Genomic DNA, 57,671 nt, shown 5'->3' on the forward strand with positions numbered 1-57,671 from the left:
GGAGTTGCGAAGGCCGTCTCCCCTTCTCGCGCTCTTCCCCTCCTGGCCACGCCGCTGTTCTGCGTTGTGGTGTGCGTGAATGTTCTGACAGGGTGCGGGATTCGGGGGTGTCGAGGAGGGGAGGCTGTGCCGATCTGTTGGGTGGTGGATAATAATAAAAAGGATCTGTAAAAGGCGAGATTTTACAAATAGTTCTGCCTTTTTCAGATCCTTTTTTGTTAGTAATTGTAGGCTCCCTCATAAGCATTGCATCGTTCCTTCCGATGTCCCTGCTCTACACAGGAGCTGCACCGGTCACAAAATTCCTGTTCATAGCAGGTAGAACAGACACATCCCTTACAGGCATCCCGGTCATAAGCCGGCGTGCAGGTAAAAGGAAGAGTATCCTTCGTAGTTTCCGTACTCATAAAGATCACGCTCCTTTTTTCTATATTATAGACCTATCAAAAAAGCGTTTCAATACAAATAATCAGAAAATACAAAAAGATACCTGATAAAAAGTTACTGTTCACTCCGTTTTCAGTAATACGCTTTGTGATGCACAGAATTTATACTGATCGTATAAATTCGCGCGGTATGTCTCGGGCTTTCTGTGACCTTCGCTCACAAAAAACACCTCGCGGAATATTACCATTGAATAGTAAGGATAAAAATCGGCACAACGCTTCACATCCAACACAGTAGAATCCATCATCCCGCCAATACAGAATCATATTCCACAACGCAGAACAGCGGCGTGGCCAGGAGGGGAAGAGCGCGAGAAGGGGAGACGGCCTTCGCTAACTCCGAGTGCTTCCCCTTCTCGCAACCCTGCCCACGCCAAAGTGTTCCCTCGAAAGGAAAAACCCCAACTCACAGCAGTTCACAACAGCAGAAAAAAAGTGCCAGCTAATAAGGATGCCACAACATCCCTATCCTACCGGGAGGAGCTCCACCGTCCGGAAGCTCCGCAAGGAAGAACCAGACCACTTTCTGTTACAGGAAGTCCGATCTCCTGTGACTCTACATTACCCTTCCAGGGCTTCAGCTCCGTAGCAAGCATATAAGTCAGAACAGCCGGTGCAAGACCTGTAGTATAGGAATTTACCAGGAAAAACAGCGGATCGTCACTGAGGATCTTCGTACAAAGTTTGATCAGCGGATGGATCGCATTCTCGATCTTCCAGATCTCGCCCTTAGGTCCGCGGCCGTAAGAAGGCGGGTCCATAATGATCGCATCATAATGATTTCCTCTGCGGATCTCACGCTCTACGAACTTCACGCAGTCATCCACAAGCCAGCGGATCGGCGCACCGGAAAGTCCGGAAGCAGCAGCATTCTCTTTTGCCCAGTTCACCATACCCTTGGAAGCGTCCACGTGAGTAACGGAAGCACCGGCTGCAGCTGCAGCCAGAGTAGCGCCGCCGGTATAGGCAAAAAGATTCAGCACCTTGATCGGGCGTCCTGCATTGCGGATCTTTTCACCGAACCAGTCCCAGTTCACAGCCTGCTCCGGGAAAAGTCCTGTATGCTTGAAGCTGAAAGGCTTCAGATTAAAAGTAAGGTTCTTGTAATGAAGCTCCCACTGATGAGGCAGATCAAAGAACTCCCACTCACCGCCGCCACGGCTGCTTCTGTGATAATGTCCGTTCATATGCTTCCAGCCACGGTTTTTGCGGGGAGTATCCCAGATTACCTGCGGGTCCGGACGAACCAGAAGATAATCCCCCCAGCGCTCCAGCTTTTCTCCTTTTGATGTATCAATAACTTCATATTCTTTCCATCCATCTGCAATCCACATGATGATCAATACCTCTTTCATAATAGTAAATTTATAAGATATATATAGCATTTTTATATAGCATTTCCGGAGATTACTGTACCAGATCCGGATGATCGGGACATGAATCCATAAAAACGCCATAATAATGTTTTTTCCAGTATAGAGGAAAAATGGATGCTGTGCAAGAGAAGTGCAGGATTTTCCACGAAAGATTTGACAACAGCGCTTTTACATACTAAAATGTACGCAGAGATTTTCTGCCGGGGCAGAGGCTTCCCGCTTCCGTGAAACTGTGGCTGTTTTTTGCGGAAGAGATTTTGCAGAGAATTCCTGACAGACAGAAATCGTTAACAGAAGAAACACAGCAACCGCAGATATGAAACTGTGCACAAAAAGAGGAGAAGCAAACTTATGAAAAAATATTGTGAGATGAGCAGGGAAGAGCTACTCGATTTAAAGAAAGAACTTGACCGTGAGTTCGACGAGATCAAAGCCGAAGGTCTGGCACTGGATATGTCCCGTGGTAAACCTGCACCGGATCAGCTTGATCTTTCCATGAAAATGATGGAAGTACTTGCAGGGGATGCAGATCTGAAATGTGAGACCGGTGTGGACTGCCGTAACTATGGAGTCATCGACGGAATCCCGGAAGCCAAGAGACTTCTCGGTGAGATGTCAGAGGTAGAGCCAGAGAACATCATCATCTATGGTAACTCCAGTCTGAATGTAATGTTCGATACCATTGCACGTTCCTATTCCCACGGAGTAATGGGAAATACACCATGGTGCAAGCTTGACAAGGTGAAATTCCTCTGTCCTGTACCAGGATACGACCGTCATTTCCGTATCACAGAATTTTTCGGCATTGAGATGATCAACATTCCGATGTCTCCGGAAGGCCCGGATATGGACATGGTTGAGAAATATGTCAATGAAGATCCGGCAGTAAAAGGAATCTGGTGTGTTCCGAAATATTCCAATCCGCAGGGCTACACTTATTCCGAAGAAACAGTTAAGCGTTTTGCGCATCTGAAGCCGGCTGCACCGGACTTCCGTATTTACTGGGATAACGCTTACAGCATCCATCATCTCTATGATGACAATCAGGATTTCCTTCTTGAGATTCTTGATGAGTGTGCGAAAGCAGGAAATCCAGACATTGTTTATAAATTTACTTCTACCTCCAAGGTAAGCTTCCCTGGTTCCGGTATCGCAGCAGTTGCTGCATCCAAGGCGAACCTGGATGACTTCCGCAAATACATGACTGTACAGACCATCGGACACGACAAACTGAACCAGCTTCGTCACGTTCGTTTCTTCAAAGATATCAACGGACTGCATGAGCATATGAAGAAACACGCAGACATCCTTCGTCCGAAATTCGAGCTTGTTCTCGCAACACTGGATAAAGAGCTTAACGGACTTGGAATCGGTGAGTGGACCAAACCTCACGGCGGATATTTCATTTCCTTTGATTCCATGGAAGGCTGTGCGAAAGCCATCGTTGCCAAAGCAAAAGAAGCAGGCGTTGTTATGACTGGAGCGGGCGCAACCTATCCATATGGAAAGGACCCGAAAGACAGCAATATCCGTATTGCACCAAGCTACCCAAGCGTTGAGGAGCTTGGCAAGGCAGCAGAGGTATTTGTTCTCTGTGTGAAGCTTGTAAGTGTGGAAAAACTTCTGGAGAAATAAATCGATCACATCAGACTGCCCGGTATTTCAGCATGCGTAATACCGGGCAGTCATAACTATTGGAGAGAGCTCATGGATGAGGAAAAAGAAAAAATGAAAACAGGCAAAAAGTTGGTCATTGCACTGATCATGATCCTGCTGATCCTTACAGCAGGGGCTTATGGATATGGTGTACATTATTTTACAGATCATTTTTTGCCGGGATCTCAGGTGAATGGTTTTAACTGCTCCTATAAAACTGCAGATGAAACAGAAAAGCTTCTTGCAAAGGAAGTGCAGGCATATGTTCTTACCGTTGATACAAGAAACAACGGAAAAGAGAGCATTACCGCAAAAGAAGCCGGACTGGTCTACAAGCCGGATGACGGAGCCAAAAAGCTGATCAAGAAACAGGACCGGTACAAATGGTTCCTTGCTTTTAATCAGAAGAAAAAATATACACTGGCAACGGATACTGCTTATGAAGATCAGAACAAACTGACAGAGGCTGTGAAGAATTTGAAATGCATGCAGAAGGACAATATGGAAAAGCCTGCAGACGCATGCATTAAGGATAATGGCGAAACCTACGAGATCCAGCCGGAAAAAGAAGGAACGACCCTGGATACAAAAAAGGTTCAGAAGGTGATCCGTGCAGCTGTTTCCGCAGGAGACAAAACAGTTAGTCTGGAAAAGAAAAACTGCTACAAAAAACCATCGATATATAAAGACGATGAAGCTCTGAAAAAAGATTGTGACCAGATGAACAAGCTTACCAGCTGCGTGATCACCTATGATTTTTCGGACCGGTCGGAACAACTTGACCGAAATACCATCAAAGACTGGCTGGTCAGGGACGCAAACGGAGATTATATAGTAAATAAAGATCAGGTTGCAGCTTATGTGAACAGCCTGGGATATAAATATGATACCTTTGGCTGCACGAGGACATTTACCACCTACGATGGCCGCCAGAAGACCATCAAGGGCGGTGATTACGGATGGGCTATCGATCAGACCGCAGAGACTGAATGGCTTTATAATGCCATTCTTGCAGGAACTACAGAAGTGAGACAGCCGGCGTATGCTTACAGCGGACTTTGCAGAGATACCAATGATATCGGAAATACATATGTAGAGATTGACCTGACCAACCAGAGAATGGTATTCTATAAAGACGGACAGCTTCTGGTAGATACACCGGTAGTTACCGGCTGTGTCCGAAAGGGCCATTCCACACCAACCGGATGCTTTGCACTGGATGCCATGCGTTCACCGGCAGTTTTGAAGGGACCTGGATATGCATCACCGGTTACATACTGGATGCCGTTTTCCGGAGGAGTCGGAATCCATGATGCAAGCTGGCGTTCACAGTATGGCGGGCAGATCTATATCACAAATGGTTCTCATGGCTGTGTAAACACCCCGAAGGATAAGGCGGCAATCATTTATAATAATATTAGTGTAGGAGTACCAATCGTAGTTTATGAATAAGAGATTAAAAGAAATATTAAAAGAATACGAAAAAAGAAAACACAAGATCATCAAGGGAGATGAAAGTATGAATATCGTTGTATTGGCAGGCGGAACCAGTACAGAAAGAGAGATCTCCATCGTAACAGGAACCGGTGTCTGCAAGGCACTTCGTAAAAAAGGCCATAAGGCCATTCTTGTAGATATTTTCTGCGGACTGGAGCCGGTGGACTGGGATGAGCCCTTTGGAGATAAAGATTATGAGGTAGATTCTGCGGCAGAGTATATGAGAAGCTTCGATGATGATATCGAAGAGATCAAACGCACAAGAAGAAGCTTTTTCGGACCGAATGTACTGGAATTGTGTCAGGCAGCAGACATTGTATTTATGGGTCTTCACGGTTCCAACGGAGAGGATGGAAAGGTTCAGGCAACCTTCGATCTTCTGGGAATCCGTTACACAGGAACCGGATATTTAAGCAGTGCCCTTGCTATGGATAAGGGTCTCACCAAGAAGATCTTTCTCATGGATCAGGTACCGACACCGAAGGGCGTTTCCATGCTGAAAGAAAACTGTACAAGAAACATCCATGATCTTGGTATGGAATTTCCTGTTGTTGTAAAAACATGCTGCGGTGGTTCCAGCGTAGGTGTTTATATTGTAAACAACCAGAAAGAATATGAGGATGCCATTGATGGTGCTTATTCTTATGAAGATGAGGTAGTTGTTGAAGAGTATATCAGGGGCCGTGAGTTTTCCGTTGCAGTTGTAGACGGAAAGGCTTATCCGATCATCGAGATCGCACCGAAGCAGGGCTTTTATGATTACAAGAACAAATATCAGGCAGGCTCCACAGTAGAAACCTGTCCGGCTGAGATCTCACCGGAACTGACCGAGAAAATGCAGCATTATGCGGAAGCTGGCGCAAAGGCTCTCTGCATTGAGGGCTATGCACGTTTTGACTTCATGATGAAAGAAAACGGTGATATGTACTGCCTGGAGGCAAACACACTTCCGGGAATGACACCCACCAGTCTGATCCCGCAGGAAGCAAAGGTCCTGGGAATCGACTATCCGGACCTCTGTGAAGAACTGATCCGCATTTCTTTTAAGAAATACAGCAAATAAAATATCTGACCGTAACTCCTCCTGTTGACAGGAGGAGTTTCTGGCAAAAGAAAGGATTTTATTCATGAAAAATCTTACATTGGAAAATATCACAAAAGTCTGCAATGGTATTTACCACGGCCCGCAGGAAAAACTTCAGGAGGAAGTGACTGCGATCACAACGGACAGCCGTAAGGTGGAAAAAGGAGGTCTTTTTGTACCGGTAGTAGGAGAGCGTGTGGATGCTCACCGTTTTATCCCGCAGGTAATGGAAGCAGGTGCACTCGCGACCTTATCCGAGAGAACTCTTGAAGGGGCGGATCATCCGTATATCCAGGTAGGCTCCTCCCTTCAGGCAGTAAAAGACATTGCGGAGTTTTATCTGGAGCAGCTTGATATTCCTGTTGTGGGAATCACAGGAAGCGTTGGAAAGACCAGCACAAAAGAGGTGATCGCCTCTGTGCTGAAGGAAAAATACCGTACACTGAAAACCCAGGGGAATTTCAACAATGAGCTGGGACTTCCACTGACAGTATTCCGCCTTCGTGATGAAGATGAGATCGCAGTTCTGGAAATGGGAATCAGTGATTTCGGTGAGATGACCCGTCTTGCAAAGATCGCAAAACCGGACACCTGCGTGATCACAAACATCGGAACCTGCCATCTGGAAAACCTTGGAGACAGAGACGGCGTCCTGAAGGCAAAAACAGAGATTTTTCAGTATGTGAAGAGAAATATCGTACTTAACGGTGATGATGATAAGCTTTCTACAGTAAAGGAATATAACGGCATGCAGCCGGTATTTTTCGGAAACGGAGAAAATGCTTCTGTTACCTGTGAAAATGTGGAAAGCCGTGGCTTGAAGGGAATGAGCTGTGACATCTGTCTGAAGGGAAAAATGGCAGAGAACGGAGAGTTCCAGACATTTCATGTAGATATTCCAATGCCGGGACGTCATATGGTATCCAATGCACTGGCAGCAGCAGCTGTGGGCAGACTTTACGGACTGAATGCAGAGCAGATCAAAAATGGCATCGAAAGCCTGGAACCGGTCAGCGGAAGATTCAATATGATCGAGACCGATAAATTCATGATCGTAGATGACTGCTACAACGCAAATCCCATGTCCATGAAGGCGTCCCTGGATGTTCTTCAGGACGGACTTGGAAGAAAGGTTGCCATTCTTGGCGATATGGGTGAGCTTGGAACGGATGAAGCTGCACTTCATGAAGGTGTAGGCGTTCATGCAGGTCAGTGCAGGATCGATGCATGCATCTGCGTAGGACCACTTGCAGCCCATATCGCGGAAAAAGCATCTCAGACCAATCCGGACCTGACAGTCATCCGGGAAAAAGATCTGGAAAGCCTTCTTAAGAACCTGAACACATATGTGAAACCTGGAGATACCATCCTCGTAAAGGCTTCTCACTTCATGAAATTTGAAAATGTAGTCAAAGCACTGCAGGAAATGTAAAAAGACCGAAAACAGGGGCAGCATTTGACGAACGAAAATTCTTTCCAGTTAAGTTATATAGAAGTATAATATTCCTAAGGCGATGAGCAGTGCGGCTAAAGAACAAAAGCACGCTCAGGCACTGTGCGGCAGTGAAAAAGGGAGGGCTTATGCTGGAGATGATCATGAAGCTGAACATCCCGCTTTACGTCATGACATCCATGGGATGTATCGGCGGTCTGGGGATGCTGGCAACAAACCTTACCTACCGAAGAATGATCCGAAATACGCAGCGATTACAGAATCTCAAAGAAAAATGGCTGAACCTGTGGAAGTCAAGGGACAGGCTCTGGCATCGGATGAACCGATTTGTATGGTATCCGTCACTGTTTTGTACATTTCTTCTGGGACTGTCTGTTTTTCTCAACAGCAGACTGGGATACAGGGAAGGATTGTCTATGCTTTATCTTTATATAGGGGCGGCAGTGCCGGTAGTACTGCTTCTTCTTCGTCAGGCATTGGACTTTTCTTATAAGGAAGAGCTTGTGATGGCTTCTCTTGCAGATTATGTGGAACAGGTCCGTACCTGGGTGGAGGAAGTACCGGTCGCAGAAAAGCCGGATCCTGTTCTGCAGGAAGAAATCGTAGATAAGATCACCAGAAGTATCCGTCAGACGGCTGCTACCGGAAGCCACTTCAGCAAGATGCTTTCTCCGGAGGAGGAAGAGATCATGCGGGAGATCATACGGGAATTTATGAATGCAGAGTAAAAACATATCCCGGTATATTTGAGAAAATACAGAAATGTACACAAAGATATTCCGGAATAAGGGAACCGGATGCAAAAAAAACTCTCCGGCAGATACGATTCTCTGTATCCGCCGGAGAGTTTTTTTGTGTGACAGTAAAAAGAGAACGCAGGATAAGCATTCGTGGCTTTCCTGCGTCCTTTTATATGTTACTCAGTCTTCCTCGATCACCTGGATCTCCAGGTAGTCGAATTCAATATGTTCAATGAAATTATCCTGATAAAAGCGGGCCTTATCATGCTTTTTGAAATCCCGCACTGTGGCATCCAGCCAGATAGGATTTCCCAGATCCATCTGATAACAGATTTCCTCAAGTCCGTGAAAGATCTTGTGGGTTCTGGTATCATCGCTGTCATCACAGACAACGGTGTCCTGAAGCATGCGATTGTCTTTCCATATTTTTCCCCATAAACGAAACATAAACAGTACCTCCGTATTGAAACTGCCACAGCCGGCAGAATATGAATATCCGTCCGATATGGTCTTCAGTATAGCGGATTTTGCAGGGAAAGTAAAGCACAGGGCAATAACGCTTGTACGCAAAACAATGCACCAGGTGTGCTCACTTTTATTGACTAATGTGTAAAAATCCTCTATAATAAACGAAATTATGAAAAAAAGAATCATTACAGATTGGAGGAACCGAAATGAAACTTTACGATACCGGCGTTTATCTTCAGAACGGACAGGAAATCATTCCCGAGAACCAGGCTGATCTGCCTGTAGCGAAAGAAGAGGCTGCTAAGAATACCATCGCATATTCTATTCTCAAGGCTCACAATAAATCCGATAACATGGAGAAGCTTCAGATCAAATTCGATAAACTGACTTCCCATGATATCACATTTGTGGGAATCATCCAGACTGCGAGAGCTTCAGGACTTGAGAAGTTCCCGGTACCATATGTACTGACCAACTGCCATAACTCCCTCTGTGCAGTAGGTGGAACCATCAATGAAGATGACCACATGTTTGGTCTCACCTGTGCCAAAAAGTACGGCGGAGTTTATGTACCGCCTCATCAGGCAGTTATCCATCAGTTTGCAAGAGAAATGCTTGCAGGCGGCGGAAAGATGATCCTCGGCTCCGACAGTCATACAAGATACGGAGCACTTGGAACCATGGCTATGGGAGAGGGCGGACCGGAGCTTGTAAAACAGCTTCTCTGCCAGACATACGATATTAATATGCCAGGAGTAGTTGCTATTTATCTGAAAGGTGCTCCACGTCCGGGTGTAGGACCGCAGGATGTTGCGCTTGCCATCATCGGCGAGGTTTTTGCCAACGGCTATGTGAAGAATAAGGTTATGGAGTTCGTTGGACCAGGCGTTGCCAGCTTAAGCGCAGATTTCCGTATCGGTGTTGATGTTATGACAACAGAAACCACATGTCTTTCCTCCATCTGGCAGACAGATGCGAAGATCGAGGAATTCTATGCGATCCACGGAAGACCGGAGGATTATAAAGAACTGAAACCGGGCAACGTTGCATACTATGACGGCTGTGTAGAGATCGACCTCAGTGAGATCAAACCAATGATCGCAATGCCGTTCCACCCAAGTAACACCTACACCATCGATGAGCTGAAGGCAAACCTTGACGATATCCTTGCAGATGTGGAGAAGAGAGCACAGGTAAGTCTTGACGGAAAGATTCCGTTTACATTGAGAGACAAGGTAGTTGATGGCAAGCTTTATGTTGAGCAGGGAATCATCGCCGGCTGTGCAGGCGGTGGATTCGAGAATATCTGCGCTGCAGCAGATATCCTCAAGGGCAAAAATATCGGCCATGATGCCTTCACCTTAAGTGTATACCCGGCAAGTACTCCAATCTACATGGAACTGGCTAAGAATGGTGTTCTTGCAGAACTGATCGGAACAGGCGCAGTTGTGAAAACTGCATTCTGCGGACCGTGCTTCGGCGCCGGAGATACACCTGCAAACAATGCATTCAGTATCCGTCATACAACCAGAAACTTCCCGAACCGTGAAGGCTCCAAGATCCAGAACGGTCAGATCTCTTCGGTTGCACTTATGGATGCACGTTCCATTGCAGCTACAGCAGCAAACAAGGGATTCCTTACCTCAGCAGAGGAGTTTGACGGAAGCTATTCCGAGCATAAATACTACTTCGATAAGTCTATCTACGAGAACCGTGTATTTGACAGCAAGGGCGTGGCAGATCCAAGCGTAGAGATCCAGTTTGGACCGAATATCAAAGACTGGCCGGAGATGGCTGCACTTGCAGACAACCTGATTCTGAAGGTTGTTTCCGAGATCCACGATCCGGTTACTACCACTGACGAGCTGATCCCGTCCGGTGAGACATCCTCCTACCGTTCCAATCCGCTTGGACTTGCAGAGTTCACACTGTCCAGAAAGGATCCGGCTTATGTTGGCCGTGCAAAAGAGATCCAGGCAGCACAGAAGGCGATCCAGGCAGGTAACTGCCCGGCAGAGGCTGTTCCGGAACTGAAACCGGTTATGGAAACCATCCATAAATCCTATCCGGATGTTGATAAGACAAACCTTGGCGTAGGAAGCACCATCTTTGCAGTGAAACCTGGCGATGGTTCCGCAAGAGAGCAGGCTGCATCCTGCCAGAAGGTACTTGGCGGCTGGGCAAACATTGCCAATGAGTATGCAACCAAGAGGTATCGTTCCAATCTGATCAACTGGGGTATGCTTCCATTCCTGATCCCGTCCGGAGATCTTCCGTTCAAGAACGGTGATTATCTGTTCTTCCCGGGAATCCGCAAGGCGGTTGAGGAAAAAGCAGACGTGATCAAGGGATATACTGTTGAAGGTGACGCTCTGAAGGAGTTCGATGTAACTCTGGGTGAGCTGACAGATGATGAGAGAGAGATCATCCTTAAGGGTTGTCTGATTAATTATAATCGTAAATAGATGCAGGGATTGAACACATATAGAGCGTGAAGGTGATGGAAGTGTGTTCATGAATATGCTGCAGAGCGGAATATAGTAATTTAAGAATTTCCGTGTTGTTTTGCAGACTGGTGACCGTTTTAATCGAGGTTGCCGGTCTGCTTTTTGTTTTTGGGGTGTGGTTTTGGGAAGTTTTTAGGGTTATGGATACTTATTTTTATGGGATGTGGACGATGCGGACGCGTGAGGTGTCCTGTGGGGAGCAGAGGCTGTCGTTTCGCCTGGTCATACTAAGCGTCTGAGGCAACCTGTGAAAAGGCCGGCCCATAACTCGCCATGTACGCTGATGCGTACCTGGCTCAGACAGATGGGCCTTATTCTGCGGCCTGTATCCGCAGAATACCTTTCCACAGGTCACCTCAGCCGCCAAGTATGACCAAAGGCTCACTCCGAAGCCCCTGCTCCCCACAGGACACCTCACGCTGACATTCCCAGAGACAAACCCCAGCCCCGGTAAAAATATCAAGAAAAGCTCAACAAATGATGACCGTCTCAACACTCTTCGTTATTCAATTTTTCTTCTTCTTCGTTCTTTCGAATAAAGTTTATCTCAATCCCCTGCAAACATTGTAAAGTACAAACATTGCAATGTTTGCAGGGCCAATACAGTCACACAGAAACTTTTCTAACTAACTTTCCATGTTCGAAAGTCAGGGCGGGAAGGACGGGCGGGGCGGGTGACTCTGCAGGAGTCGTAGTACTTCTTAGGCCGCGGGGAGGCTGCGTTGCTGGAAAAATCCCAGCTGTTTGAGCGTTAGCGAGTTCTGGGATTTTTTCAGCGGTTTTAGCAGAATCCCTGCAGCCTTAGAAGCACTAGATCTCCGAAGCCTCACCCGCCCCTCCCGTCCTTCCCGACCGTCCGTTCGCAACATACCATCCCGTTCTTCACAACTTCACAATAGCATAAATTAACAGAAAATAATAAAAAATACAAACAAATTATAAAATATAAACACATAACAAAACAAATAAATAAAAATAATAGCATAAAAACACAAAAATGTATTGACAAATACCCGCAACGATGTTATTATAAGACCATCAAAAACAACAAGAGAAAAACAAAAAAGAAAATCATTCAATTCATAGCATAGATGCACATGAAGGATGAAGAAAGGAAAAGGTGATTCCAGTGGGAACATAAACAAACACCATCATCAATATGAGAGTGACAGGAACCGGATTTCCTGCAAGAAAGACCTGATACAGATCACATATGATACACCTTAAGAAAACAGAAGTTTCTTTTATGAAATATAAATAAGATCCTCTTAAATCTTACTTATATTTTAAGAAATCAGAAACAAAAGGAAATCAGTATTTCAGGTAATATAGAATCGGTAACTCATATTGAACAACTGTCACACACCTGATACAAAGATTTCAGGAAATATGTAAAGAAATATTTCCCGAAAGAGTAAAACCCTCAACTCACCGGTTCGTTGGAAAGAAGAGATTCCAAGAACAAACGTGAAGATGAGAACGATACTTTGAAATGCATATCAGAACCATTAGGATATGGATTGAAGCTTTGCATCAGAAGAATATCTGAGAGGATATTAAAAACAGAAGAATCGGGCAGGAACTTTTTTCCAGGATACTTTAAAGAACTGCAGAGGAGAAAATCCCAATAGGTCGATTTGAATCAGCAGATCGCAAAGTACAGAGATGACAAATGGTTTTGAATTTAAGAAGTTAAGTCCAGAATTGTTTAGTGAACAGGAAAAAGTATAACCACCGAAATTCTTCAGATAAACAGGAAATCAAACATCGTAAAAAATGATTTCTGATCTATAAAACTTTCTAAATAATCGAAGAGATATACTTACATATATCAGTCGTTTATGAGCAGGAAATAAAAAAGAAGAGAGAATCTGAAAAAGAAAAATTTCAAAATTGAATAAAGAGAATCGAAATTATTTTATAAAGTATATAAAATCAAAGATTTCGATTGATAAGTATAATAAGTATAACAAGAAAACTTTATTCGAAAGAACGAAGAGGAAGAAAAATTGAATAACGAAGAGTGTTGAGACGGTCATCATTTTTGGAAACTGTAAAAGTAAAAAAAGTGATGACCGTCTCGTTGTGTATATAAGATTGCATATATTAAGTATATAACCGTTCCGAAAAGCCCTGGATAAAATAATATGATCCGAGCAGAGAGCAAAATTTTCGATCAGAGATTTTCCGAACAGTTATATTTATCAGTTGCCATCAAAAACATCATCAGTTATACTTCTGTGAGAAAGGAAGTAAGATGAGAAAATATGTGGAATTATCAGATTGAAGAAAATATTTTATATGAAGACAAAGAGATCCTTGTGTGCAGAAAAACAGCAGGAATGCCGGTGCAGGCAGCAAAAATAGGAACAATGGATATGGAAAGTGCCCTGAAAAATTATCTGGCACAAAAAACACCGGGAAAGATCCCATATCTGGGAGTAGTACATCGCCTTGATCAGCCGGTAGAAGGCATTCTTGTATTTGCGAAAACATCCGAAGCAGCAGGAAATCTGAGTAAACAGATGATGGCAGGAGGCGCCGGAAAATATTACCTGGCAGTAACAGAGGGAAAAGCAAAGAGCTCAGAAGGGACTCTTACAGACTATCTGAAAAAAAATGGAAAAGCCAACATGTCTCAGGTGGTGTCTGCCAATACACCGGGAGCAAAAAAAGCGATTCTTCACTATAAAGTTCTGGATCAGCAGGAGATAAACGGAAAATCCCGGACACTTCTTAAGATCAGGCTGGAAACAGGTCGGCATCATCAGATCCGTGTGCAGCTTTCTCATGAGGGACTGCCCCTTCTCGGAGACCGGAAATATAATCCTTCGGGAGAAAAAGGTACATCACTGGGACTTTGTTCCAGCTGTCTGGAATTCAAACACCCCAGAACAGGAAAAATGATGAAGTTTGAAACAGAGCCACAGGGAAGCGCATTTTTGGATTTTGTGAAAAAAGTGTAAAAACTCTGGACGGAAATACGAAAAAGTGTATAATGTAAAAAGCAAGTAACCAAATGTAAGATTTTTGTAAAGTATAAGTTACTGTGGATGGACAAGGCAGACGATAAAGAACATAGAGAACAGTAACCAGCGAGGAAGAGGAGATTACAATGAAAAGAGCTGCAGTAGCGTCAGCAGCCTTGTTGGCTGTGGCAACCCTGCTGACAGGCTGTCAGAAAGAAGAAGTAGAAAAGCTTGTTGCACCGATTGTAGCAGATGTCCAGGAAACCCCTGAAGCAACCGAAGTGGAAGAAGAAAAAAGCCCGCTGATCCCTGAGATCGATGACACTCTTTCTATTGAAGAAGGTGCCAGAATAGCTGTTGTCAGCAAAAGCAAAAAAGGCGAGTTCTGGAATAAAGTAAAAGAAGGAATGGAAGCTGCTGTCAAGGATGTAAATGAGGCGTATGGTTTCAAAAAAGACAAGCAGATCACGATGACCTTTGAGGGTCCGGATGATGAAGAGGACGTAGAAAGTCAGATCAATACTCTTGATGCAGTAATCGCTGAGAATCCATCTGTAGTGTGTCTTTCTGCCGGAGATGTGGATTCCTGTCAGGCACAGCTGGAAGCAGCGAAAGAGAACGGAATTCCGGTGGTCGCATTTGATTCCAATGTCAGTGATACGAAGCTGGTCAGAGCTTTTCGTGGAACAGACAATACACAGATCGGCAAATATGCAGCATATAAGCTTGGCAGCGCCATTGGAAAAATGGGAAATGTGGCTGTTTTTTCCGCACAGGAGAAAACACAGAGCGCGCAGGAGCGTGTAAAAGGATTTCTGGATAATATTGCAAATTATACGGATATTAAAGTGGTGGAAACCGTATATTCTGACCAGGTTGATGATATGAAGGAAGCCATGAAGGAAGTTCTGGATAAATATCCGGCATTGGATGGCGTTTTCTGCACCAATGCCGAGGTTTCTGAAATGTTTCTGGAGGTAAATAAGGACACAGGAGAAAATAAAGTTGCTATGGTAGGCGTAGATGCAACCAGCAAACAGCAGGAAGCGATCCAGAAAGGGGAAGAACTGGGAGTGCTTTCACAGAATCCTTATGCGATGGGATATCAGACCATGTGGGCGGCTATTCAGTCTACTGCACCGAAGAAGGAAACAAAGATTGATAAGAAGGTTTTACTTGATCCGGTATGGATCGATGCTGAGAATATCAAAAGCGAAGACATTGCAAATTACCTGTACAATTAACAAATAGAACAGATAGCCACTGTAGGTCGGGTGAATAGGTTAGTCCGCATTCACCGTCTGTTCATAACTGAAAGCCATCAGTCCGATGAAGATGTAAAAACATTTTCATCGGACTGATGGCTTTTTTTGAATAAAAATAAAAAATATGAATAGAATAAACAAATAAAAAGTGTGCGAAAAAATGGCAAAAATATAACATATATGACGACTTTTTGACACAATACAAATAAATTTATCGTTAAATTGCATAATAAACATTGTTTTAAAAAAGCGATTGTGGTACAATTTGGATATGCAGAGAGGCGGTGATCAGATGATCCAGGAAACGATCAAGGCAGTGAAAGAGGCGGAGGCAAAAGCACAGCAGAAGATAAAGGATGCATCCGTCCGTGCACAGAGTATCATCAGCGAAGCTGAGAAAGAGGCAGAGAATATTATCAGAAAGGCGGAAACAGCCGCCGGCGAACAGGCGGCATCTGATATGAAAGCAGCCGAAGAACGTGCACACAGTACAGAGAACACTGTCGTTGGACAGGCGGAGGAAGAGCTTGCAGCTTTGAAAAAGAAAGCGGAGTCGAAGCACGAGCAGGCAATCCAGACAGTAATGGACAGTTTGTTCTGAGAGGGGGAGTGCGAAAATGGCAGTATTGCAGATGCAGCGAATCAGTATCTGCGCAATGAAAAAGAACCGTAAGGCCATATTGGAAGAACTGCAGTCACTTGGAGTATTGGAGATCGATGCAGCAGAATTGGATCCGGAGCTTAAGACGATGGATACTATGAATGCCCGGCTGATCTTTGAGAAGAACGCATCCCTTTGCGATCAGGCAATCGAAATACTGGATGAATTTTCGAAGGAAAAGCAATCCATGCTGGCATCCCTGGCAGGGAAACCGCTGATCGGAAGGAAGCAGGAGGAAGAAGCTATCCGGGATCAGGAAGAGATCCTGAGAACGGCCAGAGAAATCCAGGGATACCGGAAGAAGCTTACAGAGAACAATGCGGCAGCAGTTAAGATCGAGCAGCAGGAAGCAGCTCTTGCTCCATGGCTGAAGCTGGATATTCCGATGAACTTCGGCGGTACAGCGAAAGCAGCGGTACTTGTGGGAAGTATTGATGGAAATATAACTCTGGATCAGGTATACAGTCAGCTGGCAGCGGATGCACCACAGCTTGAAGCCTTTGACATTCGGGAAATCTCAAATGACGCCGGTAAGCTGAGCCTGGTGGTTGTCTGCCTGAAAGCACAGGCACAGGAACTGGAAGAAGCGCTTCGGATGCAGGGATTTGCAAGACCGGCACAGCTGGTATCAGAGGTTCCGGCACAGGAGCTGGAGAACCTTAAGAATGAAGTGGTACGCATTCAGGAAGAGTCCGAACAGATCCGGGAACAGATACGCGCTCTTCACGACAGGAAGAGCTCTCTTCAGCTTTTGTCCGATTATTTCCGGATCCGTGCACAGAAATATGAGGTATTAGGACAGCTCCGCCAGTCGGAGAGCACTTTTTTTGTGACAGGATATCTTCCGAAGAAACAGGTTTCTGCAATGGAGAAACGGCTTACGGAGAAGTACGATATTGTTTTTGAAGCAGAAGATGCTGAGGGAGAAAATGTTCCGGTTGCCCTTCAGAACGGCAAATTCGGAGCAGCAGGAGAGGGAGTTCTGGCAGCGTTTGGTCTTCCCGGAAAGGGAGAGATCGATCCGTCCACCATTATGACAGCCTGCTATGTATTCCTTTTCGGACTGATGCTATCAGATGCAGCCTACGGACTGATCGTGTTTGCGGTCTGTCTGGGAGTGCTTCTGAAATTCCCCAGAATGGAAAGCGGAATGCAGAAATCCATCCGGCTGTTCATGTACTGTGGACTGTCCACTTTGTTCTGGGGCGTAATGTTTGGCGGATATTTCGGAGATTTTATCGATGTATTCTCAAGAGTATATCTGCATAAACCGGTCACTGTGAAGCCGGTATGGTTTGCACCGTTGAATGAGCCTATGAGACTTCTGGTGTTCTCCATGCTGTTTGGCCTGATCCATATGTTTCTGGGAATGGGTCTTAAGGGCTACATGCTGTTACGTGACAGAAAATATCTCGACTTTTTCTGTGACGTAGTACTCTGGTTCCTGCTTCTTATGGGACTGATCCTGATCTTTATCCCAAGCAGCATGTTCCGTTCTATTTCTCAGATGGATCTGAACCTTTCACCGGCAGTGATACAGGTCGGAAAATGGATGGCGATCATCGGTGCGGTGGGAATTCTCTTCATGTCAGGAAGAGATAAGAAGAATCCGTTCCTGAGGCTGGCGCTTGGAGCTTACGATCTTTACAATATCACGGGATGGGTCAGTGATATCCTTTCCTATTCCAGACTTCTGGCCCTGGGACTTGCTACCGGAGTTATCGCATCAGTTATGAACCAGATGGGAAGTATGCTGGGAGACAGTATTCTGGGATGGATCGTATTTATCCTTGTATTTGTGATTGGTCATATCTTTAACCTTCTGATCAATCTTCTGGGTGCATACGTGCACACCTGCCGATTACAGTACGTAGAGTTTTTCGGTAAATTCTTTGAGGGCGGAGGAAAAGAGTTCCACCCCTTCCGCGAAAATACAAAATATGTAGATATTAAGGAGGATTAATATTATGAGTGGTATCATTTGGGCATTATTGGGAGCAGCAATTTCCGTAGCTCTTGCAGGTATAGGTTCCGCCATCGGTGTTGGTACAGCCGGCCGTGCAGCAGCAGGTGTTGTAACAGAAGACCCGGACAAATTTGCCAAGGTTCTGCTTCTTCAGCTTCTTCCCGGTACGCAGGGTATTTACGGACTGCTGGTAGCATTCCTTGCACTTTCCAAGGTTGGTATCCTGGGCGGCGGTGTTGCTGATATTTCCCTGGAAACCGGTCTTATGATCTTTGTGGCTTGTCTTCCGATCGCTATCGCAGGTCTTCTTTCTGCGATCCATCAGGGAAAAACTTCCGTAGCTTCCATCGGTATCGTAGCCAAGAAGCCGGAGCAGTTCGGTAAAGCCATGCTTTTCCCTGCAATGGTTGAGACATATGCGATTCTGGCTCTTCTGATCTCCATTCTTGCAGTCAGCGGAATTCAGGTTTGATTCATCAGGAGGGCAGAGCATGACAGGATTAGAGAAGATGGTAAGCCAGATTCTTGAAGAGGCCGATGCTTCTGCAGCCGTTACGATCAGTGATGCGGAGAAAAAAGCCGCAGAGATCCTCAGGGAAGCCGGAGAAAAGGCAGATAAGATCCGGCAGCAGAGAGAAGAACAGTCCAGGGCAAAGGTGAAAAGCTATGAAGAGCGGACAGCTTCCGCTGCAGATATGAAGAAGCGTACCGCAGTTCTTGCAGCCAAGCAGGAGCTGATCGGAAATGTGATCGCAGATGCCTGTGACCGTGTGAAGAATCTGGATGAAGAAAAATATTTTGGGATCCTTAAGAATATGGCTGAGAAATATCTTCTTCCAAGAGAAGGAGAGATCTGTTTTTCAAAAAAGGATCTGGAACGTATGCCGGCAGGTTTCCGTGAGGAAATAAAGAGCCTGGCACAGAAAAAGGGTGGTGTGCTGGAAATTTCCGGTGAAACCCGAAACATAGACGGAGGTTTTATCCTGATATACGGCGGCATTGAGGAAAACTGTTCCATTGATGCCATGTTCGCAGAGAAGCGGGATGAGCTTCTGGATCAGGTAAGAAAGATTTTGTTTGCGTAAAACACCATCGCAAAAAGGAGGGCGTGAATGATGTTTGGTGAAGATTATGCCTATGCGGTGGCGCGGATACGTGTTCTGGAGACCGGACTTCTGAATCAGGCAGCGATCGAGCAGCTTCTGGCATGTCAGGATGAGCAGCAGTGCCTTCAGATCCTTACAGAGAAGGGCTGGGGAAATGGTGATCCTGCAGCCGGTGCGGATGCCATTCTTTCTCGGGAGAGAGAAAAGATCTGGGAGATCATGGATTCGCTGGTAGCGGACCGATCTGTGTTTTCTGTTCTTTCCTATCAGGATCTTTTCCATAACCTGAAAGCGGCTGTGAAGGCAAGCATCCTGCAAGGGGCAGCGCCGAATATTTTTTTCAGCGACTGTTCCATTGACGGAGAGGATATGGTGAAATTCCTGAAGGATAAGGAATATGATCGTTTTCCTGAGGATATGCGGGAAGCGGCAAGAGAAGCCTATGAGACCTTTTTGCACACAAGAGACGGACAGCTTGCGGATATTATCGTAGACAGGGCAGCACTGGATGCCATAAAAAAAGCCGGAGAACGGTCAAAAGAAGAGATCGTCCGGCAGTATGCGGAATCCACGGTAGCGGTAGCAGATATCCGGATCGCAGTCCGTGCCTGCAAAACAGGAAAAAGTTCGGACTTTATGAAAAAAGCCATGGCAGAATGTGACACACTGGATAAGGAGAGACTGATCCACGCGGCAGTAAGCGGAATGGATCAGATCATGGGTTATCTGGCAGAAACGAAATATGGGGACGGAGCTCTGGCACTGGCGGAATCAGCTTCCGCTTTTGAGAGATGGTGTGATAACCAGATCATGGAGACCATCCGCCCTCAGCTGTACAATTCATTTTCACTGGGACCGCTGGTAGCCTATGTGCTTGCCCGTGAAAATGAGATCAAGACGGTGCGGATCATTCTCACCGGAAAGCGCAGCGGCCTTCCGGAAGAGTTTATCCGGGAAAGGGCAAGGGAAATGTATGTATAAGATCGCAGTTTTAGGTGATTATAACAGCATTTACGGGTTTGCGGCTCTTGGCCTTGATACTTTTCCGGTGGAGGATCCTGCAGATGGTAAAGAGAAGCTTAACCGTCTGGCAGCCGGTGAATATGCGGTTATTTATATTACGGAACAGCTGGCGGCCCAGCTTTCCGCAGAGATCAGTAAATACAGTGAGGAGCTGATGCCTGCGATCATTCAGATTCCCGGAATTTCCGGAAATACAGGTGCAGGTATCGAAAATGTAAAGAAATCCGTGGAGACGGCAGTTGGCTCCGATATTCTTTTCAGTAATGAGTGACAAGAAAGCAGGTGATTGGTTCAGATGAGCAGAGGAACCATTAAGAAGGTGGCAGGACCGCTGGTAATTGCCAAGGGTATGCGGGATGCAAATATGTATGACGTGGTTCGTGTAAGCAGCCAGCGTCTGATCGGTGAGATCATTGAGATGCATGAAGATGAGGCTTCCATACAGGTATATGAGGAGACTTCAGGACTTCGTCCGGGAGAACCGGTAGAGTCCATGGAGGTGCCCCTTTCCGTGGAGCTTGGTCCTGGCCTTATTACAAGCATTTACGATGGAATACAGCGTCCGCTGGATGACATCATGAAGGTAGCAGGCAGCAACAACCTGAAACGAGGCGTTGAGGTTCCTGCCCTGAAGCGGGACAAAAAATGGAATTTCATTCCGGTTGCGAAGGTGGGAGATCAGCTGGAGGGCGGCGATGTTCTTGGAACCGTTCAGGAGACTATCGTTGTTACACAGAAGATCATGGTACCTCCCAATATGAAAGGTACTCTGAAGGAAATTAAATCCGGCGAGTTTACCGTGGATGAGACCGTTGCAGTTCTTTCCACAGCAGACGGCGATAAAGAGTTGACCCTGATGCAGCACTGGCCGGTACGACGTGGCCGTCCATATAAGAAGAAACTTCCGCCAGCCAAACCTCTGGTAACAGGACAGCGTGTTATTGATACCATGTTCCCTATTGCCAAGGGTGGTGTGGCAGCAGTTCCCGGCCCGTTCGGAAGCGGTAAGACGGTTATCCAGCATCAGCTTGCAAAATGGGCTGAGGCAGATATCGTGGTCTATATCGGTTGCGGTGAGCGTGGAAATGAGATGACAGATGTTCTGAACGAGTTCCCGGAGCTGAAGGATCCAAAAACAGGACAGTCTCTGATGGAGCGTACGGTTCTGATCGCCAATACCTCAGATATGCCGGTTGCAGCTCGTGAGGCGTCGATTTATACAGGTATTACAATTGCGGAGTATTTCCGTGATATGGGATATTCCGTAGCATTGATGGCAGATTCTACTTCCAGATGGGCTGAGGCTCTCCGTGAGATGTCCGGACGACTGGAGGAGATGCCAGGTGAGGAAGGTTATCCTGCATATCTTGGTTCCCGTCTTGCACAGTTCTATGAGCGTGCCGGACATGTGATCTGCAGTGGAAAAGACGGAAGAGAGGGTGCCCTGACAGCGATCGGCGCCGTATCTCCTCCAGGTGGTGATATCTCCGAGCCGGTTTCCCAGGCGACACTTCGAATCGTAAAGGTATTCTGGGGACTGGACGCAAACCTTGCATACAAACGTCATTTCCCGGCGATCAACTGGCTGACCAGCTATTCTCTGTATCTGGACAGCGTTGGCGGATGGTTTGACGAAAATGTAGCGAATGACTGGATGAAGCTCCGTCAGAGAATGATGACCCTTCTTCAGGAAGAGGCAGAGCTGGAAGAAATCGTAAAGATGGTAGGTATGGATGCGCTTTCACCGGGTGACCGCCTGAAAATGGAAGCAGCCCGTTCCATCCGAGAGGATTTCCTCCACCAGAACTCTTTCCACGAGATCGATACCTACACATCTCTGGAAAAACAGCATAATATGATGCGTCTGGTACTTGCATTTTATGATGCGGGTCTGGATGCGCTGAAACAGGGCGCAGATATCAATGATATCGTAAAGCTTCCGGTACGTGAGCAGATCGGCCGTTATAAATATACAAAAGAAGATCAGCTGGCAGCAGAATATGAGAAAGTAACCCGCCAGCTGGCAGCAGAGACTGCAGAACTTCTGGGAAAGGAGGGCCTGTAAAATGCCAAAAGAATATAGGACCATACAGGAAGTTGCCGGCCCTTTGATGCTGGTACGGGGCGTTGAAGATGTAGCATTTGACGAGCTTGGTGAGATCGAGCTTGCCGATGGCGAAACAAGAAGATGCCGTGTTCTGGAGATCGACGGAAGCAATGCTCTGGTGCAGCTGTTTGAGAGCTCTACAGGTATCAATCTTTCCAACAGCAAGGTACGTTTCCTGGGACGGAGCATGGAGCTTGGTGTATCCGGCGATATGCTGGGTCGTGTTTTTGACGGACTGGGACGTCCCATTGATGACGGCCCGGAGATCCTTCCGGAGGAAAGAAGAGATATCAACGGACTTCCCATGAATCCGGCGGCCAGAAGCTATCCGGAGGAGTTTATCCAGACGGGTGTATCTGCGATTGACGGCCTGAACACCCTGGTACGCGGACAGAAGCTTCCGATCTTCTCCGCATCCGGTCTTCCCCATGCACAGCTTGCGGCACAGATCGCAAGACAGGCGAAGGTTCGCGGAAAAGATGAGCAGTTTGCCGTTGTATTTGCAGCCATGGGTATCACTTTCGAGGAGTCAAACTTCTTTGTAGAGAGCTTTAAGGAAACCGGAGCGATAGATCGTACTGTTCTGTTTGTGAACCTGGCAAATGACCCGGCTGTTGAGCGTATTGCTACTCCGCGAATGGCACTGACAGCAGCAGAATATCTTGCCTTCGAAAAAGACATGCACGTTCTTGTAATCCTTACGGATATCACAAACTATGCGGATGCTCTCCGTGAGGTTTCCGCGGCTCGTAAGGAGGTTCCGGGACGTCGTGGATATCCCGGATATATGTACACAGATCTTGCTTCTCTTTATGAGCGTGCAGGCCGTCAGAAAGGAAAATCAGGAAGTATCACCATGGTTCCGATCTTGACTATGCCTGAGGATGATAAGACCCATCCGATCCCGGACCTTACCGGTTACATCACAGAGGGACAGATCATCCTGAGCCGTGAGCTTTACCGTAAGGGAATCACACCGCCCATCGATGTTCTTCCGTCTCTGTCACGACTGAAGGATAAGGGTATCGGTGAAGGTAAGACAAGAGCAGACCATGCCAACACCATGAACCAGCTGTTTGCCGCATATGCTCGTGGTAAAGAGGCCAAAGAGCTGATGACTATTCTTGGTGAGGCAGCTCTCTCTGACATTGACCTGATCTATGCAAAATTTGCGGATGCTTTCGAGAAGGAATATGTTTCCCAGGGCTATCAGGCTAACCGTGATATTGAGGAAACACTGGCCATCGGCTGGAAGCTGCTTTCCATTCTTCCGAGAAGCGAGCTGAAACGTATCGATGACAAATTCCTTGATCAGTATTACGGAAAAGTATAAAGGGGGGATGATTTGTGGCATCAACACAGGTGAATCCTACCCGTATGGAGCTTACGAAGCAGAAAAAGAAGCTGGTGACTGCAGTACGTGGCCATAAGCTTCTGAAGGATAAGCGGGACGAGCTGATGAGACAGTTCCTGGATCTGGTACGGGAGAATATGGAGCTGCGAAAAAAAGTAGAAGCCGGTATCCGAAGCGCCAACACCAATTTTGTCATTGCAAAAGCTGGAATGTCGGAGGAGACGCTGAATACGGCACTGATGGCTCCCAAGCAGGAAGTTTATCTGGAAACCGGAAAAAAGAATGTCATGAGTGTGGATATTCCTGTTTTTGAATACAAAACAAGAACACCGGATGCCAACGATATTTATTCCTATGGCTTTGCTTTTACATCCAGTGATCTGGACGGAGCGGTAAAATCCCTGGCAGACATCCTGCCGGATATGCTTCGTCTGGCAGAAGTGGAAAAGGCCTGTCAGCTTATGGCTTCCGAGATCGAAAAAACAAGGCGTCGTGTAAATGCTCTGGAGCATGTCATCATACCGGAAGCCCGGGCAAACATTAAATACATCACCATGAAGCTGGATGAGAACGAGAGAAGTACTCAGATCCGACTGATGAAGGTGAAAGATATGATGCTGGAGGAGGCACATCATTATAAGGAGCGGGAGGCAGAGCGCGGAGCGTAAAGCGCAGCCATCCTGAAAGAAAAAGAAAAGTTTATATAGAAAGTTTTAAGTAACGGAAAGGAGATGTCCCTGTACTGTGTGAAATTTCGGCAGTGCAGGGGCGTTTTATTTATAAAATATTTAGCTTTTGTTATCAGAAAATCAAGAAAAATACAGTATAATAGATAATAAGTAAATCAGACAGCTGCAGATGCAGAAATATAAAAGAAAGCTGCTCTGTCTGCTGAAAAATAAAGAAATGAAAAATAAAGAAAGAGGAGAAAGCTGATCTGACCAGGTAAACTGCCGGGCAGCTGCATGGCTATGAACAGCTGGCAAAGCAGATTGCGGTAGCGTCTGATCAGTAAGAGGTATATGAATATTTTACAGTCAATACAACAGCTGGACGGAGAAATCCTTCTCCTGATCCAGCGATATTTAAGAACGGATATGCTGACACCATTTATGAAATCTGTTACATTTCTGGGAAACGGAGGATGGTTCTGGATCCTCTGTGCAGTTGTTCTTCTTGCTGTTCCAAAGACAAGAAAAACAGGCTATGCGGCAGCCTTGTCCCTGATCTTCGGGGCGATCGTTACCAACCTGCTTCTCAAAAATATAGTGGCAAGACCAAGGCCTTTTGCGGAAATCGAAGCTCTCATCCCTATGATCACCAAACCGAAGGATTTCTCTTTTCCGTCAGGTCACACCACAGCATCCTTTGCCGTTGCTCTGGTAATGCTCCGGATGCTTCCGAAGAAATTCGGAATCCCGGCAGTAGTCCTGGCAGCACTGGTGGCATTTTCCAGACTGTATCTTGGTGTCCATTATCCGACAGATGTTCTGGCCGGATTCGTGATCGCGCTGGTGGGAAGCACGTTGTCAGTATGGATCGTGCGAACGAAACCGGAAGACAAACAGGTACACTAGCATTGTCCATAGGAAATATGAAGCACTTTACCTGGACAAAGTATTGACACGCTGAAGCAAGACGGGGTAAAATTGTAGACAGTACAACAGATTCTGGCTATGGTAGAAATAAGGATATGAAACCCTGTAAAATCGGATAAAAGGAGAGAGCACAAAATGATATCAGAAAAAATGAAACCCTACGTAAAAAATAATTCCGCCATCCGTATGATGTTTGAGGAAGGAAACCGCCTCCGTGCGAAATACGGCGCAGACAAGGTTTTTGATTTCAGTCTCGGAAATCCAAGTGTACCGGCACCGGACAGCGTCCGCGAAGCAATTATCGAGCTTGTAAACACTGCGGATCCGACAGTTCTTCACGGATATATGAGCAACGCAGGCTTTGAGGATGTACGCCAGACCATCGCAGAATCCCTCAACAGACGTTTCGATACGAAATTTTCCGCAAAGAATCTGATCATGACCGTCGGTGCTGCAAGCGGACTGAATGTGATCCTGAAAACAATCCTGAATCCTGGAGAAGAGGTGATCGTTTTTGCACCATATTTTCTGGAATACGGTGCATATGTCCGCAATTATGATGGTGTCCTTGTGGAAATCTCTCCAGATACCACAACTTTCCAGCCAAATCTCGCTGAGTTTGAGCAGAAGATCACACCGAAGACAAGAGCGGTTATCGTAAACACCCCACACAATCCTACCGGAGTTGTATATTCAGAAGAAACGATCAAGAAGCTTTCCGCAATCCTGGAAGCAAAACAGAAAGAGTTCGGAAGTGTGATCTACCTGATCTCCGATGAGCCATACCGTGAGCTGGCTTATGATGGCGTGGAGGTCCCATACCTGACGAAATATTATAACAATACTGTTGTGGGCTATTCCTACAGCAAATCTCTTTCCCTTCCGGGTGAACGTATCGGATATCTGGTGATCCCTGATGAGGCAGACGGAAGCGAAGAGCTGATCTCTGCAGCAACCATTGCAAACCGTACACTTGGCTGTGTAAATGCACCGTCCCTGATCCAGAAGGTAGTTGCAAAATGTGTAGACGCCAAGACGGATCTTGCAGCTTATGATAAAAATCGTCAGGCACTTTATAATGGCCTGAAAGAATGCGGATTTGAGTGCATCAAACCACAGGGTGCCTTCTATCTCTTTGTAAAATCTCCGGTTGAAGACGAAAAAGCCTTCTGTGAAGCCGGTAAGAAATATAACATCCTTATGGTACCGGGAAGCTCCTTCGCATGCCCCGGTTATGTGAGACTTGCATATTGTGTATCCTATGAGACAATTGTGAATTCTCTTCCTGAATTTAAAAAACTTGCAGCAGAGTATGGCTTGAAATAAACGATCATTACCAAGCAGTTGAATAAAAGATCCCCGGTACAGTCTGTTCATGCAGCCCTGTATCGGGGATCTTTTGCAAGAGGGAATAAGCAAATGAAACGTAGTCGGGAGTGAATAGACTCCCGACTGTGTTTCATTAAAAGGATGTTCCACATTTATTTGGCTTTTTTCTTTTCTTTATTTGGCATTTCTCCGTAGTAAGCTTTCAGATAGATATCTTTCAGCTCGGATACAAGCGGATATCTCGGGTTGGCACCGGTACACTGGTCATTGAAGGCCTGCTCGGACATCTCATCCAGAGTTTCCAGGAAATGTTTCTCATCTACGCCGTAATCACGGATCGTCGGCAGGATCTCGATAGTTCTCATAAGCTCATCCAGTTTAGCAAGAAGTTTTTCGAATACTTCTGCATCGTTCTTGCCTGTAAGACCTACAGAACGTCCGATCTCAGCGTAGCGTGCAAGTGTCTTCGGATACTGATACTGTGGGAAAGTACCCATCTTAGTCGGAACCTCAGCACTGTTGTAACGCATAACATCCAGAAGAACAACTGCGTTTGCGATACCGTGTGGCAGGTGGTGGAAAGCACCGAGCTTGTGAGCGAGAGAGTGGTTAACGCCGAGGAATGCATTGGCGAATGCAAGACCTGCCATGCAGGAAGCGTTAGCCATGTGATCTCTGGCCTCTACGTCATTGCCATCTTTATATGCACGCGGCAGATACTCAAATACAAGCTTGATCGCTTTCAGTGCAAGACCATCGGTGTAATCGGAAGCCATCATGGAAACATAAGCCTCAATGGCATGTGTCATAACATCGATACCGGAAGCACGGGTAAGTCCCTTCGGTGCGCTCATCATGTTATTGGTATCTACGATCGCCATATCCGGGAGAAGCTCGTAATCAGCCAGTGGCCATTTAACGCCGGTATCCTGATCTGTGATGATGGCGAAAGGAGTAACCTCGGAGCCTGTACCGGAAGAGGTCGGGATCGCTACGAAGTAAGCTTTTTTACCCATCTTCGGGAAGGTATAAACTCTCTTACGGATATCCAGGAAGTCCATGGACATATCGGAGAAGTCAGCGTCCGGATTCTCATAAAGCATCCACATAACCTTGCCGGCATCCATTGCGGAACCGCCGCCAAGAGCGATGATGCAGTCTGGCTCAAAGGCTGTCATAGCCTTGGCACCGGCTTTGGCGGAAGCGAGAGACGGGTCAGGAGCTACATCAGAGAAGCATGTATGAACGATGCCCATCTGATCCAGTTTATCTTCGATCGGTTTGGTGTAGCCATTCTTGTAGAGGAAGGAGTCTGTTACGATGAAGCAGCGTTTCTTGCCCATAACAGTACCGAGCTCATCAAGAGCAACCGGCATACAGCCCTTCTTAAAGTAAACCTTTTCCGGTGTTCTCATCCAGAGCATATTCTCTCTCCTTTCAGCAACAGTCTTGGTATTGAGAAGGTGTTTGACACCAACGTTCTCGGATACGGAGTTACCGCCCCAGGAACCGCAGCCAAGAGTAAGGGATGGAGCAAGCTTGAAGTTATAAAGGTCACCGATACCACCCTGGGAAGAAGGTGTATTGATAAGGATACGGCAGGTTTTCATAGTTGCTTCGAATTTATCCATCTTCTCTGTTTCATTTACGTTGATGTAGAGGGAAGAGGTATGACCATAGCCGCCATCTGCAACGAGCTGCGCAGCCTTTGCAACAGCATCGTCAAAATTTTTGGCCTTGTACATGGCAAGTACAGGGGAAAGCTTCTCGTGTGCGAATTCTTCGCTGATATCAACGGACTCAACCTCACCGATCAGGATCTTGGTCTCAGCCGGTACAGTAACGCCTGCCATTTCAGCGATAGTAGCAGCCTTCTGTCCTACGATCTTGGCATTCAGTGCACCGTTGATAAGGATGGTCTTTCTGACTTTCTCGATCTCGTCTTTTTTAAGGAAGTAGCATCCTCTGTAAAGGAACTCTTCCTTCACTTCTTTATAAATGCTCTCCAGAACAGTTACGGACTGCTCGGAAGCACAGATCATACCATTGTCAAAGGTCTTGGAGTGGATGATGGAGTTAACTGCAAGACGGATATCTGCGCTGTCATCAATAATGGCAGGTGTATTTCCGGGTCCTACACCAACAGCCGGTTTACCGGAGGAGTAAGCTGCTTTGACCATTCCGGGACCACCGGTGGCAAGGATGATATCTGCGTTCTGCATTACCATGTTGGTAAGGTCAAGGCTTGGGATATCGATCCATCCGATGATTCCTTCCGGCGCACCTGCGGCAACAGCTGCTTCCAGAACAACTTTTGCAGCTTCAATAGTGGATTTCTTAGCACGCGGATGCGGGCTGATGATGATCGCATTACGGGTTTTCAGGGAAATAAGAGATTTATAGATTGCTGTGGAGGTCGGGTTGGTTGTAGGGATAACTGCAGCGATCAGTCCTACAGGTTCCAGGATCTTCTTGAGTCCGTATGCCTTGTCTTCTTCTACAACACCACATGTCTGAGTGTTCTTATATGCATTGTAAACATACTCTGCTGCGTAATGGTTCTTGATAACCTTGTCTTCCATGATACCCATGCCTGTTTCCTCAACAGCCATTTTGGCAAGTGGGATACGCATCTTGTCAGCAGCAGTAGCAGCTGCCTTAAAGATCTTGTCGACCTGCTCCTGTGTGTAGGTAGCAAAGATCTTCTGAGCCTCTTTCATTGCAGCCATTTTCGCGGTCAGGGCTTCTGGAGTGTCGATGATGGTAGGGATAGTTTCTTTCTTTGCCATGTGGAATCCTCCTGTTTTCATATGATAATGGTCTGTGGTCCTGCGGGCTTATCCTTTTTTCGCCGGCAGATGCTGCAGAGTTTTTGTAAGTCCCCGCGCTGCGTTTCGTTGTTGATTCAATCTGATTGAATTTTCAGTTTCGATACTAATATAGTATCAAAATTCTGAAAAAAACGCAAATTCTGAATTTTGTCGCTATGTACAAAATGACGAACAGAAAATTCGGGGAAAATACTGTAAATTTTACTTTACAGAACGCTGAATTATTGGAAAAATCTTAAAAAAAATTTTTGAAATTCAGCACTGTGCACAAAAAAACATGTTAAAAAATTGTCAGCACTGACAAAAAACATGCACACATATGAATGGGGGCAAAAGATAAAACGCAACATGTGGTTAAAACATTAACGTTAAACTTTTGTCAAATGATCATGCGCACATTATAATTTAACTGATTTCAGACGTCAATAGAGAATTCGATGAATAATTCACAAAAATACGGAGTAATTTTGATAAAAAATTCACAAAAATATTGTAGCAAAGTAAAGCGTGATAACATAAGAAATCAAAAAACTTGAAATTATTTAAAATTTCAGAATAATTAGGCGGAAATTATCGTGATTTTTTTCAGAAATGCAGAAAAAAAACTGCCATACAGGAAATGCTTCCCATATGGCAGTTTATATAAATATAGGTCAGGCGGATAAAAGCATCCGCATTCACTATGCGGCTTTGCGCCGAATTACTGTAAAAGGTTTCTGCTCAACAGTAAATGATAGCCAGGTTCGATCAGCTCTTGCGGAATGCGGCACGTTTTCTGTCTCTGGAGTCCAGAATACGTTTACGGATACGAAGGCTTGTCGGTGTTACCTCAAGAAGCTCATCCTGGTCGATGAATTCAATGGCCTGCTCAAGACTTAAGATCTTTGGCGGAACAAGCTTCAGTGCATCGTCAGCGGAAGAGGAACGAGTATTGGTAAGGTGCTTGGTCTTGCAGACATTCAGTTCGATATCCTCGGCCTTTCCGTTCTGTCCGATGACCATACCGCTGTAAACCTTCTCGCCAGGTCCGACAAAGAGAGTACCACGCTCCTGAGCAGAGAAAAGACCGTAGGTAACAGTTTCGCCTGCCTCGAATGCGATGAGGGAACCCTGTTTACGGTACGGGAAGTCTCCCTTGTATGGTGCATATCCGTCAAACATGGTATTCAGGATACCGGTACCCTTGGTGGAGGTAAGGAATTCGTTACGGAATCCGATCAGTCCACGGGAGGGGATGGAGAACTCGAGACGTACAGTTCCGTCGCTTGCTGTGCTCATACCCTGAAGCTCACCTTTACGCTCGCTGAGTTTCTGGATGATAGTACCGGAAAATTCTTCCGGAACGTCAACGTATGCGATTTCGATCGGCTCCAGTTTACGTCCACGCTCGTCTGTGTGATAGAGAACCTCCGGTTTGCTGACTGCAAACTCGTATCCCTCACGGCGCATGTTCTCAATAAGAACGGAGAGGTGAAGCTCACCACGGCCGGAAACCTTGAAGCACTCGGTTGTATCGGTGTCTTCTACACGAAGGCTGACGTCTGTGTTCAGCTCACGGTAGAGACGGTCACGAAGGTGACGGGAAGTGATGTATTTACCTTCCTGTCCTGCAAGAGGACTGTCGTTTACAAGGAAGTTCATGGAGATTGTTGGCTCGGAAATCTTCTGGAACGGAATGGACTCCGGGTTGTCTCCTGCACAGAGGGTATCTCCAATGTGGATATCCGCGATACCGGAGATTGCAACAATAGCTCCGATGGTAGCGCTTTTAACTTCAACTTTGTTCAGTCCGTCAAATTCGTAGAGTTTGCTGATCTTTACACGCTCGTGTTTGTCAGGGTCATGATGGTTCAGAAGCATCAGCTCCTGGTTCACGGAAATGGTTCCGCGCTCAACCTTACCGACACCGATACGGCCTACATACTCATTGTAGTCGATGGTGCTGATAAGAACCTGTGTATCTCCGTCCGGATCTCCCTCCGGAGCAGGAATCGCATCAAGGATAGTCTCAAAAAGAGGAGCCATATTCTCAGGCTTATCATCGAGGTTACGAACTGCGTAGCCGGCCTTTGCGGAGGCATACAGGAACGGGCAGTCCAGCTGTTCGTCAGATGCGTCCAGATCCATGAGAAGCTCCAGAACCTCGTCGACAACCTCCTCCGGACGTGCTTCCGGACGGTCGATCTTATTGATGCAGACAATAACATGCAGGTTCAGTTCGAGAGCTTTACGAAGTACAAATTTAGTCTGAGGCATGGCACCCTCGAAGGCGTCCACAAGAAGAATAACGCCGTCTACCATCTTCAGCACACGCTCTACCTCGCCGCCGAAGTCCGCATGACCTGGAGTATCGATGATATTGATTTTTACATCCTTATAATGAACTGCGGTGTTTTTGGAGAGAATCGTAATGCCGCGCTCACGCTCAATATCGTTGGAGTCCATGACACGTTCCTGGACTTCCTGGTTCTCACGGAAAACACCGCTCTGTTTCAAAAGCTCGTCAACAAGTGTTGTTTTACCGTGATCGACATGGGCGATAATGGCCACGTTACGAACATCTTCACGCTTGGTCTTCATATAATCCAAATCCTTTCTTTCCATATATAAGTAATCTTTTTTGTTAAAAATGATGTCCAAATTTATAGTCTATCACATTTTTGTGAGATTACAAGACATAAAAAAATATTTTTGGTTTTTCATTTTTCAGGCATATTATACCGTAAATACACATAGATTGATATAGACGAAATACACGAAGAGGAAGGAGAGCTACTTATTATGGCAGATAAAATTATTGAAAACAATCAGGTATCCGTTATGGGACGGATCGCTACGGGGTTTACTTTCAGCCATCAGGTCTTTGGAGAAGGATTTTACATGATGGATATCCTGGTAAAACGTCTCAGCGATTCGGAGGACAGGATCCCGGTGATGGTGTCTGAGCGGCTGATCGATATCACACAGGATTATGTGGGAGAATATATCGAGATCCACGGACAGTTCCGATCCTATAACCGTCATGAAGAAAAGAGAAACCGGCTTGTGCTTTCAGTCTTTGCCCGGGAAGTGAAGTTTGTGGGGGAGGACGAAGAAACTGTGCCGGTCAATCAGATCTTTCTGGACGGATATATCTGTAAACCGCCTGTATACAGAAAAACACCGTTGGGAAGAGAGATCGCAGATCTTCTGATGGCAGTCAATCGACCTTACGGAAAATCCGATTACATACCATGTATATGCTGGGGAAGAAATGCCAGATATGCTTCTGCTTTTGAAGTAGGCGGGCATGTACTGATCTGGGGCAGGATCCAGAGCAGGGAGTACATGAAACGGATTAGTGAAAACGAAACAGAAAAAAGGATTGCCTATGAAGTTTCGGTGAGTAAATTGGAATATGTTGAGTAACATTGAATATATTTTGGAATAGTGGTGAGAACATTAAGGTAACACTTGCATTTCCAGCCAATCTGCGGTAATATAAAAAAAATCAGAAAATGGGGAATTACCGGTTTCACTAACAGTAAGAGGAAAAATCATGGAAAGAGAAATAACAGAGGTTTATTGCGGGAACGGGAAAGGAAAGACAACTCTGGCTGTAGGCCAGGGGCTGCGCTTTGCTACACAGGGAAAAAGTGTGATCATCATACAGTTCCTCAAGGGCAGGGAACGCAGAGAACTGGATTTCCTTGAGGAACTGGATAATTTTGATTTCAAGATTTTCCGTTTCGAAAAAATGGACACCTGCTATAATGACCTAAGTGAGCAGGAAAAGGCAGAAGAGAGAACCAATATTCTCAATGGCCTTAATTTCGCACGGAAGGTAATTGCTACCAGAGAGTGTGATTTTCTGCTGCTGGATGAGATCCTCGGGCTTATGGATAAAGGAATCGCTCCAGTTGAGACGATCATCGATATGCTTAAGCAGAAGGATGAAAGTATGCATATAATTATGACCGGACGCTGGCTTCCGGATGCTTTGAAGCCCTATGTGGATAGTATTACCACGATAACAACAGAGCTGACTGACCAGGAACGGGAATAAGCAATATTTCACAGAAGAAAGAAGGAGGAAGACAAATGGCAATTTTTAAAGGAACAGGCGTTGCAATCGTAACACCTATGCATGAAGACGGTAAGGTGAATTTTGAGAAACTTGAGGAAATCCTTGAGGATCAGATCGCGAACAGCACAGACGCCATCGTTATCTGTGGAACAACAGGAGAATCTTCTACTCTGACACACGGAGAGCATCTTCAGACAATTAAGTTCACAATTGATAAAGTTAACAAACGTGTGCCTGTTATCGCAGGAACAGGTTCCAATTGTACAGAGACAGCGATCATGATGTCCAAGGAAGCAGCTTCCTATGGCGCAGACGCTCTTCTTATTGTAACACCTTACTATAACAAGGCTACACAGAAGGGTCTTATCGCTCACTACACAGCAATTGCCAATGCAGTTCCGGAAACTCCGCTCATCATGTACAACGTACCGAGCCGTACAGGTTGCAACATCCAGCCGGCTACAGCAGCTTACCTTGCAAAGAATGTAAAGAACATTGTCGGAATCAAGGAGGCAACAGGAGATCTTTCCCAGATCGCCAAGATGATGTCTCTTGCAGACGGACAGCTTGAGCTTTACTCCGGAAATGATGATCAGGTACTTCCGATTCTTTCTCTTGGCGGACTTGGAGTTATCTCCGTACTTTCCAACGTTGCACCGAAGTTTACACATGACATGGTCATGAAATATTTCGACGGCGACACCAAGGGAGCAACAGAGGATCAGCTGAAAGCTCTTCCGCTGATCAATGCGCTGTTCAGCGAAGTAAACCCGATTCCTGTTAAGACAGCTATGAACCTTATGGGAATGAACGTAGGGCCGCTTCGTATGCCGCTCTGCGAGATGGAAGAGGACACAAAGGCAGCTCTTACAAAAGAGATCGAGAAATTCGGCCTTAAGCTTGCTAAATGATCTGACTGTAAGCGAAAGGTAAAGGAGAATATACTATGGTAAAAATCATCATGCACGGCTGCAACGGACATATGGGCCAGGTCATCAGCGGCATTGTGGAGAAAGATCCGGATGCTGAGATCGTAGCAGGTATTGATATTGCAGATCAGGGAAAAAACAGCTATCCGGTATTTACCGATATTGACGCATGTCAGGTAGAGGCAGATGCGATCATTGATTTTTCTTCCGCAAAGGCAACAGACAAGCTTCTTGAGTACAGCGCGGCACGCCAGATCCCGGTTGTTCTGTGCAGTACCGGTTTAAGCCAGGAGCAGCTTGCAAAAGTGGAAGAAACATCCCGAAAGGTAGCAGTGCTGAAATCCGCAAACATGTCTCTTGGTATCAACACACTTCTGAAGCTGGTTCAGGACGCAGCTAAGGTTCTTGCAGCTGCAGGCTTTGATATGGAGATCGTAGAGAAGCATCACCGCCTGAAATTAGACGCACCAAGTGGTACTGCACTTGCGCTGGCAGACAGCATTAATGAAGCTATGGATAATCAGTATCATTATGTATATGACCGCAGCCAGAAACGTGAAAAACGCGATGATAAGGAGATCGGTATCTCCGCAGTTCGCGGCGGAACTATCGTAGGTGAGCATGAGATAATTTTTGCAGGTCAGGACGAAGTGATCGAGTTCAAGCATACTGCATATTCCAAGGCTATTTTTGGAAAAGGTGCTGTAGAAGCAGCCAAATTCCTTGCAGGCAAACCGGCAGGACGTTATGATATGAGTGACGTGATCGGCTGATTCTGACAGATTGAGCCGCAACAGAATAAAATTACAGGTAATACAGACGGGGTTCGTGTAAGATCGGACCCCGTCTTTTTTTGATGAAATTGCGGTTTTTGAAATTTTTCCCAGAATAGGATAGCGGAAAAAGTGCCATATTAGGAATACAGAATTTTTTAGAAAAAGGAGAAGATCATATGAAAAAATGGAAGGCGATTCTTTTTGGTACTTTGCTTACCCTGTCTCTGTGTACATTTACAGCCTGCGGCACAGAGGTAAACAATGCGGATGAAACAGTGGATGAAAAAGATAAAAACACGAAGGATAAGGAAAAAGATACAAACGAAAATACTGCCGCAGAAGATGAAACTATGGAAGAAAAAGCAGACAATGACGGTGTGAAGGACAATGGAGAGAGCATTAAGGATTCCGGCACGGATAACAATGAGATGTCCGATGGAAATATTACCGTGACGCCTGCAGGAAATGGAAATAACGGGACAGCAGCACCCGGAGCTGCGGATGCTGATAGAAACGAAAATGACGGAACTGTATCCGGTGAGCTGGGTGACAGTGTAAAGGACCTTGGCGACGGTGTAGGTAATGCAGTGGATGATATCGGAAACGCAGTGGGAAATGCGGTAGAAGGAAGATAACAGATATTTTACCACAGCATTGCATAAAACTGTTTCAGATGCTATTATCAGTGCATGGAAAGAAAATGGAGGACAGGATTATGAAATTCAGACCATGCATTGATATACATAACGGAAAGGTAAAACAGATCGTAGGAGGAAGCCTGAAGGATCAGGGGGATCAGGCGGCAGAAAATTTTGTGTCAGAGCAGGATGCGGCATTCTATGCAGAGCTTTATAAGAAGGCAGGATTAAAGGGCGGTCATGTGATCCTTCTGAACGGAAAGGATTCCCCGAACTATGAAGCAACGAAAGCCCAGGCACTTCAGGCTCTGGGAAAATATCCCGGAGGGCTTCAGATCGGAGGCGGCATCTGCCCGGAGAATGCGGCAGAATATCTGGAGGCTGGCGCCAGCCACGTGATCGTAACCTCCTATGTGTTTAAAAACGGAGTGATCTCCTGGGAAAATCTGGAGAAGATCCGTGATGCTGCAGGGAAAGAACATCTTGTACTTGACCTGAGCTGCCGCAAAAAAGATGGCAAATATTATATTGTCACAGACCGATGGCAGAAATTTACAGAAGAGATCGTGACACCGGAGCTGATGGAAAGGCTTGGAAGCTTCTGCGACGAATTTCTGGTCCATGCAGTGGATGTGGAAGGAAAGGCCCGAGGTGTGGAAATAGAGCTTGCAAAGCTTCTGGGACAGTATACAGCCCATCCGGTGACCTATGCAGGCGGTGTGGGTTCTATGGCAGATATTGAAGAGCTTCGAAAAGCAGGTCAGGGCAGACTGGATGTGACTGTTGGCAGTGCTTTGGATATTTTTGGCGGAAGTATACCCTTTGAAGCTCTGGCTAAAATGAAATAGTATATACAAATAGTGAAGCAGATGCTTTTGTCCCATCAATCTTCTGGCACTGGTGTGCAGATATACATTTGTAATGAATTAATTAGATGAAATACTCTAATAGTTGCGCATTCACGACAAAAAAAACATTTTGAAGGAATATATCGAATAAATTTGGAAAAAATTTATGAAATTTTTGAAAAGTGATGTTAAAATTCAATTTAATATGTTATAATAGCAACATAAAACAGCAAAGGGGATGGAAGTCATGAAATTTATTATTAGTGGAAAGAATATAGCAGTAACCGAAGGACTTAAAACAGCTGTTGAGGACAAGCTTGGTAAACTTGAAAGGTATTTCACTCCTGAAACTGAGATTTCAGTAACCTTAAGCGTTGAGAAGGATCGCCAGAAGATCGAGGTAACGATCCCTGTGAAAGGTAACATTATCCGTTCCGAGCAGGTAAGCAATGATATGTATGTATCCATCGATCTGGTTGAAGAGGTAATTGAGCGTCAGCTTCGTAAATACAAGAACAAGATCGTTGACAAGCAGCAGGAATCCACAAACTTCCAGAAGGCATACCTTGATAAGGATTATGAAGAGGATGAGGAAGTTAAGATCATCCGTACCAAGAAATTCGGGATCAAACCAATGTATCCGGAAGATGCATGCGTACAGATGGAGCTTCTCGGACATAATTTCTTTGTATTCTTTAATGCTGAGACAGAGCAGGTTAACGTAGTTTATAAACGTAAAGGAAATACTTACGGACTGATCGAACCAGAGTTCTGATAGGGAATTTTATTATCACAACTGAATATTGAATGGAAGGCTCCGGGAATCTGTGTGAGAAATCGGCAGGTTTCCGGAGCCTTTTATGTCACAGCAAAATCAGGCTTCTTTTCTGTTGCAAGCAATAGGGGAGAATTATATAATGAAGACATATGCGAAAGGAGAAAGGAAAAAGAAGCTTCCTGTGGTGATCTTAAGTGTAGCTCTTGGTATGACCATGATACCGGCTACCTGTATGGCAGCGGAATTTAACAGTGGTGACACCATAAAAGAACAGACTGTGGAGGACCTGGAACTGAGTTCCGGAGAAAACAATACAAAGGATTCCCAAAAGTCAGAAATACAATGGACAGGATTTAAATGGGACAGCTATTCCCAGGCAGAGATAACGCTTACGTCAGCCGTTAACGGCGTCTGCTATTATAAATGGGCAGAGCGGGGGGAAGACGGAAATCCCCAGGTGCCTCAGATTGAGACCGGAAATACCGTGAATGATGAGGTTTTGATCAGTGAGGATGAAGAGTTCGGGATCACACTTGCAGACCTGGATACAGGCCAGGCAGTTGATCTGTATATCCAGATTGAGGATGAGAATGGGAAATTAAGTGATCTGAAGCGGATGGAGCTGGATCAGGACAGCCGCCCGGCGAAAAAAACAGATTCTGAGAAAAAACATAAAGCATCCAAACCAAAGGCAGAGGACAGTACGGTAGAGGGGCTGGATTCTCCTCTGGAATTCTACCCGGATACATTTTACGATTTTAAGGTTATCGGTGCAGGTACCGATAATGAGGATCCGGAAAACGGAGACATTAAGTGGGTGCCTGTTTACTGGAGCACATCTGCGAATCCGAATTCCAACCGGATTCGAAGCACCTGGAAGATCGGTTCCAAGGAAGGAATCGACCAGGAGGGAACTTTTAATCTGTATGTTTTCTTCCGCAAATATACCTGCAGGGATTCCAAATGGCAGTCTACGGATAAGATACAGTCTGTACAGTACAAGTTTCAGTCAGCCCCACTTTCTGAAAAATAATACTGTGTGGAGTGCGAATATCTCCTTGACATAACAAATATGTAACTCACGGAGAAAAGGAGGAAGGTAAATGAAGAAAAAAGTTCTGGCACTTTTTTTAAGTGCTGCACTTTGTGTGACGGTGCTTCCGGCAACCGGTATGGCTGCAGAGTTTGGCAGCGGTGATGCAGAAATCACAGAAAATGCTGCGGACAACCAGGAAATGTTTTCCGCAGAGGAAACTACAGAGTCTATGGGAGAGACTGAGCAGCCTGCAGAAGACAGTGAGGATATTTCTGAGGAAATGGTGGATAACTCTTCCGATGCAACCATGGAAGATGTGGAAAACGCGGAAAATGCGGAGAACAGCGAGGATGCTTTCGGCGGAGCTGAGGAAGGAGTTTCAGAAGAGATCTCCAGTGAGGATGATCCGGAAGTATTATTGACAGAACTGATACCTGAAGAAGCAGGAGACAGTATGGAAGAAGAAAACGCAGAAGCTATGTCAGCGTCAGCTTCGGAGCTGACAGTGCCACCGACAGCGGGTCCGGAACCGACAGTGACACCGATAACGGATCCGGAGCCGACAGTGACACCGACAGCGGATCCGGAACTGACAGTGACACCAACACCGGTGCCAAAAATAAACGTAAAATGGACCGGAGAAAAATGGGTAAGCCGCAGTTCTGTAAATGTGACACTTAAAGTTGATGCAAACGGAGCCTGCTACTACAAAGCTGTAGCGAGAAAAAAGGACGGAACTTCTGATGTTCCGAGGGTCGATACGGGAAACTCTCGTGTGGCGGTTACTGCAAACAGAAGCTTTGTGATATATCTTAAGAATCTGGATACAGAGAAAGAATTTGATCTGTATCTTAAGGTATTGGGTTCAGACGGAAGAACCAGCAACCTGAAAAAATTAAAGTTGAATTACAGGGGAACCCGCCCGAAATATGATGTGACGCCGACGCCAGCCTATACACCTTATATACCGGATGTTAAAGATAGTTTTGTAAGAGGTTTGGATTCTCCGCTGAAATTTACTCCGAATAAATATTATAATTTTACCGTGACCGGTGCGGGAACTACAAATTCAAATCCCGGTCCCGGAGATGTGAAGTGGGTGCCGGTTTACTGGAGTACTTCACCAAATCCAACCGATAACAGGAAGAATACTACATGGCGGATCGGATCTGCCAAAGGAATAAACAAAGCCGCAACTTATAACATGTATATCTTTTTCCAGAAGTATGTTTATCAGAAATCTGAATGGAAAAAGACTGATGAAGTACAGTCAGCCGTATACCAGTTCCGTTCCGCGGCCATTACAACGGTAAAGCTTACCACTCCCGGGCTATCCGGTACTTCCAACAGCCCTGCCGGCATCGTATTCAAATGGAAAAAAGCTGCAAATGCTTCCGGCTATAAGATCTATCGAAGGACCGGAAACAGCAGCAAGTGGGTCAATATCGCTACCGTAAGCGGAAGCAATACGCTGGTCTATACAGACGGATCAGTAAAAGCAGGAACCATGTATACCTATACAGTCCGCGCATACAAGGGCTCTGCTTTAAGTGCTTATAACAAAAACGGCAGCCGGATCGTCCGCCTGACAGCTCCTGTGCAGTACAAACCGTCCAGCAAGGCTTCCGGGAAGCTGACTGTCCGCTGGAAAAAAGCAGCTGGCGCTTCCGGCTATCAGATCCAGTATGCGGCATCAAGGTCCATGAGAGGGTCCAGGACAGTGTCCGCCAATGCACTGACCCGGACACTTTCCGGTTTGAAAAAGGGAAGCACTTATTATGTTCGTATCCGTGCATACAAAAAAGTGAGCGGAAAGACATATTACGGTGCCTGGAGCAGTGTAAAAAATGCAAAAGTAAGGAAATAAGATCTGTAATATCCCGCGGGATCCTCGAAAACAGGATCCTATGCGGGATATTTTCTGTTGTTCCTGACATGATTTGTTAAATAATTGTTCATTGTTTTTATAACAGGAAAGTGGTAGAATATATACCATATGTGATCCAGTATAACGGATATCAACAGAGAACTGGAATGATCCAAAATTGGACAGATCAGAGACAGCAGTCTTATTCGAATAAAATGATTGGAGCAGAAACATGAATGTTTTTTCAAAAGTATTTGGAACCCGCAGCCAGCGTGAGGTAAAACGTATCATGCCGCTGGTTGAAAAAACCGAGAGCTATCAGTCTCAGATGCAGCAGCTTACGGATGAGCAGTTACGAGACAAGACAAGAGAATATAAGAAACGTCTTGCAGAAGGTGCAACACTGGATGATCTTCTTCCGGAGGCATTTGCCACCGTACGTGAGGCAGCCAAGCGTGTACTTGGAATGGAGCATTACCGTGTACAGATCATCGGTGGTATCATCCTTCACCAGGGCCGTATCGCCGAGATGAAAACAGGTGAAGGTAAAACTCTTGTTTCCACACTTCCTGCATATCTGAATGCCCTTGAGGGAAAAGGTGTCCACATCGTAACCGTCAACGACTACCTGGCAAAACGAGATGCTGAGTGGATGGGTAAGGTTCACGAGTTCCTTGGCCTGACTGTAGGCGTGGTACTTAACGACATGAAGCCGGAAGAGCGTCGTGCGGCATACGGATGTGACATCACATACGTAACAAACAACGAACTTGGATTTGATTATCTTCGTGACAACATGGTCATCTATAAAGAACAGCTTGTTCAGAGAGATCTTCACTACTGTATCATCGATGAGATCGACTCTGTCCTGATCGATGAGGCACGTACACCTCTGATCATTTCCGGACAGAGCGGCAAGTCCACCAAGCTTTATGAGGTGTGCGATATCCTTGCACAGCAGCTGGAGCGTGGTGAGGCCAGCCATGAGATGACCAAGATGGCAGCCATCATGGGTGAGGAGGTTATCGAGACCGGTGACTTCGTTGTAAATGAGAAAGATAAGATCGTCAACCTTACCGAGCAGGGTATCAAGAAGGTTGAGAAATTCTTTAATATCGAGAACCTGGCAGATCCGGAAAACCTGGAGATTCAGCACAACATCATCCTTGCACTTCGTGCACATAATCTGATGCACAAGGATCAGGATTATGTTGTAAAAGATGACGAGATCCTGATCGTTGATGAGTTTACCGGACGTATCATGCCGGGCCGTCGTTACTCCGATGGTCTTCATCAGGCGATCGAGGCGAAAGAGCATGTGAAGGTTAAGAGAGAGAGCAAGACTCTCGCAACCATTACCTTCCAGAACTTTTTCAACAAATATGACAAAAAAGGCGGTATGACAGGTACAGCCCTTACCGAAGAAAAAGAGTTCCGTGATATCTACGGCATGGACGTTGTAGAGATCCCGACCAACCGTGTAGTACAGCGTAAAGACCTTGACGATGCTGTTTACATGACAAAGAAAGAGAAATTCAACGCCGTTGTAGAGGCAGTTAAGGAAGCTCACGCAAAACATCAGCCGGTACTGGTTGGTACGATCACCATCGAGACTTCTGAGCTTCTCAGCAGAATGCTGAAGAGAGAGGGAATCCCCCACAATGTATTGAATGCCAAGTTCCATGAGCTTGAGGCTGAGATCGTAGCTCAGGCAGGACAGGCAGATGCCGTTACCATCGCGACCAACATGGCAGGCCGTGGTACCGATATCAAGCTTGACGATGTGGCAAGAGAGGCCGGCGGTCTGAAGATCATCGGTACCGAGCGTCATGAGTCAAGACGTATCGATAACCAGCTCCGTGGACGTTCCGGACGACAGGGAGATCCGGGTGAATCCCGTTTCTACATTTCCCTTGAGGATGACCTGATGCGTCTGTTCGGTTCCGAGAGACTGATGAAGGTGTTCACATCCCTTGGTGTTGAGGAGAATGAGCAGATCGAGCACAAGATGCTTTCCAATGCTATCGAGAAAGCCCAGGAGAAGATCGAGTTCAACAACTTCGGTATCCGTAAAAATCTTCTCGACTATGACCAGGTTAACAATGAGCAGAGAGAGATCATCTATGAGGAGCGCCGCCAGGTACTTGACGGTGAGAATATGCGTGATGCCATCTATAAGATGATCACAGATATCGTAGACAGCATGACAGACATGTGCTTTTCCGATGACATGGATTCTTCTGAGTGGGATCTTAATGAGTTCAACACTGCGATCACTCCGATCATCCCGATCCACCCGCTGACCGCGGAGAAGGTAAAAGGCCATAAGAAAGATGAGATCAAGCATATTGTGAAGGAAGAGGCTGTGAAGCTTTATGAAGCGAAGGAGGCTGAGTTCCCGGAACCGGAGCAGCTTCGTGAGCTTGAGCGAGTTGTCCTTCTGAAATGCATCGACAGCAAATGGATGGATCACATCGATGATATGGAAATGCTCCGTCAGGGTATCGGTCTGATGGCATACGGCCAGAGAGATCCGGTTGTTGAGTACAAGATGAACGCATTCGAAATGTTTAACAGCATGATCAGCTCCATTCAGGAAGACACTGTACGTATGCTGTATCATGTTCATGTGGAGCAGAAGATCGAGCGTGAGCAGGTTGCTAAAGTAACCGGCACAAACAAAGATGACAGCGCAGGCCCGAAGAAACCGGTTCAGCGAAAAGAAGATAAAGTATACCCGAATGATCCATGCCCATGCGGAAGCGGCAAGAAATACAAACAGTGCTGCGGACGTAAGGCTGCTAGGATCTGAGAAGGAAGATAAAAATAGTCTCACCCGGATGATGCGGTGGGGCTATTTTTTCTGGAATTTCTGTTACACAGGAATAGAGTGCAGCGAATATTAAGTAACCGTCATATAGACTTGTCTGATTTTTCATATGCTGCGTTGTCGTCAATCGCCGTAGCCACCGATACGCTTCATTCCCTCGCCCTGCATATGAGAAAGTCATCCTGCGCCAATATGGCAGATACTTAATTTTCGCTGTAAGAGAAGGGGTATGATAATATGGCAATTATAAAAACTGCAATTCTTCAGACACATGTATATACTGATAAATTTCGCAATATCACCCAGGCAGCAGAACTTCTTGCCAGCCCGGAGCTTCAGGGGATCGATCTGGCAGTCCTGCCCGAAATGTTCTGCTGCCCCTACGAAAATAAATACTTTCCGGAATATGCCGAAATTGAGGGTGGAGATACCTGGGAAAAATGCTCCAGGCTGGCAGCGGAATACGGAATTTATCTCGTAGCAGGAAGTATGCCGGAGAGAGATGAAGCCGGCAATATTTATAACACTTCCTATGTCTTTGACAGAAATGGTCATCAGATCGGTAAGCACCGGAAGATGCATCTTTTTGACATTGATGTAAAAGGCGGCCAGTATTTTAAAGAATCCGATACCCTGACACCGGGAGACCAGGTGACGGTTTTTGATACAGAATTTGGAAAGATGGGCCTTTGCATCTGTTACGATTTCCGCTTCCCGGAGCTTGCCAGGCTGATGGTGGACGAAGGCGCCCAGGTAATCATCGTGCCGGCTGCTTTTAACATGACAACAGGGCCTCTCCACTGGGAGCTGATGTTCCGTCAGAGAGCTGTGGACAACCAGGTATACACCATTGGAGCTGCGCCCGCCAGAGACCTGAACGCCGGGTATCATTCCTGGGGTCACTCCATTGCCGCAGATCCCTGGGGAAAAGTCCTCATGGAGATGGAAGAGAAGCCGGCTGTGAAGGTTGTGGAACTGGAACTGGACGAGGTAAAAAAAGTCCGTGAGCAGCTGCCGCTTTTGAAGCACAGGAGAGGGGATATTTACGCCCTGACCACGTTTTCGTTGTAATTTCCATGCCCATATGGTATTGTATAAGACAGGCAGGAAATCCTGTATCAATATATAGAAAGAAGGTGAAGCTGTGGTTGAGTTAGATCAGTTCAAGAGTATTCTTGCAACATACACAGAGCCATTAGTGGAAGTGAGGGATTCACTTTGACCTCGCTAACAAAGAGCAGAAGGTCGAAGAATTAGAGCGCGAGATGGAGGCGCCTGATTTCTGGGATAATGCGGAAGCATCCCAGATGAAGATGAAACAGTTAAAGAGTCTCAAGGACGATATTGAGACATACCATAATCTGGAAACACAGATGGAAGATATGGAAACCATGATCGAGATGGGATATGAGGAGAATGATCCTGAGATCGTCCCTGAGATCCAGGAAATGCTGGACGAGTTCCAGGCAAGCTTTGACAGCATCCGTGTGAAGACACTTCTTTCCGGAGAGTACGATGGAGAGAACGCCATCATCAAGCTGAACGCAGGAGCCGGCGGAACAGAGGCCTGCGACTGGTGCGGAATGCTTTATCGTATGTACAGCAGATGGGCGGAGAAGAAAGGCTTTGCGCTGGAGGTCTTGGATTACCTTGACGGTGATGAGGCCGGTGTGAAATCCGTAACCTTCCAGGTGAACGGAGAGAACGCCTACGGTTATCTGAAATCCGAGAAGGGTGTTCATCGTCTTGTACGTATTTCTCCGTTTAATGCAGCAGGAAAGAGACAGACCTCTTTTGTATCCTGCGATGTTATGCCGGATATCAAGAAGGATCTGGATGTTGAGATCAATGATGACGATATCCGTATCGATACCTACCGAAGCAGTGGTGCCGGTGGACAGCATATCAACAAGACATCCTCTGCGATCCGTATCACCCATTTCCCAACAGGAATCGTGGTACAGTGCCAGAATGAACGTTCTCAGCACATGAACAAGGACAAGGCTATGCAGATGCTGAAGGCCAAACTGTATCTGCTGAAACAGCAGGAAGCTGAGGAGAAGCTTTCCGGCATTCGAGGCGAAGTGACAGATATCGGCTGGGGAAACCAGATCCGTTCCTATGTCCTGCAGCCATACACCATGGTAAAAGACCATAGAACCAATGAAGAAACCGGTAATGTTGACGCAGTTCTGGACGGTGGTATTGACATTTTTATCAATGCATACCTGAAATGGATCGCGCTGGCGAAAAAGAAAGAATAACATTACTGTCACGGAACCCCATAAAGACAGAGAAAAGGACTCCGCAGGCAAAAAAGCGCTTGTGGAGTTTCTTTTATTATGATAATATATCTCTTGTACAAAAACAGTTGTCTTTATGAAACGGACAGGAGGCTGCTGGCCACAATGTGAACAGCAGTCAGAGAGGTTGCTATGCAGAAACAGGTTGAAAAGAAAAAATACTATGTAGTAAGAGAACGGGCAGTGCCGGAGGTACTTCTCAAGGTGGTTGAGGCCAAGAGACTGCTGGAATCCAAACGGGTGGCTACTGTTCAGGAAGCTGCTGAAAGGACCGGGATCAGCCGCAGTTCTTTTTACAAATATAAGGACGATATTTTTCCTTTCCACGAGGAGACCAAGGGAAAGACCATCACCTTTATCATTCAGATGGACGATGAGCCGGGGCTTTTATCAATGGTGCTGCAGACGATTGCCCGTTTTCACGGTAATATCCTGACCATACATCAGAGTATTCCCATTAACGGAGTCGCAACGCTGACGCTGAGCGTTGACATCCTTCCGGGAGAAGGTGACGCAGAGGCTATGGTGGAGAATATTGAGCAGAGAGACGGTATACACTATTTGAAAATTTTAGGCAGGGAGTAAGCATATGATAAACATAGCAGTATTAGGCTACGGTACAGTAGGAAGCGGAGTTGTTGAAGTCATCAACACCAATCATGAGAGCATTAACAAGAGAGCTGGAGATGAGATTAACATCAAGTACGTTCTTGATTTAAGAGATTTTCCGGGAGATCCGGTTGAGAAAGTTCTGGTTCATGATTATGAAGTGATCGTAAACGATCCGGAGGTAGATATTGTTGTTGAGGTTATGGGCGGGATCGAGCCGGCTTATACCTTTGTAAAAAGAGCGCTTCAGGCAGGAAAGAGCGTAAGCACATCCAATAAGGCTCTGGTAGCCAAGCATGGTTCTGAGCTCATGGAGATCGCAAAAGAAAAAAATATCAACTTCCTTTTTGAGGCAAGCTGCGGCGGTGGTATCCCGATCATCCGCGCATTGAATTCCTCGCTGACAGCAGATGAGATCGATGAGATCACAGGAATCCTTAACGGAACCACCAACTACATGCTTTACAAGATGAGCACAGAGAACTGTGATTTTGATACGGTTCTGAAGGAAGCTCAGGCAAAGGGCTATGCAGAGGCAGATCCGACTGCAGACGTAGGAGGTGCTGACGCATGCCGTAAGATCGCCATCCTTTCTTCACTTGCATACGGAAAATTCCTGAATTACGAGGATATTTATACAGAAGGAATCACAAAGATCACACCGGCAGATATGGAATATGCAAAAGAGCTTGGCATGACTATCAAGCTTCTTGCCACAAGCCGCAGGATCGGAGATTCTTTCTATGCAATGGTAGCGCCGTTCCTGGTAGGCCAGAGTAGCCCGCTTTACAGTGTAAATGATGTGTTTAATGCAGTATTTGTGCACGGAAATGTTCTTGGAGATGCCATGTTCTACGGAAGCGGAGCAGGTAAGCTTCCGACTGCAAGTGCAGTAGTTGCAGATGTTGTGGATGAAGCAAAGCATCTCCACAGAAATATCATGACAAACTGGAGCAGCTATGCCTTGAAGCTTATGGATATGGATGAAGTTGAGGGACGTTTCTTCGTACGTGTGTCTGATACTACTATGGATGAAGTGGAAAAAGCTTTTGGTGATGTACAGACCATCGAGCCGGATGACCTTCCGGACGAATTCGGATTTATCACACCGGTGATGAAGCAGGCTGAATATTATGAGAAGATCAGCAAGCTCACCGGAAAAGTACTGGCAATGATCCGTGTAAAGGATTGATGTCGAAGGGAAGAAAAGAACATGTTGATTGTAAAAAAATTCGGCGGTACTTCTGTGGCAAACAAAGAGCGTATCTTTAATGTTGCCAGAAGATGTATCGAAGATTACAAAAAAGGAAACGACGTGGTGGTCGTGCTTTCTGCAATGGGTAAGTATACCGATGAGCTGATCACCATGGCAAAGGATATCAATGACAAACCTCCGAAACGTGAGATGGATATGCTTTTTACCATCGGAGAGCAGATGTCAGTGGCACTGATGTCCATGGCTATGGACAGTCTGGGAGTACCGGCTGTTTCTCTGAATGCCTTTCAGGTAGCTATGCACACAACAAGTGCACATAGCAGCGCACGCCTGAAAAAGATCGATGCGGCACGTATCCGCAGAGAGCTGGATAACCGCAGGATCGTTGTGGTCACAGGCTTCCAGGGCATTGATAAATATAATGACTATACCACACTTGGACGTGGCGGTTCTGATACCACAGCCGTAGCTCTTGCGGCAGCGCTTCATGCAGATGCCTGTGAGATCTATACCGATGTGGACGGTGTTTATACCGCTGACCCGCGTAAGGTTTCGAATGCCCGCAAGCTTAAGGAGATCACTTACGATGAAATGCTGGATCTGGCAACTCTGGGTGCGGGAGTGCTTCATAACCGTTCTGTGGAGATGGCAAAGAAATACGGCGTGCCGCTGGTGGTACGTTCCAGTCTCAACAACAGCGAAGGAACTGTGGTAAAGGAGGAAGTAACAGTGGAGAGAATGCTGATCAGCGGTGTTGCTCTGGATACAGATGCAGTACGTATTGCTGTGATCGGACTTAAAGATTCACCAGGAGTGGCATTTAAGCTTTTTGATACCCTGGCTAAGAAAAATATCAATGTGGATATGATCCTTCAGTCTATCGGCCGTGCCGGAACCAAGGACATTTCCTTTACTGTTGATAAAAATGATCTGGACGATGCAATGGGTGTTCTGGAAGCTAACCAGGCACGCATCGCCTATTCTGAGCTTCATGCGGAGAAAAACATTGCCAAGCTTTCTATTGTAGGAGCAGGTATGATGAGCAATCCGGGTGTTGCTGCAAAAATGTTCGAGAGCCTTTACAATGAGGGTGTGAACATCAATATGATCGCAACATCTGAGATCCGTGTGACGGTGCTCATTAACGAGAAAGATGGTGTACGTGCCATGAATGCGGTACATGATGCGTTTAATCTTGCAGACTAAACAGATGTGAAATATGAGAATATGATATATCTGAAGTAAAAAATGACGGGGCGGAGGCTTGGATGAGTCTCCGCCTTCTATAACGAAGGGATACAGAATTATGAGAAAAAATCTGAAGGGCTGTAAGAAGCTGGCAGGGGAAACTCTGGCCGGTAATTTTACGGTCCCTGTGATCGGGAGTATTGCGGTTGCGGCGATGAGCGCAGTTTCAAGCTATATTTCCACAGCACTTTTTCCGGGAGATTCCCTGTATGCGATCATTGGAGGAGAGGTATTCAGCTTTGTCCTTTCTCTGGTGATCTGTATTTTTTCCGCAGGACTTTACCGGATCTATCTGAATATTTCCAGAAGGGAAACCTACTCTTTCGGAGACCTTCTGTACTTTTTCAGCCATCAGCCGGATCATGTGATCGTGGCATCCTTTGTGCTGGCATTGATCAATCTGGTGACATCACTTCCACTGGCGTGGTTTTCTTTTACAAGCAATATGGGAAATACAACGGAGGAGCAGATGAACTGGGCAGTAACTTACATGCTGCTCACACTTCTCGGGTTCGTGCTGAACCTGCTGGCAGCTATGCCGTTCACCATGAGCTATTACATCCTGTCCGATAATTCGGACATAAAAGGAGTGCAGGCACTGAAAGCCAGTGCAAAGCTTATGAAGGGACATTATTGGGAATATATGAAAATGCTCTTAAGTTTTGTTCCGTGGATCATTTTTTCCATATTTACATTGTATCTGGCATTGATCTGGCTGGTGCCTTATATAGAAACCTGTATGGCAGTTTTCTATCGGAATATTTCCGGAGAGTTTGATGAACCTCCGGTGGATTCTTATCCCCCGGTAACTCCGATCCCGCAGTTCCACGATGAAACCGAAGCCTGATCGCCTTCCGGAGGATGTTTTCCCTTTCCGGGAGGATGCATGAAACGCAGGTGATGCCCTTTCCGGGGGGATGCTTGAAACGCAGGTGATGCCCTTTCCGGGGGAGATGCTTGAGACGTAGGTACTTTCCCTTTCAGGGGGACCATTTTGGCATGGGCAGGTACGAGGGGGAAAGCACTCAAAGTTGCGAAGCCCGCTTTTCCCCCTCGAGCTCCCCCTTTCCGGGCACGCAGCAGCTGCAGGCTGTGGGAATATGTGAAGATATTGGAGGGGCGATGGATTCTACTACGTTGGCTGTGGAAGGTTGAGCCGATTTATGCTGATGTAAATATATTGGCGAAGCCTGTTCCTGAATAACAGCGATACACCACAATCCAAAGAACAGGCCCGCTACGCAGGCCACTTTCCCATTCAGCCAGAAGCGATAAACAGTGAAGAAGCAATAAACAGTGCCGAAGCAACAATCGGCTCAGCCTGCTACTGCCAGTGCAGCAGAATACAGTGCCGAAGCAATAATCGGCTCAGTCTGTCACTGCCAGTGCAGCAGAATACATGGCCGAATCAATAATCGGCTCAGCCTGCTACTGCCAGTGCAGCAGAATACAAGACAGAAGCAATAATCGGCTCAGCCTGTCACTGCCAGTACAGCAGAATATAAGGCAGAAGCAATAATCGGCTCAGTCTGTCACTGCCAGTGCAGCAGAATACATGGCCGAATCAATAATCGGCTCAGCCTATCACTGCGATACAGTAGAATACATAGCAGAAGCAATAATCGGCTCAGTCTGTCACTGCCGATACAGCAGAATACAGGACTGAGCCGATACACTTACACATTCCACAACGCATCACAGCGGCGTGGCCAGGAGGGGAAGAGCGCGAGAAGGGGAGACGGCCTTCGCAACTATGAGTGCTTCCCCTTCTCGCAAATTACCCACTTTCAAAAAGTGAAAACTATAATTCAAAAAAATCAAACCATCCAATTTCCTCTCACTTCAAAAGGTGAAAACTACAATCCCAAAAAATCAAACTATCCAATTTATCTCACTTCAAAAAGTGAAAACTATAATCCAAAAAATCAAACCATCCAATTTCCTCACACTTCAAAAAGTGAAAACTACAATCCCAAAAAATCAAACTACCCAATTTATCTCACTTCAAAAAGTGAAAACTATAATCTAAAAAATCAAACCACACAATTTCCCCTCACTTAAAAAAGTGAAAGCCATAATCCAAAAAGCAAACCACATAATTATAGATTCAAAGGAAGTCGTCCCACAACCTCCTTTGTCAACCCACCTATGAGAATCCCCGCCAGGACACCTGCCACCAGCAGTGCCGGTGCATAAACCATCAAACTCGTATTGCTCACCACGATCATGGCAACGATCAGCTGCCCGATATTATGTGTGACACCACCGGCCACACTGATACCGATCAGACTGAAGCCGGAATGTTTTTTCAAAAGATCCATCACAGTCAGGCTAAGCGCAGCGCCAGCCAGACTATACAAAATACTGAACAGATTTCCAAACATAAATCCGATCACCAGGATTCTGACAACGGACACGAGAGCCGCTTCTTTAAAGGAATATCGGTCCAGTATAAAAAGTACCGCCAGGTTTGCAAGCCCGAGCTTGATACCCGGAATTCCTGTAAATACAGGGACCAGAGACTCCACATATCCAAAAATGATCGCTACTGCGGCAAATAATCCGAGATAAGCTGTTTTTCGTTTCATAAATAAATCCTTTCATTTGTTGCAGGAATATCGTTGCAGAAACAGCACAGACAGAATACCGTCTGTCAGAGAAAACTCTACGGAGAACACGTATTACGCATATTCTCCGGAAATTTTATGTCACCGCATCAATTTTAGGCGAACTCTCCGAATCCAAATCCTCTGCAGTATTTTCCCCTTCTATCACAACCTTATTAGGAAGGCAGATGATGGAACCGCCGTGCTCGTCCACAGCCTTCTGTTTCATACAGTAATGATCCGGGCAGGTTGCTTCGATCATTGTAACTTTTCCATCTTTGATTTCGCAGACATTGGTGTCTCCGATGTGGATGATCTGGTCCTGGGAAAGCGAATAGGTTCCGAATTCTTTTCCGTCAACGGTAATACGGATCGTATTATGGGAACGTTTCCCCGCAATCTGAAAACCAAGCCAGAGAACCCCCGCCAGAATCAGGATCCCGGCAATAAAAATCAATTCTTTTTTCTTCAAAACAAATCTCCATTTCTGTTACAGATTCAGAAAAAATCATATCATAATCGAAATTAAAAGGCAAACATAAGTTAATGATATCTAACCATAATTCATACAGCTGTTCCCAACGGAAAGGGAGGAGTGGCGATGATTTTTCTTTTATAAAAGACATAAAACAGAAAAATTCATATTGGAAAAAGTTATAGACTGCTAACAAAAGTGTAGACAAGAAAAAAAACAGGTGATATAATACCTAACTGTAAGTTAGCATCGTCTAATTTTACAAAAAAGATTAATCAAAACTAATTTATGTATATGGATAAAAACTATATAATTTATCCAAAAGACAGTTATACGCAGATTACAGGACTGGATCGAGAGCATCTGACGTAGCAATATATGTTCGCATAGCGTGAGTCTGATGCAGCAATTTACAGAATTGTTAAAAATACAAGGGAGAAAAGAGATGAAAAATCAGAATTTTTATATGAGAGTGATCTCCTTACTGTTGGTGATCCTGGCTGTACTTTTTTATAACAGCAGCATGAAAGCCCAGGCAAATGAAAAAGAGATCGCGGCTCTGACAGATAAGGTAGATACACTTCAGGAGCAGCAGAATGAACTTCTCAGTGCGCTGGAGACGAGTTATGTAAATCGTATGCAGAATCAGGCAGCATCTGCAGGATCAGGCAGCAGTGATACAGATACAGCAGGCGATGACAAAACAACAGACACTTCAGACGGCAATGTATCCGATGCAGACGCAGAGGACACAGCAACCGCAGATTCCGATAATGTATATAAAGATGGAACCTATACAGGAGAAGCCGAGGGATACGGCGGGACCATTCAGGTGGAAGTGACACTTGTCGGTGATGAGATCACATCCATCAACGTAGTCAGCGCCCCAGGCGAGGACAGTGCATATCTTTCACAGGCAGAGAGCGTAATCGATTCCGTCCTGAGTGCTCAGAGTACAGATGTGGATACCGTATCCGGAGCAACGTTCAGCTCCACAGGAATCCTGAACGCAGTGGATGCGGCACTTGGAAAGGCGGAAAACTCATGAAAAAAAGACAGCGGGAGGTAAGGCTGATGCGTGCGGGAATACAGCTGGCATTTTTTATTGCCGCCCCGTCTCTGTTTTCTACAGCCTTTGCAGGTATCAAATCGATCTTTCTTGCCATTGCGGCCGGTCAGCCGGTGGAGTGGAATTCCTTTCTGACTGTAACGGCAGTGCTTCTGATCTTTACCTGCTTTTTCGGAAGACATTTCTGCGGATATGCGTGTGCATTCGGATCTTTCGGAGATGCCGTATATGAAGGCTTTTCCTGGATCCGGATGAAATGCTTTCACAAAAAAAGAAACCGGTTCTTTCCGAAAAAATGGTTCACGGGCTTCAGAAAGTTAAATATATCGTACTGGCACTGATCCTGCTTTTCTGCCTTACAGGTGTATACGGAAAGCTTACGGGAACCAGCCCGTGGGATGTTTTTTCCATGCTCACGGCAGGACGGCTCCCGAACAGCAAATATCTGGTGGGAATTGTGTTCCTGGTGCTGATCATTGTGGGAATGTGTACACAGGAAAGGTTTTTCTGCCAGTTTCTCTGTCCCATGGGAGCGGTTTTTGCATTAATGCCAATCCTTCCGGGTGCACTGTTTCGGAGAACCAGTGAGAAATGTCCGCCGAAATGTGGTCTCTGTAAAAAAAGATGTCCGGCTCATCTGGATATCGACGGCGACACAGGCAGATCCGGCGAATGTCTTTGCTGCCACGCATGTGCCGCAGCATGCCCGAGAAAAAATATTCACATTGGAACAATTGAGGAAAAATGATCTATGAGATATCAGGCTCTGAAAAAGAAAACTTTTCTGGCAGCAGCTACATTTACAGGAATTGCGGTGTTGTTTCCTGTGCTGTGCATGGCTGCTTCGGAAAATGATGTACAGACATATACCGATACAGATTTTGCAATGGATACTGTGGTATCAGAAACACTCTATACCACAGGTGACGATATAAACAGTAAGCTGACAGCTGTGCTGACAGATGTGGAGACGAACCTTCTTTCCTGGACCAATGAGAAGTCCCAGATCTATAAGGTGAATGCAGACAGCGGAAAAGATACGGAGATTTCCGACGAGCTTTCCGGATACCTGAAACGTCTTCTGAAGATCGCAGAGGATTCTGACGGAGCCTTTGACCCAACCATCGGGAAGCTGATCCGCCTGTGGGATATTGGAGGGGAAAACCAGAAAATTCCGGAAGAAGCAGAAATTAAGAATGTTCTGAAGGATTCCGGATATCAGAAAATTTTTCTTGACGGAAATACGGTTCACATGGAAGAGGGCTGTTCTCTGGATCTTGGAGCAGCGGGAAAGGGTATTGGCTGTGACCTGATCCTTAAAGAACTGGAAACAAAGAAGGATGTAATAGCAGCACTTATGAATCTGGGAGGAAGCAGTGTCATGACCTACGGAAGCAAGCCGGATGGTTCTTCCTGGAATGTGGCAGTGACAGATCCCAGAGCTGAAAATGAGGATGACTATCTTGGTGTGGTTGCCTTAAATGGTACAGAATTTCTTTCCACATCTGGAGATTATGAGAAATATTTTATCGAAAATGCTGTAAGGTATCACCACATTATGGACCCGTCTACCGGCTATCCGGCAGAAAGCGGAGTGACCGGGGTAACGGTAGTCTGTGACTCAGGTCTGGAGGCAGATGCGCTTTCCACAGCATGTTTTGTGCTGGGGGTGGAAAAAGGGACACAGCTGTTGAAAGCTTACGGTGCAGACGGACTTTTTGTGGATGAAGACCATCATGTATATCTCACTGAGGGGATGAAGGAGCGGTTCAGCCTGCTTGCGGATTCCTATAGTGTGGAGGATATTGCAGAGTGAAGCTGATCTCCCGGCGATCCGGTTTATGATTGTTTGGCAGAGGGGAATGCTCATATCCGCAGTACTTGCGATAGTAAACCTGGAAAGGGTTCTATAAATATATCATATTTTTAGGAGGAATAAGCAATGCAGAAGTGGAATCTATTGAAAAAAACAGCTCCATGCATTTTAAGTCTTGCAGTGGCAGCAACAACCTTTCCGACCGCTGTAATGGCATCTGATTTTGATGCAGCCGTGGTTTCCGAGGCAGAGGCAGGAGATACGGAGGATTTTAGCACAGAGGAAACGGCAGAGGATACTGAAGCTGTAGCAGAAGAAGCTATAGAGGATGCTGCAGACATAACAGAAGAAGCAGCAGAGGATGCAGCAGTGCCAGAAGCTGCTGCAGACGAGACAGAGGATATCCAGCAGGAAGATACAGCAGAGGAAGCAGACCCGTTCTCTACAGGGGAAGAGGATTTCACAGAAGGCGATGAAGTGGCGGAAGCATTTTCCGATTCTGACCAGCTGACAGGCGAGTATCAGTACGTATATGCAGGACTTACCTGGGGTGAGTACTGGGCAGCAGAAGGCGTATATGCAGCTGGAGATACAAGCTCTTCAGAAGAGAAGGATTCACATAGTGAGTTTGATATAGGAGCTTTTGATACAGTAACAAGAGCGACTGCAAATCATGGACTTCACAGAGGAAGCTATCAGACAGAAGCTACGATCATTGCTGAAGACGGAACCAGATTCGACGTATCCTACTGGGAGGATAAAGGAAGCACACTTTATCTTACAGACGGTTCCAAGGTAAAATGGAACAGAGGCAGTATAACAACAGAAGATGGAAAAACCTATACGATGGATCATTATGAGATATATGGTCTGAAATATGTCCCGGTAGCAGTTAAGACCGCAGATTTTGCAGATTTCTGCAAAAAGTATAATGTTGTACAGGATGGAGCTGTGCTCTCCGGAGGATACAGTGAAAACAATCTCCAGTATTATAAAGGCCTTGTGGCAGACGTAAATGCACAGACAAATGGTCTGAAATATGCGGAGAAAAATGGTGACGGCTTTACATTTACAGCAAGAAAATCAGACGGAACAGCTTCCGGTATCAAGGATCAGGCGTTAAAAACAGCAACAGAGATCAAGCCGAGTGTAAAAGCAGCAAGCGGAAGCTACGGCGAATTTCTCCGTGTGGATCTCAATGGAAATTATGGCGATCTTGGTGCAAATATGCAGGCTGTACGCTGGGATTATTATGGAGATGATTCTACATATACGAAATGCCTCGCTTCTTATGGAACCAAGTTTGCCGCAGATAACTGGATGCATAAAGCAATGGGAATCCAGCTTGGACTTACAAAATCTGCACGCTGCAAGCTTCCGGGAGGAACAGACGGAACAGGATACTGGAAACTGACAGTGTATGCTCTTGGATATAATGACTATACCTACAGCTTCCAGGCAACTGCAGAGAATATCGTAAATCCTACAATGGAGCCGACTGATTTTACAAGTCTTAAAACAGAAGTGGAAGCTGCAAAGGCTCTGGCAGAGGCAGATTACACAATTGCAACCTGGAAGTCCTTTGCCGGTGAGCTTCAGGAAGCAGAAGACATTCTTGCAAAAACAGATGCAAGTCAGGCTGAGGTAAATGAAGCACTTGAACATCTTCAGGGAGCAGAGAAAGAGCTTCAGAAGGTAACAGTTACACTTGATAAGACAGCAGCAGCTGTATATACAGGAAAAACAACGACTCTTAAGGCAACAACAAATGACAGCGATGCAACAGTGACATTTGAGTCCGGCAACACAAAGGTTGCAACAGTAAGCAGCAAGGGTGTTGTTAAAGGCGTAAAAGCCGGAATAGCAGTTATCACAGCAAAGGTAGGAAATGCCACAGCAACCTGCAAGGTAACAGTAAAAGCTTCTAAAATTAAATTCGCAAAGGCTTCCGTAACGATCTACAAAGGAAAAACAGCAACTGTAAAAGCAACTGCAACACCATCTGCAACTGTAAAATACACAAGCAGCAACACAAAGGTTGCAACCGTAAACAGTAAAACAGGTGTTGTAAAAGGAATCAAAGCAGGAACCGTTACGATTACAGCAAAGGCAGGAGCCCTGAAGACAACTTGCAAAGTAGTTGTCAAGAATCCTGCATTCAGTCTTGTAAAATCTTCTGCAACGATCAAAAAAGGTAAAACAACAACCATCAGATCCAAAGCAGCACCTGCAGGCAAGGTTACATATACAAGCAGCAATAAAAAAGTTGCAGCTGTAAACAGCAAGGGTGTTGTAAAGGGAATCAAAAAAGGTAAAGCAACGATCACAGTGAAATGCAACGGAATTACAAAGAAATTTGTGGTAACAGTTAAATAATTTCACTGTTGAACCGAATGTGATCACAGATATCCAGAAGCCTCTGCCGCAGACATAGAGCAATGTCTGCGGCAGAGGTCTGCTGATTTCTGAAGAGCAATGTCTGACAGAGGCCGCAAGAAAAGAGGAGAGAGTAAGGAAGCATGGAAAAAGATCTGAAAGATAAAAAGCAGGAGGAAAAAAATACTCCGAAGATACCCTGGACCAAGCTGGTTCCTGCAGCTGCTGTGATTGCGGCGCTTGTGTTTTCAGGCATAAAGGCGAAGGGCTCTGATGGAGAGACAGAAGCAGTCGGGCAAGCAGAGACGACCGTAATGTCTGCTTCAGAGCTGGAAAAATATCTCGGGTATGAAAAAGAAAATACTGTTTCTGACAGCACAACTGCCACAGCTGAGAAAAACAGTACAACAAAAAAGAAAAGCTCATCGAAAAAAAGTGCAAAAAAAACAGCAGCGAAAAAAAGCTCAGGTACAAGAACGGTTTCCGAATCTGCAAAAAGCAATGCCAGCGCCGCAGGACAGGGAACCACGCAGACACCGGTAGCAAGCGTTCCGGCAGATGGATATAAGGACGGTACGTATGAAGGAAGCGGAACCGGATTTGGCGGGACGATTCGCGTGAGAGTAACAATCAGCGGCGGAAAGATTGCAGCCATAGATATTCTGGAGGCATCTGGAGAAACCGCGTCGTATTTTGCGTCAGCTCGGGGTGTGATCAGCAGGATGATCGCCGGAAATACACCGAATGTA

Annotated in this window: 48 protein-coding genes (1 of these 48 running past the window's edge); 41 read left to right on the plus strand and 7 right to left on the minus strand. The window is 45.9% G+C overall.

What is annotated here, in order from left to right; translation table 11 throughout:
• Positions 1-218: 218 nt before the first annotated feature.
• Positions 219-407: a hypothetical protein gene (locus EAI83_RS05735; protein ID WP_015526276.1), complete on the minus strand. Its 189-nt coding sequence runs from the start codon at positions 405-407 to the stop codon at positions 219-221.
• Between the two features lie 509 nt (positions 408-916).
• On the minus strand, positions 917-1,780 hold the full coding sequence (locus EAI83_RS05740) for a class I SAM-dependent methyltransferase (RefSeq protein WP_129974755.1): 864 nt from the start codon (positions 1,778-1,780) through the stop codon (positions 917-919).
• Between the two features lie 393 nt (positions 1,781-2,173).
• On the opposite strand from EAI83_RS05740, the gene EAI83_RS05745 reads away from it, so the two are divergent.
• From EAI83_RS05745 to EAI83_RS05765, 5 genes are all read left to right on the plus strand, one after another.
• Positions 2,174-3,457, plus strand: coding sequence for a hypothetical protein (locus EAI83_RS05745; RefSeq protein WP_021651427.1), 1,284 nt, complete (start codon positions 2,174-2,176; stop codon positions 3,455-3,457).
• A gap of 72 nt (positions 3,458-3,529) precedes the next feature.
• Positions 3,530-4,930, plus strand: a complete 1,401-nt coding sequence (locus tag EAI83_RS05750; protein WP_129974756.1) for a L,D-transpeptidase family protein — start codon at positions 3,530-3,532, stop codon at positions 4,928-4,930.
• A gap of 67 nt (positions 4,931-4,997) precedes the next feature.
• A complete protein-coding gene (locus EAI83_RS05755; protein ID WP_129974787.1) occupies positions 4,998-6,038 on the plus strand; it encodes a D-alanine--D-alanine ligase family protein in 1,041 nt (346 codons plus the stop codon).
• A 64-nt stretch (positions 6,039-6,102) separates the two neighbouring features.
• Positions 6,103-7,491: a UDP-N-acetylmuramoyl-tripeptide--D-alanyl-D-alanine ligase gene (locus EAI83_RS05760; protein ID WP_129974757.1), complete on the plus strand. Its 1,389-nt coding sequence runs from the start codon at positions 6,103-6,105 to the stop codon at positions 7,489-7,491.
• 149 nt (positions 7,492-7,640) lie between these two features.
• On the plus strand, positions 7,641-8,240 hold the full coding sequence (locus tag EAI83_RS05765; RefSeq protein WP_022427348.1) for a hypothetical protein: 600 nt from the start codon (positions 7,641-7,643) through the stop codon (positions 8,238-8,240).
• A gap of 192 nt (positions 8,241-8,432) precedes the next feature.
• On the opposite strand, the gene EAI83_RS05770 is transcribed toward EAI83_RS05765, so the two are convergent.
• The gene (locus EAI83_RS05770; protein ID WP_015526267.1) at positions 8,433-8,699 is read right to left on the minus strand and encodes a hypothetical protein; all 267 of its coding nucleotides are present in this window, start codon (positions 8,697-8,699) and stop codon (positions 8,433-8,435) included.
• A gap of 227 nt (positions 8,700-8,926) precedes the next feature.
• Between EAI83_RS05770 and EAI83_RS05775 the strand changes: the two genes are divergently transcribed.
• From EAI83_RS05775 to EAI83_RS05840, 14 genes are all read left to right on the plus strand, one after another.
• Positions 8,927-11,185, plus strand: coding sequence for a hydratase (locus tag EAI83_RS05775; RefSeq protein WP_059086680.1), 2,259 nt, complete (start codon positions 8,927-8,929; stop codon positions 11,183-11,185).
• Positions 11,186-13,494: 2,309 nt separating this feature from the next.
• Positions 13,495-14,193 carry an RluA family pseudouridine synthase gene (locus tag EAI83_RS05780; protein WP_092069748.1) on the plus strand — a complete coding sequence of 233 codons (699 nt, stop codon included), beginning with the start codon at positions 13,495-13,497 and terminating at the stop codon, positions 14,191-14,193.
• Between the two features lie 149 nt (positions 14,194-14,342).
• Entirely contained in the window at positions 14,343-15,440 is a 1,098-nt protein-coding gene (locus tag EAI83_RS05785) for a substrate-binding domain-containing protein (RefSeq protein ID WP_129974758.1), read from the plus strand.
• A 286-nt stretch (positions 15,441-15,726) separates the two neighbouring features.
• A complete protein-coding gene (locus tag EAI83_RS05790) occupies positions 15,727-16,062 on the plus strand; it encodes a V-type ATPase subunit subunit G family protein (protein ID WP_118752836.1) in 336 nt (111 codons plus the stop codon).
• A 16-nt stretch (positions 16,063-16,078) separates the two neighbouring features.
• Positions 16,079-18,085 carry a V-type ATP synthase subunit I gene (locus EAI83_RS05795; RefSeq protein ID WP_022427343.1) on the plus strand — a complete coding sequence of 669 codons (2,007 nt, stop codon included), beginning with the start codon at positions 16,079-16,081 and terminating at the stop codon, positions 18,083-18,085.
• A gap of 4 nt (positions 18,086-18,089) precedes the next feature.
• The gene (locus EAI83_RS05800) at positions 18,090-18,560 is read left to right on the plus strand and encodes a V-type ATP synthase subunit K (RefSeq protein ID WP_022427342.1); all 471 of its coding nucleotides are present in this window, start codon (positions 18,090-18,092) and stop codon (positions 18,558-18,560) included.
• Positions 18,561-18,579: 19 nt separating this feature from the next.
• Positions 18,580-19,173 carry a V-type ATP synthase subunit E gene (locus EAI83_RS05805; protein WP_015526258.1) on the plus strand — a complete coding sequence of 198 codons (594 nt, stop codon included), beginning with the start codon at positions 18,580-18,582 and terminating at the stop codon, positions 19,171-19,173.
• Positions 19,174-19,203: 30 nt separating this feature from the next.
• Positions 19,204-20,175, plus strand: coding sequence for a V0D/AC39 family V-type ATPase subunit (locus EAI83_RS05810; RefSeq protein ID WP_015526257.1), 972 nt, complete (start codon positions 19,204-19,206; stop codon positions 20,173-20,175).
• Positions 20,168-20,488 carry a V-type ATP synthase subunit F gene (locus EAI83_RS05815; RefSeq protein ID WP_015526256.1) on the plus strand — a complete coding sequence of 107 codons (321 nt, stop codon included), beginning with the start codon at positions 20,168-20,170 and terminating at the stop codon, positions 20,486-20,488. The genes EAI83_RS05810 and EAI83_RS05815 overlap by 8 nt, the downstream gene beginning before the upstream one ends.
• 24 nt (positions 20,489-20,512) lie before the next feature.
• Positions 20,513-22,282 carry a V-type ATP synthase subunit A gene (locus tag EAI83_RS05820; RefSeq protein ID WP_022427341.1) on the plus strand — a complete coding sequence of 590 codons (1,770 nt, stop codon included), beginning with the start codon at positions 20,513-20,515 and terminating at the stop codon, positions 22,280-22,282.
• Position 22,283: 1 nt separating this feature from the next.
• Positions 22,284-23,657 carry a V-type ATP synthase subunit B gene (locus EAI83_RS05825; RefSeq protein WP_015526254.1) on the plus strand — a complete coding sequence of 458 codons (1,374 nt, stop codon included), beginning with the start codon at positions 22,284-22,286 and terminating at the stop codon, positions 23,655-23,657.
• Between the two features lie 14 nt (positions 23,658-23,671).
• Positions 23,672-24,346: a V-type ATP synthase subunit D gene (locus EAI83_RS05830; protein ID WP_022427340.1), complete on the plus strand. Its 675-nt coding sequence runs from the start codon at positions 23,672-23,674 to the stop codon at positions 24,344-24,346.
• Between the two features lie 354 nt (positions 24,347-24,700).
• Entirely contained in the window at positions 24,701-25,255 is a 555-nt protein-coding gene (locus EAI83_RS05835) for a phosphatase PAP2 family protein (protein ID WP_021652681.1), read from the plus strand.
• A 156-nt stretch (positions 25,256-25,411) separates the two neighbouring features.
• Entirely contained in the window at positions 25,412-26,602 is a 1,191-nt protein-coding gene (locus EAI83_RS05840) for a pyridoxal phosphate-dependent aminotransferase (protein WP_129974759.1), read from the plus strand.
• Between the two features lie 155 nt (positions 26,603-26,757).
• Here EAI83_RS05840 and adhE read toward each other — a convergent pair whose 3' ends face one another.
• Both adhE and typA read right to left on the minus strand, forming a co-directional pair.
• Positions 26,758-29,394 (minus strand): bifunctional acetaldehyde-CoA/alcohol dehydrogenase, encoded by a 2,637-nt coding sequence (gene adhE, locus EAI83_RS05845; RefSeq protein ID WP_022427337.1) that lies wholly within the window; start codon positions 29,392-29,394, stop codon positions 26,758-26,760.
• A 789-nt stretch (positions 29,395-30,183) separates the two neighbouring features.
• On the minus strand, positions 30,184-32,016 hold the full coding sequence (gene typA / locus EAI83_RS05850; protein ID WP_059086972.1) for a translational GTPase TypA: 1,833 nt from the start codon (positions 32,014-32,016) through the stop codon (positions 30,184-30,186).
• 201 nt (positions 32,017-32,217) lie between these two features.
• On the opposite strand from typA, the gene EAI83_RS05855 reads away from it, so the two are divergent.
• The 16 genes from EAI83_RS05855 to EAI83_RS05930 all read left to right on the plus strand — a co-directional run bounded on the left by EAI83_RS05855 (position 32,218) and on the right by EAI83_RS05930 (position 49,427).
• Complete coding sequence (locus tag EAI83_RS05855; RefSeq protein WP_021652685.1) at positions 32,218-32,844, plus strand: single-stranded DNA-binding protein; 627 nt, start codon at positions 32,218-32,220, stop codon at positions 32,842-32,844.
• Between the two features lie 130 nt (positions 32,845-32,974).
• Positions 32,975-33,481, plus strand: coding sequence for a cob(I)yrinic acid a,c-diamide adenosyltransferase (locus tag EAI83_RS05860; RefSeq protein WP_022427335.1), 507 nt, complete (start codon positions 32,975-32,977; stop codon positions 33,479-33,481).
• Positions 33,482-33,516: 35 nt separating this feature from the next.
• Positions 33,517-34,413: a 4-hydroxy-tetrahydrodipicolinate synthase gene (gene dapA, locus EAI83_RS05865; protein WP_129974760.1), complete on the plus strand. Its 897-nt coding sequence runs from the start codon at positions 33,517-33,519 to the stop codon at positions 34,411-34,413.
• 35 nt (positions 34,414-34,448) lie between these two features.
• Positions 34,449-35,204, plus strand: coding sequence for a 4-hydroxy-tetrahydrodipicolinate reductase (dapB, locus tag EAI83_RS05870; RefSeq protein WP_015526245.1), 756 nt, complete (start codon positions 34,449-34,451; stop codon positions 35,202-35,204).
• 179 nt (positions 35,205-35,383) lie between these two features.
• Positions 35,384-35,842, plus strand: coding sequence for a hypothetical protein (locus tag EAI83_RS05875; protein WP_021652687.1), 459 nt, complete (start codon positions 35,384-35,386; stop codon positions 35,840-35,842).
• Between the two features lie 80 nt (positions 35,843-35,922).
• Positions 35,923-36,693, plus strand: a complete 771-nt coding sequence (gene hisA / locus EAI83_RS05880) for a phosphoribosylformimino-5-aminoimidazole carboxamide ribotide isomerase (RefSeq protein ID WP_129974761.1) — start codon at positions 35,923-35,925, stop codon at positions 36,691-36,693.
• A 247-nt stretch (positions 36,694-36,940) separates the two neighbouring features.
• A complete protein-coding gene (hpf, locus tag EAI83_RS05885; protein ID WP_015526242.1) occupies positions 36,941-37,468 on the plus strand; it encodes a ribosome hibernation-promoting factor, HPF/YfiA family in 528 nt (175 codons plus the stop codon).
• 142 nt (positions 37,469-37,610) lie between these two features.
• Positions 37,611-38,504: a hypothetical protein gene (locus tag EAI83_RS05890; protein WP_129974762.1), complete on the plus strand. Its 894-nt coding sequence runs from the start codon at positions 37,611-37,613 to the stop codon at positions 38,502-38,504.
• Positions 38,505-38,574: 70 nt separating this feature from the next.
• Positions 38,575-40,374, plus strand: coding sequence for a fibronectin type III domain-containing protein (locus tag EAI83_RS05895; protein ID WP_129974763.1), 1,800 nt, complete (start codon positions 38,575-38,577; stop codon positions 40,372-40,374).
• Between the two features lie 232 nt (positions 40,375-40,606).
• Positions 40,607-43,186 (plus strand): preprotein translocase subunit SecA, encoded by a 2,580-nt coding sequence (secA, locus tag EAI83_RS05900; protein ID WP_118368578.1) that lies wholly within the window; start codon positions 40,607-40,609, stop codon positions 43,184-43,186.
• Positions 43,187-43,441: 255 nt separating this feature from the next.
• Positions 43,442-44,275, plus strand: a complete 834-nt coding sequence (locus EAI83_RS05905) for a carbon-nitrogen hydrolase family protein (RefSeq protein WP_022427328.1) — start codon at positions 43,442-43,444, stop codon at positions 44,273-44,275.
• Between the two features lie 73 nt (positions 44,276-44,348).
• Positions 44,349-45,468 (plus strand): peptide chain release factor 2 gene (prfB, locus tag EAI83_RS05910; protein ID WP_110104007.1). Its coding sequence is split into 2 segments (ribosomal slippage): positions 44,349-44,423 and positions 44,425-45,468, totalling 1,119 coding nucleotides; the frame shifts between segments, so codons are not numbered across the junction.
• Between the two features lie 171 nt (positions 45,469-45,639).
• Positions 45,640-46,092, plus strand: a complete 453-nt coding sequence (locus tag EAI83_RS05915) for an ACT domain-containing protein (protein WP_021652696.1) — start codon at positions 45,640-45,642, stop codon at positions 46,090-46,092.
• Between the two features lie 4 nt (positions 46,093-46,096).
• Complete coding sequence (locus EAI83_RS05920) at positions 46,097-47,308, plus strand: homoserine dehydrogenase (protein ID WP_021652697.1); 1,212 nt, start codon at positions 46,097-46,099, stop codon at positions 47,306-47,308.
• Positions 47,309-47,329: 21 nt separating this feature from the next.
• On the plus strand, positions 47,330-48,538 hold the full coding sequence (locus tag EAI83_RS05925; protein WP_118608874.1) for an aspartate kinase: 1,209 nt from the start codon (positions 47,330-47,332) through the stop codon (positions 48,536-48,538).
• Between the two features lie 100 nt (positions 48,539-48,638).
• On the plus strand, positions 48,639-49,427 hold the full coding sequence (locus EAI83_RS05930; protein WP_129974764.1) for a DUF975 family protein: 789 nt from the start codon (positions 48,639-48,641) through the stop codon (positions 49,425-49,427).
• A gap of 1,252 nt (positions 49,428-50,679) precedes the next feature.
• Here EAI83_RS05930 and EAI83_RS05935 read toward each other — a convergent pair.
• Together EAI83_RS05935 and EAI83_RS05940 are read right to left on the minus strand one after the other, a co-directional pair.
• On the minus strand, positions 50,680-51,168 hold the full coding sequence (locus EAI83_RS05935; protein WP_022426176.1) for a Gx transporter family protein: 489 nt from the start codon (positions 51,166-51,168) through the stop codon (positions 50,680-50,682).
• A gap of 115 nt (positions 51,169-51,283) precedes the next feature.
• Positions 51,284-51,658, minus strand: a complete 375-nt coding sequence (locus tag EAI83_RS05940) for a NusG domain II-containing protein (RefSeq protein WP_129974765.1) — start codon at positions 51,656-51,658, stop codon at positions 51,284-51,286.
• Between the two features lie 448 nt (positions 51,659-52,106).
• On the opposite strand from EAI83_RS05940, the gene EAI83_RS05945 reads away from it, so the two are divergent.
• The 6 genes from EAI83_RS05945 to EAI83_RS05965 form a co-directional block, all read left to right on the plus strand.
• The gene (locus tag EAI83_RS05945; protein ID WP_129974766.1) at positions 52,107-52,709 is read left to right on the plus strand and encodes an FMN-binding protein; all 603 of its coding nucleotides are present in this window, start codon (positions 52,107-52,109) and stop codon (positions 52,707-52,709) included.
• The gene (locus EAI83_RS17490) at positions 52,706-53,071 is read left to right on the plus strand and encodes a 4Fe-4S binding protein (RefSeq protein ID WP_243113448.1); all 366 of its coding nucleotides are present in this window, start codon (positions 52,706-52,708) and stop codon (positions 53,069-53,071) included. Before EAI83_RS05945 ends, EAI83_RS17490 begins: the two co-directional genes overlap by 4 nt.
• Entirely contained in the window at positions 52,987-53,478 is a 492-nt protein-coding gene (locus EAI83_RS17495) for a hypothetical protein (protein ID WP_243113449.1), read from the plus strand. Before EAI83_RS17490 ends, EAI83_RS17495 begins: the two co-directional genes overlap by 85 nt.
• A 3-nt stretch (positions 53,479-53,481) precedes the next feature.
• Positions 53,482-54,546: an FAD:protein FMN transferase gene (locus tag EAI83_RS05955; protein WP_129974767.1), complete on the plus strand. Its 1,065-nt coding sequence runs from the start codon at positions 53,482-53,484 to the stop codon at positions 54,544-54,546.
• A gap of 126 nt (positions 54,547-54,672) precedes the next feature.
• A complete protein-coding gene (locus EAI83_RS05960) occupies positions 54,673-56,922 on the plus strand; it encodes a penicillin-binding Tp47 domain C-containing protein (protein ID WP_129974768.1) in 2,250 nt (749 codons plus the stop codon).
• A gap of 143 nt (positions 56,923-57,065) precedes the next feature.
• Positions 57,066-57,671: the beginning of an FMN-binding protein gene (locus tag EAI83_RS05965; protein ID WP_129974769.1), read on the plus strand. 1,011 nt of this gene lie beyond the right edge of the window; only the first 606 of its 1,617 coding nucleotides appear in the window; its start codon is at positions 57,066-57,068; its stop codon lies off the right edge, out of view.

This window comes from Blautia sp. aa_0143, assembly GCF_004167315.1.
GTDB lineage: Bacteria > Bacillota > Clostridia > Lachnospirales > Lachnospiraceae > Blautia_A > Blautia_A fusiformis.

What these genes read in the sequence shown, in the direction of transcription:
- EAI83_RS05840 (WP_129974759.1), top strand. Translation starts at nt 25,412, where the DNA reads ATGATATCAGAAAAAATGAAACCCTACGTAAAAAATAATTCCGCCATC.
- EAI83_RS05960 (WP_129974768.1), top strand. Translation starts at nt 54,673, where the DNA reads ATGCAGAAGTGGAATCTATTGAAAAAAACAGCTCCATGCATTTTAAGT.
- EAI83_RS05945 (WP_129974766.1), top strand. Translation starts at nt 52,107, where the DNA reads ATGAAAAATCAGAATTTTTATATGAGAGTGATCTCCTTACTGTTGGTG.
- EAI83_RS05825 (WP_015526254.1), top strand. Translation starts at nt 22,284, where the DNA reads ATGCCAAAAGAATATAGGACCATACAGGAAGTTGCCGGCCCTTTGATG.
- EAI83_RS05920 (WP_021652697.1), top strand. Translation starts at nt 46,097, where the DNA reads ATGATAAACATAGCAGTATTAGGCTACGGTACAGTAGGAAGCGGAGTT.
- EAI83_RS05930 (WP_129974764.1), top strand. Translation starts at nt 48,639, where the DNA reads ATGAGAAAAAATCTGAAGGGCTGTAAGAAGCTGGCAGGGGAAACTCTG.
- EAI83_RS05925 (WP_118608874.1), top strand. Translation starts at nt 47,330, where the DNA reads ATGTTGATTGTAAAAAAATTCGGCGGTACTTCTGTGGCAAACAAAGAG.
- EAI83_RS05815 (WP_015526256.1), top strand. Translation starts at nt 20,168, where the DNA reads ATGTATAAGATCGCAGTTTTAGGTGATTATAACAGCATTTACGGGTTT.
- EAI83_RS05795 (WP_022427343.1), top strand. Translation starts at nt 16,079, where the DNA reads ATGGCAGTATTGCAGATGCAGCGAATCAGTATCTGCGCAATGAAAAAG.
- adhE (WP_022427337.1), bottom strand. Translation starts at nt 29,394, where the DNA reads ATGGCAAAGAAAGAAACTATCCCTACCATCATCGACACTCCAGAAGCC.
- dapA (WP_129974760.1), top strand. Translation starts at nt 33,517, where the DNA reads ATGGCAATTTTTAAAGGAACAGGCGTTGCAATCGTAACACCTATGCAT.
- EAI83_RS17495 (WP_243113449.1), top strand. Translation starts at nt 52,987, where the DNA reads ATGCTTTCACAAAAAAAGAAACCGGTTCTTTCCGAAAAAATGGTTCAC.
- EAI83_RS05805 (WP_015526258.1), top strand. Translation starts at nt 18,580, where the DNA reads ATGACAGGATTAGAGAAGATGGTAAGCCAGATTCTTGAAGAGGCCGAT.
- EAI83_RS05855 (WP_021652685.1), top strand. Translation starts at nt 32,218, where the DNA reads ATGGCAGATAAAATTATTGAAAACAATCAGGTATCCGTTATGGGACGG.
- EAI83_RS05810 (WP_015526257.1), top strand. Translation starts at nt 19,204, where the DNA reads ATGTTTGGTGAAGATTATGCCTATGCGGTGGCGCGGATACGTGTTCTG.
- EAI83_RS05740 (WP_129974755.1), bottom strand. Translation starts at nt 1,780, where the DNA reads ATGTGGATTGCAGATGGATGGAAAGAATATGAAGTTATTGATACATCA.
- dapB (WP_015526245.1), top strand. Translation starts at nt 34,449, where the DNA reads ATGGTAAAAATCATCATGCACGGCTGCAACGGACATATGGGCCAGGTC.
- hisA (WP_129974761.1), top strand. Translation starts at nt 35,923, where the DNA reads ATGAAATTCAGACCATGCATTGATATACATAACGGAAAGGTAAAACAG.
- EAI83_RS05775 (WP_059086680.1), top strand. Translation starts at nt 8,927, where the DNA reads ATGAAACTTTACGATACCGGCGTTTATCTTCAGAACGGACAGGAAATC.
- EAI83_RS17490 (WP_243113448.1), top strand. Translation starts at nt 52,706, where the DNA reads ATGAAAAAAAGACAGCGGGAGGTAAGGCTGATGCGTGCGGGAATACAG.
- EAI83_RS05745 (WP_021651427.1), top strand. Translation starts at nt 2,174, where the DNA reads ATGAAAAAATATTGTGAGATGAGCAGGGAAGAGCTACTCGATTTAAAG.
- EAI83_RS05770 (WP_015526267.1), bottom strand. Translation starts at nt 8,699, where the DNA reads ATGTTTCGTTTATGGGGAAAAATATGGAAAGACAATCGCATGCTTCAG.
- EAI83_RS05935 (WP_022426176.1), bottom strand. Translation starts at nt 51,168, where the DNA reads ATGAAACGAAAAACAGCTTATCTCGGATTATTTGCCGCAGTAGCGATC.
- EAI83_RS05915 (WP_021652696.1), top strand. Translation starts at nt 45,640, where the DNA reads ATGCAGAAACAGGTTGAAAAGAAAAAATACTATGTAGTAAGAGAACGG.
- EAI83_RS05860 (WP_022427335.1), top strand. Translation starts at nt 32,975, where the DNA reads ATGGAAAGAGAAATAACAGAGGTTTATTGCGGGAACGGGAAAGGAAAG.
- EAI83_RS05835 (WP_021652681.1), top strand. Translation starts at nt 24,701, where the DNA reads ATGAATATTTTACAGTCAATACAACAGCTGGACGGAGAAATCCTTCTC.
- EAI83_RS05955 (WP_129974767.1), top strand. Translation starts at nt 53,482, where the DNA reads ATGAGATATCAGGCTCTGAAAAAGAAAACTTTTCTGGCAGCAGCTACA.
- EAI83_RS05735 (WP_015526276.1), bottom strand. Translation starts at nt 407, where the DNA reads ATGAGTACGGAAACTACGAAGGATACTCTTCCTTTTACCTGCACGCCG.
- EAI83_RS05780 (WP_092069748.1), top strand. Translation starts at nt 13,495, where the DNA reads ATGTGGAATTATCAGATTGAAGAAAATATTTTATATGAAGACAAAGAG.
- EAI83_RS05820 (WP_022427341.1), top strand. Translation starts at nt 20,513, where the DNA reads ATGAGCAGAGGAACCATTAAGAAGGTGGCAGGACCGCTGGTAATTGCC.
- EAI83_RS05760 (WP_129974757.1), top strand. Translation starts at nt 6,103, where the DNA reads ATGAAAAATCTTACATTGGAAAATATCACAAAAGTCTGCAATGGTATT.
- EAI83_RS05905 (WP_022427328.1), top strand. Translation starts at nt 43,442, where the DNA reads ATGGCAATTATAAAAACTGCAATTCTTCAGACACATGTATATACTGAT.
- EAI83_RS05750 (WP_129974756.1), top strand. Translation starts at nt 3,530, where the DNA reads ATGGATGAGGAAAAAGAAAAAATGAAAACAGGCAAAAAGTTGGTCATT.
- EAI83_RS05755 (WP_129974787.1), top strand. Translation starts at nt 4,998, where the DNA reads ATGAATATCGTTGTATTGGCAGGCGGAACCAGTACAGAAAGAGAGATC.
- typA (WP_059086972.1), bottom strand. Translation starts at nt 32,016, where the DNA reads ATGAAGACCAAGCGTGAAGATGTTCGTAACGTGGCCATTATCGCCCAT.
- EAI83_RS05800 (WP_022427342.1), top strand. Translation starts at nt 18,090, where the DNA reads ATGAGTGGTATCATTTGGGCATTATTGGGAGCAGCAATTTCCGTAGCT.
- secA (WP_118368578.1), top strand. Translation starts at nt 40,607, where the DNA reads ATGAATGTTTTTTCAAAAGTATTTGGAACCCGCAGCCAGCGTGAGGTA.
- EAI83_RS05875 (WP_021652687.1), top strand. Translation starts at nt 35,384, where the DNA reads ATGAAAAAATGGAAGGCGATTCTTTTTGGTACTTTGCTTACCCTGTCT.
- EAI83_RS05765 (WP_022427348.1), top strand. Translation starts at nt 7,641, where the DNA reads ATGCTGGAGATGATCATGAAGCTGAACATCCCGCTTTACGTCATGACA.
- EAI83_RS05890 (WP_129974762.1), top strand. Translation starts at nt 37,611, where the DNA reads ATGAAGACATATGCGAAAGGAGAAAGGAAAAAGAAGCTTCCTGTGGTG.
- EAI83_RS05785 (WP_129974758.1), top strand. Translation starts at nt 14,343, where the DNA reads ATGAAAAGAGCTGCAGTAGCGTCAGCAGCCTTGTTGGCTGTGGCAACC.
- hpf (WP_015526242.1), top strand. Translation starts at nt 36,941, where the DNA reads ATGAAATTTATTATTAGTGGAAAGAATATAGCAGTAACCGAAGGACTT.
- EAI83_RS05895 (WP_129974763.1), top strand. Translation starts at nt 38,575, where the DNA reads ATGAAGAAAAAAGTTCTGGCACTTTTTTTAAGTGCTGCACTTTGTGTG.